The 57,671-nt window shown below is 38.4% G+C and carries 58 protein-coding genes (2 of these 58 cut by a window edge); 45 read left to right on the forward strand and 13 right to left on the reverse strand.

Features of this window, described 5'->3' with window-relative positions:
• From BIV20_RS15915 to BIV20_RS15975, 13 genes are all read left to right on the forward strand, one after another.
• Positions 1 to 650, forward strand: partial view of a sugar ABC transporter permease gene (locus BIV20_RS15915; RefSeq protein WP_075721866.1) — the 3' portion only. It extends 223 nt beyond the left edge of the window; the window shows 650 of its 873 coding nt (coding positions 224–873); its start codon lies beyond the left edge, outside the window; the stop codon is at positions 648 to 650.
• Positions 651 to 726: 76 nt separating this feature from the next.
• Positions 727 to 2,334, forward strand: coding sequence for an alpha-amylase family glycosyl hydrolase (locus tag BIV20_RS15920; protein ID WP_075721865.1), 1,608 nt, complete (start codon positions 727 to 729; stop codon positions 2,332 to 2,334).
• Between the two features lie 42 nt (positions 2,335 to 2,376).
• Entirely contained in the window at positions 2,377 to 3,993 is a 1,617-nt protein-coding gene (locus tag BIV20_RS15925; RefSeq protein ID WP_242939882.1) for a response regulator transcription factor, read from the forward strand.
• On the forward strand, positions 3,947 to 5,668 hold the full coding sequence (locus tag BIV20_RS15930) for a sensor histidine kinase (protein ID WP_075721864.1): 1,722 nt from the start codon (positions 3,947 to 3,949) through the stop codon (positions 5,666 to 5,668). Before BIV20_RS15925 ends, BIV20_RS15930 begins: the two co-directional genes overlap by 47 nt.
• Positions 5,665 to 7,341: an extracellular solute-binding protein gene (locus tag BIV20_RS15935; protein WP_242939881.1), complete on the forward strand. Its 1,677-nt coding sequence runs from the start codon at positions 5,665 to 5,667 to the stop codon at positions 7,339 to 7,341. Before BIV20_RS15930 ends, BIV20_RS15935 begins: the two co-directional genes overlap by 4 nt.
• An 8-nt stretch (positions 7,342 to 7,349) precedes the next feature.
• Complete coding sequence (locus BIV20_RS15940; protein ID WP_075721863.1) at positions 7,350 to 9,047, forward strand: ABC-ATPase domain-containing protein; 1,698 nt, start codon at positions 7,350 to 7,352, stop codon at positions 9,045 to 9,047.
• A 72-nt stretch (positions 9,048 to 9,119) separates the two neighbouring features.
• A complete protein-coding gene (locus BIV20_RS15945) occupies positions 9,120 to 9,539 on the forward strand; it encodes a hypothetical protein (protein ID WP_143524578.1) in 420 nt (139 codons plus the stop codon).
• Positions 9,540 to 9,560: 21 nt separating this feature from the next.
• Positions 9,561 to 9,701: a hypothetical protein gene (locus BIV20_RS15950; protein ID WP_158024951.1), complete on the forward strand. Its 141-nt coding sequence runs from the start codon at positions 9,561 to 9,563 to the stop codon at positions 9,699 to 9,701.
• A 12-nt stretch (positions 9,702 to 9,713) separates the two neighbouring features.
• Entirely contained in the window at positions 9,714 to 11,276 is a 1,563-nt protein-coding gene (locus tag BIV20_RS15955) for a hypothetical protein (RefSeq protein ID WP_075721861.1), read from the forward strand.
• A 21-nt stretch (positions 11,277 to 11,297) separates the two neighbouring features.
• On the forward strand, positions 11,298 to 11,693 hold the full coding sequence (locus tag BIV20_RS15960; RefSeq protein WP_075721860.1) for a hypothetical protein: 396 nt from the start codon (positions 11,298 to 11,300) through the stop codon (positions 11,691 to 11,693).
• Between the two features lie 42 nt (positions 11,694 to 11,735).
• Complete coding sequence (locus tag BIV20_RS15965; RefSeq protein WP_075721859.1) at positions 11,736 to 12,497, forward strand: leucine-rich repeat domain-containing protein; 762 nt, start codon at positions 11,736 to 11,738, stop codon at positions 12,495 to 12,497.
• Between the two features lie 76 nt (positions 12,498 to 12,573).
• A complete protein-coding gene (locus BIV20_RS15970; protein WP_143524577.1) occupies positions 12,574 to 12,945 on the forward strand; it encodes a hypothetical protein in 372 nt (123 codons plus the stop codon).
• A 24-nt stretch (positions 12,946 to 12,969) separates the two neighbouring features.
• A complete protein-coding gene (locus BIV20_RS15975; protein ID WP_075721857.1) occupies positions 12,970 to 13,731 on the forward strand; it encodes a leucine-rich repeat domain-containing protein in 762 nt (253 codons plus the stop codon).
• A 143-nt stretch (positions 13,732 to 13,874) separates the two neighbouring features.
• Here BIV20_RS15975 and BIV20_RS15980 read toward each other — a convergent pair whose 3' ends face one another.
• The 4 genes from BIV20_RS15980 to BIV20_RS15995 form a co-directional block, all read right to left on the reverse strand.
• Entirely contained in the window at positions 13,875 to 14,909 is a 1,035-nt protein-coding gene (locus tag BIV20_RS15980) for a helix-turn-helix domain-containing protein (RefSeq protein WP_075721856.1), read from the reverse strand.
• Positions 14,910 to 15,082: 173 nt separating this feature from the next.
• Positions 15,083 to 15,637, reverse strand: a complete 555-nt coding sequence (locus BIV20_RS15985) for a shikimate kinase (RefSeq protein ID WP_075721855.1) — start codon at positions 15,635 to 15,637, stop codon at positions 15,083 to 15,085.
• Positions 15,634 to 15,867: a hypothetical protein gene (locus BIV20_RS15990; RefSeq protein WP_075721854.1), complete on the reverse strand. Its 234-nt coding sequence runs from the start codon at positions 15,865 to 15,867 to the stop codon at positions 15,634 to 15,636. The genes BIV20_RS15985 and BIV20_RS15990 overlap by 4 nt, the downstream gene beginning before the upstream one ends.
• Complete coding sequence (locus BIV20_RS15995) at positions 15,867 to 17,603, reverse strand: IS1634 family transposase (RefSeq protein ID WP_075721853.1); 1,737 nt, start codon at positions 17,601 to 17,603, stop codon at positions 15,867 to 15,869. Before BIV20_RS15995 ends, BIV20_RS15990 begins: the two co-directional genes overlap by 1 nt.
• 252 nt (positions 17,604 to 17,855) lie before the next feature.
• On the opposite strand from BIV20_RS15995, the gene BIV20_RS16000 reads away from it, so the two are divergent.
• The 3 genes from BIV20_RS16000 to BIV20_RS16010 all read left to right on the forward strand — a co-directional run bounded on the left by BIV20_RS16000 (position 17,856) and on the right by BIV20_RS16010 (position 20,642).
• Positions 17,856 to 18,470: a GDSL-type esterase/lipase family protein gene (locus BIV20_RS16000; protein WP_075721852.1), complete on the forward strand. Its 615-nt coding sequence runs from the start codon at positions 17,856 to 17,858 to the stop codon at positions 18,468 to 18,470.
• Positions 18,471 to 18,558: 88 nt separating this feature from the next.
• Complete coding sequence (trpB, locus tag BIV20_RS16005) at positions 18,559 to 19,773, forward strand: tryptophan synthase subunit beta (protein WP_075721851.1); 1,215 nt, start codon at positions 18,559 to 18,561, stop codon at positions 19,771 to 19,773.
• 230 nt (positions 19,774 to 20,003) lie between these two features.
• Positions 20,004 to 20,642: a hypothetical protein gene (locus tag BIV20_RS16010; protein ID WP_075721850.1), complete on the forward strand. Its 639-nt coding sequence runs from the start codon at positions 20,004 to 20,006 to the stop codon at positions 20,640 to 20,642.
• Positions 20,643 to 20,809: 167 nt separating this feature from the next.
• Here the strand turns inward: BIV20_RS16010 and BIV20_RS16015 are convergent, their stop codons facing one another.
• Positions 20,810 to 21,640, reverse strand: a complete 831-nt coding sequence (locus BIV20_RS16015) for an AraC family transcriptional regulator (RefSeq protein WP_075721849.1) — start codon at positions 21,638 to 21,640, stop codon at positions 20,810 to 20,812.
• Between the two features lie 217 nt (positions 21,641 to 21,857).
• Here BIV20_RS16015 and gnpA point away from each other — a divergent pair, with 217 nt between their 5' ends.
• Positions 21,858 to 24,014: a 1,3-beta-galactosyl-N-acetylhexosamine phosphorylase gene (gnpA, locus tag BIV20_RS16020; RefSeq protein WP_075721848.1), complete on the forward strand. Its 2,157-nt coding sequence runs from the start codon at positions 21,858 to 21,860 to the stop codon at positions 24,012 to 24,014.
• Between the two features lie 103 nt (positions 24,015 to 24,117).
• Positions 24,118 to 24,267, forward strand: a complete 150-nt coding sequence (locus BIV20_RS16025; protein WP_158024950.1) for a hypothetical protein — start codon at positions 24,118 to 24,120, stop codon at positions 24,265 to 24,267.
• Between the two features lie 55 nt (positions 24,268 to 24,322).
• Here BIV20_RS16025 and BIV20_RS16030 read toward each other — a convergent pair whose 3' ends face one another.
• Positions 24,323 to 24,850: a hypothetical protein gene (locus BIV20_RS16030; RefSeq protein ID WP_075721846.1), complete on the reverse strand. Its 528-nt coding sequence runs from the start codon at positions 24,848 to 24,850 to the stop codon at positions 24,323 to 24,325.
• Between the two features lie 3 nt (positions 24,851 to 24,853).
• On the reverse strand, positions 24,854 to 25,636 hold the full coding sequence (locus BIV20_RS16035; RefSeq protein WP_075721845.1) for a sirohydrochlorin cobaltochelatase: 783 nt from the start codon (positions 25,634 to 25,636) through the stop codon (positions 24,854 to 24,856).
• Between the two features lie 113 nt (positions 25,637 to 25,749).
• On the opposite strand from BIV20_RS16035, the gene BIV20_RS16040 reads away from it, so the two are divergent.
• The 9 genes from BIV20_RS16040 to BIV20_RS16080 all read left to right on the forward strand — a co-directional run bounded on the left by BIV20_RS16040 (position 25,750) and on the right by BIV20_RS16080 (position 39,060).
• Positions 25,750 to 27,051: a patatin-like phospholipase family protein gene (locus tag BIV20_RS16040; RefSeq protein WP_075721844.1), complete on the forward strand. Its 1,302-nt coding sequence runs from the start codon at positions 25,750 to 25,752 to the stop codon at positions 27,049 to 27,051.
• A 60-nt stretch (positions 27,052 to 27,111) separates the two neighbouring features.
• A complete protein-coding gene (locus tag BIV20_RS16045; RefSeq protein ID WP_075721843.1) occupies positions 27,112 to 27,654 on the forward strand; it encodes a hypothetical protein in 543 nt (180 codons plus the stop codon).
• Between the two features lie 75 nt (positions 27,655 to 27,729).
• Positions 27,730 to 28,884 (forward strand): class I SAM-dependent methyltransferase, encoded by a 1,155-nt coding sequence (locus BIV20_RS16050; protein ID WP_075721842.1) that lies wholly within the window; start codon positions 27,730 to 27,732, stop codon positions 28,882 to 28,884.
• Positions 28,877 to 31,399: a hypothetical protein gene (locus BIV20_RS16055; protein ID WP_075721841.1), complete on the forward strand. Its 2,523-nt coding sequence runs from the start codon at positions 28,877 to 28,879 to the stop codon at positions 31,397 to 31,399. Before BIV20_RS16050 ends, BIV20_RS16055 begins: the two co-directional genes overlap by 8 nt.
• Before the next feature lie 137 nt (positions 31,400 to 31,536).
• The gene (locus tag BIV20_RS16060) at positions 31,537 to 33,321 is read left to right on the forward strand and encodes a glycoside hydrolase family 13 protein (protein WP_075721840.1); all 1,785 of its coding nucleotides are present in this window, start codon (positions 31,537 to 31,539) and stop codon (positions 33,319 to 33,321) included.
• The gene (locus BIV20_RS16065; RefSeq protein WP_242939880.1) at positions 33,315 to 33,851 is read left to right on the forward strand and encodes a hypothetical protein; all 537 of its coding nucleotides are present in this window, start codon (positions 33,315 to 33,317) and stop codon (positions 33,849 to 33,851) included. The genes BIV20_RS16060 and BIV20_RS16065 overlap by 7 nt, the downstream gene beginning before the upstream one ends.
• A gap of 90 nt (positions 33,852 to 33,941) precedes the next feature.
• The gene (locus BIV20_RS16070; RefSeq protein ID WP_075721839.1) at positions 33,942 to 37,073 is read left to right on the forward strand and encodes a DUF6240 domain-containing protein; all 3,132 of its coding nucleotides are present in this window, start codon (positions 33,942 to 33,944) and stop codon (positions 37,071 to 37,073) included.
• A gap of 24 nt (positions 37,074 to 37,097) precedes the next feature.
• On the forward strand, positions 37,098 to 38,570 hold the full coding sequence (locus BIV20_RS16075; RefSeq protein ID WP_075721838.1) for a flagellin N-terminal helical domain-containing protein: 1,473 nt from the start codon (positions 37,098 to 37,100) through the stop codon (positions 38,568 to 38,570).
• A 13-nt stretch (positions 38,571 to 38,583) separates the two neighbouring features.
• Positions 38,584 to 39,060, forward strand: a complete 477-nt coding sequence (locus tag BIV20_RS16080) for a flagellar export chaperone FliS (protein WP_075721837.1) — start codon at positions 38,584 to 38,586, stop codon at positions 39,058 to 39,060.
• Between the two features lie 81 nt (positions 39,061 to 39,141).
• Here the strand turns inward: BIV20_RS16080 and BIV20_RS16085 are convergent, their stop codons facing one another.
• The 6 genes from BIV20_RS16085 to BIV20_RS16110 all read right to left on the reverse strand — a co-directional run bounded on the left by BIV20_RS16085 (position 39,142) and on the right by BIV20_RS16110 (position 42,574).
• The gene (locus BIV20_RS16085; RefSeq protein ID WP_075721836.1) at positions 39,142 to 39,345 is read right to left on the reverse strand and encodes a hypothetical protein; all 204 of its coding nucleotides are present in this window, start codon (positions 39,343 to 39,345) and stop codon (positions 39,142 to 39,144) included.
• Between the two features lie 18 nt (positions 39,346 to 39,363).
• Positions 39,364 to 40,089, reverse strand: a complete 726-nt coding sequence (locus BIV20_RS16090) for a YhfC family intramembrane metalloprotease (RefSeq protein WP_075721835.1) — start codon at positions 40,087 to 40,089, stop codon at positions 39,364 to 39,366.
• Positions 40,040 to 41,134, reverse strand: coding sequence for a GHKL domain-containing protein (locus tag BIV20_RS16095; RefSeq protein ID WP_075721834.1), 1,095 nt, complete (start codon positions 41,132 to 41,134; stop codon positions 40,040 to 40,042). Before BIV20_RS16095 ends, BIV20_RS16090 begins: the two co-directional genes overlap by 50 nt.
• A gap of 8 nt (positions 41,135 to 41,142) precedes the next feature.
• Positions 41,143 to 41,604 (reverse strand): LytR/AlgR family response regulator transcription factor, encoded by a 462-nt coding sequence (locus BIV20_RS16100; protein WP_075721833.1) that lies wholly within the window; start codon positions 41,602 to 41,604, stop codon positions 41,143 to 41,145.
• Between the two features lie 134 nt (positions 41,605 to 41,738).
• On the reverse strand, positions 41,739 to 41,999 hold the full coding sequence (locus tag BIV20_RS16105; RefSeq protein ID WP_075721832.1) for a YaaL family protein: 261 nt from the start codon (positions 41,997 to 41,999) through the stop codon (positions 41,739 to 41,741).
• A 143-nt stretch (positions 42,000 to 42,142) separates the two neighbouring features.
• Positions 42,143 to 42,574 carry a hypothetical protein gene (locus BIV20_RS16110; RefSeq protein WP_075721831.1) on the reverse strand — a complete coding sequence of 144 codons (432 nt, stop codon included), beginning with the start codon at positions 42,572 to 42,574 and terminating at the stop codon, positions 42,143 to 42,145.
• Positions 42,575 to 42,822: 248 nt separating this feature from the next.
• On the opposite strand from BIV20_RS16110, the gene BIV20_RS16115 reads away from it, so the two are divergent.
• From BIV20_RS16115 to BIV20_RS16200, 18 genes are all read left to right on the forward strand, one after another.
• Entirely contained in the window at positions 42,823 to 43,110 is a 288-nt protein-coding gene (locus BIV20_RS16115; protein ID WP_242939879.1) for a pro-sigmaK processing inhibitor BofA family protein, read from the forward strand.
• Between the two features lie 80 nt (positions 43,111 to 43,190).
• Positions 43,191 to 44,114 (forward strand): AEC family transporter, encoded by a 924-nt coding sequence (locus tag BIV20_RS16120; protein ID WP_075721830.1) that lies wholly within the window; start codon positions 43,191 to 43,193, stop codon positions 44,112 to 44,114.
• A 278-nt stretch (positions 44,115 to 44,392) separates the two neighbouring features.
• Positions 44,393 to 44,881, forward strand: coding sequence for a prepilin peptidase (locus BIV20_RS16125; protein WP_242939878.1), 489 nt, complete (start codon positions 44,393 to 44,395; stop codon positions 44,879 to 44,881).
• Positions 44,878 to 45,897: a hypothetical protein gene (locus BIV20_RS16130; protein WP_075721829.1), complete on the forward strand. Its 1,020-nt coding sequence runs from the start codon at positions 44,878 to 44,880 to the stop codon at positions 45,895 to 45,897. The genes BIV20_RS16125 and BIV20_RS16130 overlap by 4 nt, the downstream gene beginning before the upstream one ends.
• The gene (locus tag BIV20_RS16135) at positions 45,866 to 47,110 is read left to right on the forward strand and encodes a CpaF family protein (protein WP_075721828.1); all 1,245 of its coding nucleotides are present in this window, start codon (positions 45,866 to 45,868) and stop codon (positions 47,108 to 47,110) included. The genes BIV20_RS16130 and BIV20_RS16135 overlap by 32 nt, the downstream gene beginning before the upstream one ends.
• A complete protein-coding gene (locus tag BIV20_RS16140) occupies positions 47,094 to 47,834 on the forward strand; it encodes a type II secretion system F family protein (RefSeq protein WP_075721827.1) in 741 nt (246 codons plus the stop codon). The genes BIV20_RS16135 and BIV20_RS16140 overlap by 17 nt, the downstream gene beginning before the upstream one ends.
• A 13-nt stretch (positions 47,835 to 47,847) precedes the next feature.
• Positions 47,848 to 49,062 (forward strand): hypothetical protein, encoded by a 1,215-nt coding sequence (locus BIV20_RS16145; protein WP_075721826.1) that lies wholly within the window; start codon positions 47,848 to 47,850, stop codon positions 49,060 to 49,062.
• Between the two features lie 36 nt (positions 49,063 to 49,098).
• Positions 49,099 to 49,266 carry a Flp1 family type IVb pilin gene (locus BIV20_RS16150; RefSeq protein WP_075721825.1) on the forward strand — a complete coding sequence of 56 codons (168 nt, stop codon included), beginning with the start codon at positions 49,099 to 49,101 and terminating at the stop codon, positions 49,264 to 49,266.
• Positions 49,232 to 50,749, forward strand: coding sequence for a DUF5702 domain-containing protein (locus BIV20_RS16155; protein WP_143524576.1), 1,518 nt, complete (start codon positions 49,232 to 49,234; stop codon positions 50,747 to 50,749). The genes BIV20_RS16150 and BIV20_RS16155 overlap by 35 nt, the downstream gene beginning before the upstream one ends.
• Positions 50,750 to 50,765: 16 nt before the next feature.
• Positions 50,766 to 51,563 (forward strand): TadE/TadG family type IV pilus assembly protein, encoded by a 798-nt coding sequence (locus BIV20_RS16160; protein ID WP_143524575.1) that lies wholly within the window; start codon positions 50,766 to 50,768, stop codon positions 51,561 to 51,563.
• Between the two features lies 1 nt (position 51,564).
• Positions 51,565 to 51,978: a prepilin peptidase gene (locus BIV20_RS16165; RefSeq protein ID WP_075721822.1), complete on the forward strand. Its 414-nt coding sequence runs from the start codon at positions 51,565 to 51,567 to the stop codon at positions 51,976 to 51,978.
• Position 51,979: 1 nt separating this feature from the next.
• On the forward strand, positions 51,980 to 52,195 hold the full coding sequence (locus tag BIV20_RS16170; protein ID WP_075721821.1) for a hypothetical protein: 216 nt from the start codon (positions 51,980 to 51,982) through the stop codon (positions 52,193 to 52,195).
• A gap of 2 nt (positions 52,196 to 52,197) precedes the next feature.
• Positions 52,198 to 53,328 carry a DUF6382 domain-containing protein gene (locus BIV20_RS16175; protein ID WP_075721820.1) on the forward strand — a complete coding sequence of 377 codons (1,131 nt, stop codon included), beginning with the start codon at positions 52,198 to 52,200 and terminating at the stop codon, positions 53,326 to 53,328.
• Positions 53,329 to 53,392: 64 nt separating this feature from the next.
• Complete coding sequence (locus BIV20_RS16180; RefSeq protein WP_075721819.1) at positions 53,393 to 54,385, forward strand: SCP2 sterol-binding domain-containing protein; 993 nt, start codon at positions 53,393 to 53,395, stop codon at positions 54,383 to 54,385.
• Between the two features lie 15 nt (positions 54,386 to 54,400).
• The gene (locus BIV20_RS16185) at positions 54,401 to 54,817 is read left to right on the forward strand and encodes an HIT family protein (RefSeq protein ID WP_075721818.1); all 417 of its coding nucleotides are present in this window, start codon (positions 54,401 to 54,403) and stop codon (positions 54,815 to 54,817) included.
• 119 nt (positions 54,818 to 54,936) lie between these two features.
• Complete coding sequence (locus tag BIV20_RS16190) at positions 54,937 to 56,517, forward strand: glucose-6-phosphate isomerase (protein ID WP_075721817.1); 1,581 nt, start codon at positions 54,937 to 54,939, stop codon at positions 56,515 to 56,517.
• Positions 56,518 to 56,605: 88 nt separating this feature from the next.
• A complete protein-coding gene (locus BIV20_RS16195; RefSeq protein WP_075721816.1) occupies positions 56,606 to 57,433 on the forward strand; it encodes a MerR family transcriptional regulator in 828 nt (275 codons plus the stop codon).
• An 82-nt stretch (positions 57,434 to 57,515) separates the two neighbouring features.
• Positions 57,516 to 57,671, forward strand: partial view of an SAM-dependent methyltransferase gene (locus BIV20_RS16200; RefSeq protein WP_075721815.1) — the 5' end (the start) only. The gene runs 321 nt beyond the window's last position; 156 of the gene's 477 nt are visible here — the first part of the coding sequence; it begins with the start codon at positions 57,516 to 57,518; its stop codon lies beyond the right edge, outside the window.

The raw sequence follows: 57,671 nt of genomic DNA on the forward strand, positions 1-57,671 counted from the left end.
ACTTTCCAAGAATGTTCATGAATACACTTATCATTGCAATCTTTGTTTGTATTATATCAACAGTATTTGTATTGTCGGTATCTTATTGTATGTCAAGAATGCGTTTTAAAATGAGAAAACCGTTTATGAATATTGCAATGATTCTGGGATTATTCCCATCCTTTATGTCTATGATTTCAGTGTATTACATTTTGAAAGCATTGAATCTGGTAGAAGGCGGAATGATTCGTATTGCGTTAATTATTGTATTCTCAGCAGGAAGTGGTGTTGGATTCTATGTGGCAAAAGGATTCTTCGATACGATTCCAAAGTCACTGGACGAAGCGGCAATTATTGATGGTGCTACAAGATGGCAGATTTTCACTAGAATTACTATTCCATTAAGTAAGCCAATCATTGTGTATACAATTTTGACTTCTTTTATGGCACCATGGATTGACTTTATTTTTGCAAAAGTTATCTGTCGTGCAGATGCAAAATATTATACGGTATCCATTGGTCTTTGGAAAATGTTAGAGAAAGAGTACATTGATTCCTGGTATACATGTTTCGCTGCAGGAGCAGTAGTAGTATCTATACCAATTGCAATTTTATTCATGATTACACAGAAATATTATGTGGAAGGTATGAGTGGAGCAGTAAAAGGTTAACAATTGTCCGCAAAGACGGAGAGAAATATCAAGGGAGAGGCGGAAAGGCCTCTCCTTTTTTTAAAGGAGAAAGGGAATGAAAAGAAGATTACAGGCGTTACTCCTGACGGTCTGCCTGTTAGCAGGAAGTTTTTCTACCGCGTGTTCAAATGAGAAGAAAAAAGAGGCATTAAATATTATAGATGATAATTATCGCAATTATTATGAAATATTTGTTGGTTCCTTTTATGACAGTGATGGCGATGGAATGGGGGATTTACAAGGAGTTATTGAAAAATTAGATTATATAAATGACGGAGATGACAAAACAGATACAGATTTAGGATTTAACGGAATCTGGTTAATGCCAATTATGCCTTCTGACACGTATCATAAATATGATGTAAAGGATTATTATAGTATCGATGAAGCTTATGGTACCATGGAGGATATGGAACAACTGATTGAGGAATGTCATAAAAGAGGAATTAATCTGATTATTGATACAATAATTAATCATACCTCTGCATCTCATCCCTGGTTTATAGAAGCATGTGATTATTTGGAGAGTCTTCCGGAAGGAACAGAGCCGGATGTAGCACAGTGTAAGTATGTAGATTATTATAATTTTGCTAAGGATAAGAGTGGAATTGATACCTGGCATAAGGTGGGAAATAGCGATTGGTATTATGAATGTGTATTTTGGGACCAGATGCCGGATTTGAATCTTGCAAGTGAAAATGTAAGAAAAGAAATTGAAGATATTGCATCTTTCTGGCTGGATAAGGGAGTAGATGGCTTCCGGCTGGATGCGGCGAAAGAATACTATACCGGTCAGGTTGAAAAGAACGTAGAAGTTTTATCTTGGTTTACAAATTATGTGAAGAGTGTGGATAAGGATGCATATATCGTAGCGGAAGTGTGGGAAAAGTCTGACACGATTGCACAGTATTATGCTAGTGGAATTACCAGCTTATTTAATTTTCCAATGTCTCAGGTTGATGGTCGAATTGGAAAAACTGTATTAGGAATAGGCGGCGATAAAAGTTTTACAGAAGCAGTGGAAAGTATAGACAGCAAGTATCGAGCACAGAATCCGGCTTATATTGATGCACCATTCATTAGTAATCATGATACCACAAGAGTAGCTGCTCAATATGCTTATAATCAGGATCAGATTAAGTATGCAGCCGGACTTTTGCTGACAGAAAGTGGTAGCCCTTTTGTATATTATGGGGAAGAAATTGGAATGGCAAGCAGTGGAAAAAAGGATGAGAATAAGCGTCTTGCCATGTATTGGTCTGATAAGGATAAGACGGGAATTGCAAATGACCCGGTTGGAGCAGATAAAGTGGAGCAGAAGTTTGCCCCGGTAGATGAGCAGATGGAGGATGAAAACTCTATTTACAACTATTATAAAAAGGCAATTCGAATCCGTAATACTTATCCGGAAATAGCAAGAGGAACCATTCAGGTTGTAACCGGTATTACGCAGGAAAATGTATCTGCCCTGACAAAAACATGGGAGGATGATAGTATTGGAATCATTTACAATTCCTCCTCAGAGGAGACAAAAGTTTCTTTAAAAGACATGGGAATGGAGAAAATGTCTGTTTGCAATTATCTTACAGTAGATGGAAGTGAGATTACTTCTTCAAAAGAAGAAATAAAAATGCCACCATATTCTATTGTATTTTTGAAATAAAGCAATTATAATGATGTTATCTGTTCTTTTGGCGGCGCCATAATGGCACCGCCAGTAAGTCGTGTAAAAATGCAGAAAGGTAATATCATTATGTATCATATCTTAATTGTAGACGATGAAAAAATTGAAAGAAGAGGAATACAATTCCTTTTAAAACAGATTGATGTAGAGTGGGATATAGAAGAAGCTGCAAATGGACAAGAGGCATTGGAATTGTTGAAGCAGAAGCAATTTGACATTATGTTGACGGATATAAAGATGCCTTTTATGGACGGGCTACAATTAATTGAAGAATCCGTAAAGTTAGATCCGGAGATGAAGACTGTTATTATCAGTGGGTATGGCGAGTTTGAGTACGCACGAAAAGCATTATCTTTTCGTGTAGTTGACTATATGCTTAAGCCTGTAGAGCCGGAAGCATTTGAAAAATTAATGAAGAAAATTATTTCCCAGATGGAGAGTCGCAAGCGTTCGAAGGAGATTACAGAAAAGGGATTGAGCTATGTAAAGGAACATGCACTGTATGGACTTTTAAATGGTAAATCCATTGAGGATGTAAAAAAGGAATCCGAAGAACTGGTGGATATTCGGGAATTTGAAGAGATAAAGTGTCTACTGCTGCTGGAATTTGTAGGAGACTTTTTTAACAAGGCGGGAGTGGAGTTTAGAGATGAGATTTTGCAAGTGGTAGGAGAAGATAACATATATCTAAATCTGAATCCACAGCAGTCTGTGTTGTTATTGCGATATGATGATATGAATGATGTCAACAATATGGCACAGGCAGTGATTGGTTATATAAAAGAGAATTATAAGGAGGATTGTTTTATTGCCATTGCCGGTGATATTGCAGAATCCAATAATTTAGAAAAGGCATATAATGAAGCAGAGCTTTTAATGGAATCACGTTTTTATCAGCCAGAGCGTAAGATTTATTTTTCTGATAATAATGGGGGCGATGGAACTGAATCAGAGCACTCGAATGATGATACCCTGATGAAACAAATGAAGCAGGATATTCGAATGAAGGATATTGCCGGATTGCGAGAGCATTTTGAACGGTTATGTAATAAGTATCGGAATAAAACAGATTTTTCACAAATTTATATTAAATTTGTCTTTTCAAATCTGATGAAGGATATTTATAGTAGTATGCCTAAAATGGATGAAACACAGCTTAATGAAGAGGTTACACGGTTATACAGTATTACAGATTTTAAGACCATTATGGATATGGTAAATAAAAATATTGATCGTTTGGAAGAAAGCTTCGGAAGTAGTTCGTCTGTGCTTCATCGTGAAATTGAAACCGTAAAGCAGTACATATACGAGCATTATAGTGAAGAACTTAGTGTGGATGCATTAGCACAGAGTGTTTATATGGCACCAAGTTATTTGAGTCATGTGTTTAAAAAAGAAACCGGACAGAACATCAGCAAATTTATCAAGACCTATCGTATGGAGAAGGCGAGAGAGATGCTGGAGAATACCCATAATAAGATTGTAAATATCAGTTATGCGGTTGGTTATCCAAATGTATCTTATTTTTGCCAGAGCTTCCGGGAGTATTTTGGAATTAGTCCTCAGAAATACAGGAGCCAGGGGGAAATAAATGAAGAAGATATACCGTTTGATCAAAGACCTGAAATTACGGAATAAGTTATATCTTATCTATCTGGCAGCTGGGCTATTGCCCATGCTGGTAGTAGGGCTGTATTGTTGCTATTTTATAAATCAATTGCTGGTAGAGCGTGAAGTCAAGAATCTGCAAAACAGCCTGAATCAGGCGATGAGTGTGGTAGACAACCAGCTTACGATTTATGAAAATATATCAGATTATCTGGCATTTAATCAGGCAATTTTACAAACAGTATCTTATCCGTATGAGGATAATTACTATGAAATGTATAATCAGTTTTCTACCGTATTTGATCCTATGGTAACATCTCTAAAGTATCTGCACAGTGATATTAAGCAAGTTACAATCTATGCCCGAAATGATATTGAGCGGCACGATACCACACTGGCACCGATTACTGATATTGAGCAGGAAGCGTGGTTTCAAGAAATTTCCAATAGTAATAAAATATTGTGGGTTATGGATAAAAGTAAAGAGAAAATATTCTGTGTAAGAAAGATGCCGGAATTACAGGGAGAATCGGGAGTTATCTATATTGAAGTAGACTATAATAAGCTATTTGAGCCCCTTACCCAGATGTTGGATGAAAATTACGGCGTGTATGTGCAGAAAAAAGATGAAATGGTATTTTCTTATAATATATTCCAAGAACCTTATGATAGGATGGATTTTAGTGAGGGGAATATTTCTTCCTTAAAAACGTCAAATGATTCGGAATTTATTTTTGTGGATTGCGATTTGAAGGGAGCGGCAGGACTTCATGCCGGATTGTATCGTCCGGCTTCTCAGATTGAAGAAACAATTGCACCTATGATGAAGGGAATGGTGATTATCTATGCGGTAAGTGTAATTGCGGCAGGTCTTTTGTTGACGCAACTTACCAAAATGATTGTGAGAAATATTGAAAAGTTGACCCAGAATATGAAGGATGTAAAAAGAGGAAATCTGGAAGTAACTGTAACTAGTGATTCTCAGGACGAAATTGGAGAATTAATACAGGGTTTTGGGGACATGGTAGAGCGTATTAAGACGCTAATCGAAAAAGTATATGAGGGAAAGATTTCTTTGAAGGAATATGAGATGAAGGCACTTCAGGCACAGATTAATCCGCATTTTTTATACAACAGTTTATCACTAATCAACTGGAAAGCCATTGAAGCAGATGAAAAAGATATCAGTAAGATAACGTTAGCTCTTTCAAAATTTTATCGAACTGCGTTGAATAAGGGAAATAATGTTATGCCATTAGAGGATGAAATCAGTAATGTAAAGTCATACTTGGATATCCAGTTAATGATGCATGATTATGAATTTGACGTGGAAATGGATATTGATGAGCGGATGTACTATTATGATACGCCAAATTTGATTTTGCAGCCATTGATAGAGAATGCCATTGATCATGGAATTGACTTGAAGACTGAGGGGCGGGGAAAAATTATCATTCGTGGCTGGAGCGAGGGGGAGACAATGTATCTCTCTGTAGAGGATAACGGAGTAGGTATGGAGGAGGAAGTGGCGAAGAATATTTTAACCCAGAAATCCAAAGGATATGGTGTAAGAAATGTAAATGAGCGAATTAAGTTGATTTATGGGCAGGAATATGGTCTTGATATACAAAGTAAGGTAGGAAAAGGAACCAAGATTACGATAAAGTTTCCCATAGTAATTCGAAAAGGAGGACTGAATCTGTGAAAAAGAAAGTTGTTAGTGTTCTTTTAATAGCGGTTCTGATGATGGGATGCACCTTTTCCGCAAAGGAAGAAAAACAAGAAGATAGAGAACAAAATTTAGAAGAGAAATATGAAGTAGCAAGCACTACGCCTTATGGAAAATATCCGGAAGAGGTAACATATACATTGGGAAAAATGACAAGTACAAATAATTCCAATCTTCCAGAGGGAGATACTTATGAAGATAATGTATATACTCGTTATTTGAAGGATATGTTGAACATTCAGAATATTGATGTTTTTGAGGAAGACAGTGTTACTTATTATGATATTGTAGATATGGCGATTGCGGAGAAGAATCTGCCGGATGTAATGTTGGTGCAGGGATTAGATAATCTGCAGACTCTGGTAGAGAATGATATGATAGAGGATTTGACGGATGCTTATAAAAATTGTGCCAGTGAGCGTATCAAGGATATCTATGCCAGTTATGATGAAAGTGTGCTGGGAAATGTAACTTTTGATGGAAAGATTATGGCGTTGCCGGAAACCAATATTTCTGATGGACCGCAGTTGTTGTGGCTTCGGAAGGATTGGATGGATAAGCTAGGATTGGAAGCACCGAAAACACTGGAGGATGCGGAGTACATCATAGAACAGTTTGTTACACAGGACCCTGGCGGCAATGGAGAAGGAAATACCATTGGGATTGCATGTGAAAACGAAATTTGTGGAGAAATGGGGCATAATTATGAATATCATTTGGATATTTTATTTGCAGCGTATGACTCTTATCCACAGCAATGGATGAAAGATGAAGCAGGAAATTTGTATTACGGTGGCGTACAGCCGCAGACAAAGGAAGCGCTTGCCAAGGCGAGAGAATGGTATGAACGGGGAATTCTGGATAAGCAGTTTTTGATGCGTACCAATAACAATATTGCAGATACCATTATTGAAGGAGAGTGTGGGGCGTTTTTTGGACCATGGTGGGCACCAAACAATCCATTAATGGAGGCGGTGCAGGAGAATCCGGAGGCAGAGTGGCAGCCGTATCTCATTTCTAACACGGAGGATGAAAAGACTCGTTATGCCCAACAGAATGCTAGTCTCCAATATGTTGTAGTGCGCAAGGGGTATGAGCATCCGGAAGTTGTCATGAAGATAATTAGCGTTCTGTTTGATTATGTGCGTTATACAGATATTGATAATGAAGATTTTATCCATTATTATCAATGGAATGTTGATCCAACGGCACGTCCGATTTATATTAATGTGGATTATAGTGATGCGTTGAATCGGTGTTATAATGATTTGATATCGGCTATGCAGGGAAAGCGTGAAGTGGAAAGCATGGAGCTGTTAGAGCAGTCTTATTATCAACATTGCTTGAAATATATAAATGACTCAGACAATGCCACCGCAGATCAGTGGGCAGCATATACTTCTAGGATTACAGCCTGTAAGGTATTGGCAAATGCAGAAACGGAAGAGGTAAAGACCTACTATTTTGCAGAAACAGATACTATGCGCTCGGTGTGGTGGAAGTTAAAAGAAATGCAAAAACAGGCATATCTTGAGATTATAACAGGTGCGAAACCATTGGACTACTTTGATACTTTTGTGGAGCAGTGGTATGAGAATGGTGGAGAGCAGATTGTGCAGGAAGTAAATGCAAGTTATAAAGAAGAATAGGAGCAGAGATGAAACAGGCAGTAGAATTAAGAGAATTATTAAAAAAAATTGATCACAAAGGATATCCTGCTTATAAAGAAACCCGGGGACAATATCAGTTCCCGGGTTATCTACTAAGCATTGATCATGTGCAGGGAGACCCTTTTGCAGCACCATCGAAGGTAAGTGTTCTAGTAAAGGGAGCACAGGCTGGATTTCCAAAAGAATTGTATGATAAAAAGCATAAGAGAGTCGCATTGCAGGATTATCTGCTGCGACAGTTTGGAAGAGAGGTATCCGGCTTTGCTTTTCAGGCAAAAGGTTCGGGGAAAAGCGGACTAATGTCAGTGAGCCGTCCGGGACAGGAAATCTTAGAACGAAGTGCATGCAGTATACAATCGGAAAAGGGAGACATTTTGTTGCGGTTGGAAATTGGTTTTCCGGCAAATGGAAGAACGATTAATGCAAGGGAACTAGAGAAAATATTGTTTGATTTTCTACCGGAGTGCGTGAAAAAATCTTTGTACTATAAGTCTCTGGATAGTGAACGAGTGCAGCAGGTCATGGAGCTTTCCGAGGATCAGCAGTATATTCGGGAGGAATTGGAAAAACGTGGTTTATGCGCATTTGTAGCAGATGGAAGCATATTGCCGAGAGAATCCGGTGTTTCACAGAAACCTATGAAGGGAGCTACGAAGTTCCAGTCACCGGAATCTATGCGGGTTTCTATGGAACTTCCTTTTCATGGAACATTGACTGGAATGGGAATTCCAAAGGGAATTACGCTTATTGTAGGCGGTGGTTATCATGGAAAGTCTACGCTGTTAAAGGCGTTGGAAATGGGAGTATATAATCATATTGCCGGCGATGGAAGGGAATATGTAATTACAGATAGTTCTGCAATGAAAATTCGTGCAGAGGATGGACGTAGTATTAAAAAAACAGATGTTTCTATGTTCATTAATAATCTGCCAAATGGAAAAGATACAAAGCATTTTTCTACAGAGGACGCCAGTGGAAGTACTTCTCAAGCGGCCAATGTAATAGAGGCTATGGAGGCAGATACAAGATTATTTTTGATTGATGAAGACACCAGTGCTACGAACTTCATGATAAGGGATGAATTGATGCAACGCGTGGTACATCGAAATGCGGAGCCGATTACTCCTTTTATTGATAGAATCAATGAGCTGTACGATACATATGGTATTTCCACTATTTTAGTGGCAGGAAGTAGTGGGTCTTATTTTCATAAGGCAGACTATATTCTTCAGATGGAGCAGTATGTGCCAAAGGACATTACAGATTTTGCAAAAAAAGAGGCGGAAAGTTTTCCGATTCCGGTAGAAAAAGTAGCGGAAAGTCAGAAGCCATCTTTTGCACGAAAACTGGTATTTAAAATTGGTGGAAAACGGGGAGATGACCGGGTGAAAATCAAGGTAATGGGAAAGGATGGATTCTCCGTTAATCATGAAAATGTGGACTTGCGGTATTTAGAACAGATTGCAGATGTGGAGCAGGTGACAGCACTGGGATATTTCTTAAAATATGCAGCAGCTAATCTGGGAAAAGGAGAGAAAACTCTGCAGGAAGTAGTGGCAGAGCTGGAGCGGATATTGGAACAGCAGGGACTGGCTGGAATCTGTGGGGGAAGTTATTTACCGGCAGGATTGGCGATGCCGAGAAGACAGGAAGTGTTTGCTTGCTTGAATCGGTGGAGAGGATGACATAGAGTGAGAAAATGAGTAAGCTTAGAAAGATGAATAAAAATAACAAAAAATGAGTTTTTATACAAAGAGATGGGAGAAAATATGAATAGGCAAGACTATTTAGGAAAAATTAAGGGGTGTAGGTCTCAAATTGAGAAGTGTAGAGAAGATATGGAGCGGAATAATAGCACAATTGCAAATTTAGAAGCCCTATATTCCCAAGTTAATGCAAGAAGAGAATTTGCTGAAAATCATTTTACAAGAAAGATACAAGACTATCAAAAATTATGTGGAGCGTACTCAAAAAGAATTATGGCGTTAGCTTCTGAATTAAGTAGCAGTGCTATAAATAACGGCGATAATTCAATGGCGGCATACAGGGAAATACAAAATAGAATTGAATGTAAAATAGAGGAGCAGAGAGAGCGTAATCAAAAATTATCTGTAGAGATTGGAGTTTGTGAAGATAAAATAGCATATTATAAGAGAAAAATGGAGTTATTAGAATAATGTGGGAAGGGGAAAGGTGTTATGTCAGATTTAATTGTTATTGATGAGTCTTATGAAGAAATATCATCTTTATACGGAGAAATCGGTGAATTGTTAGAAGAAAGGTTGAACGAGTATATAAATATGCAGATGAAAATGCAATTTCTTAATTATCATATATGAGGGGGAAAGAAAATGAAAAGAATTTTCACAGAGGAAGAGAAAGAAAAGTTATTAAAATATGTTGACCAAGACCAAGAAAAGAACGATAGTCGTTTTTTAGGCGGGTTTATAGATTGGGGAGCAGATATTCTTCATTATGGAGGATTGGATATATCGACTTATGTTGATGATATTGATATTTATCATAAAAAATTGATTGATAAAGAGGATTATACTCGGTCTTCTATAAAAGACTTATTTGAAGCAGTCTATTCGGTAGATAGTACCTATAAGCAAAAATTCAATGATCAGCTTGAATTGTTGAAAAATTATGAAAATACTTTAGTACAATTAAATTCCGTAATCGAGGTAAAAGAAACAGAAAATGGTCAAAGCAGTGTGTTTCGGGATCCATCTATTTTTTCTAATTCTTTAAAAACAGTAGGGAATGGGGCAGTTGATTATTATTTGGCACAGTATATGTCGGTAAACGAGAACGGAGAACAAGAGATTAATTGGTCTGCGTTAGAAGAGTTTTTCAAGAGAAATGTTGATGAAATAGACCCACTAGAATATGTTGCAATTATGAATTTGTTGGATACTTTTGTTACGGAAGAAAATGGTGAATTTGTAATTGATACTGAGAAGATGGAAAGATTTATAGAGTGTGCGTATTCATATCAGCCTGATACTCAAAATACAACAGTATACATGACAGCTACACTATCACCGGTTTTTATTCAATTGACAGCGGAACAGGAAGAACGTGCGTATTTATTATTATCTAGTTTTGGACAGAGCTTTTATAGCGATGTTGATGAGGGAGGATTGGGTATATATATTAATGAAGAATTAATGAAAACAGGATTAATGTCTGCTTGTGTGCAAAATCTTAGTATAATAACAAATTATGAGAGAATTCATATGAGCTCTTCGGAAGATATTGATGAAATATATAATTGGAAAGTGAGCATTGATATTTCTGCTAAAATAGAAGAAGATACGTCGCGACATTACTATTTTTTAGGTGTTACGGATGGATATATACAAGATATGGTTTATGAAGGAGCAGAAATTCATGGTTTTTCAAATTCGTTTAATGGTATTGGACATGATAATAAAATAGAATTAGCGACGTCATTATATGAAGATATAGGAGAAAAAATAAAAGCTGATGTAGGAGAACAGATTGCTACAATGGCACTTGGATCTGTTATAGATAAATTAGATGTCGCCTGTCCTGGAATGGACTTTTTTGTGACAGAGGGAATATCAGTGACAGAAGCAGAAAGACAAAATGATATAGCAGGTAAAATTATTCATACAGAGAATACGCAATATTATGCTGATGTTCTTTGTATAGGTGGATGTGTCAATTTGTTTAATGGAGATATGCAGGTTAATTTCCAATACTGTTGTAAAGAAAAATTATCAGAGAATATTGCAAGATATAATGCTGATTCAGCTAATAGTGAGCATCAGGTAGAAATGGAAGCATTATTGGATGATTATAATGAAGTTCTTAAAGGAAATGAGCCATCTGAGAATTTAAAATGGTTTGCTAAGTGGATAAATAATTATAAATATAAGGAGTAAGCATAAAAGATAGGAGAAGTTATGAAGAAAAGATGGCGAAAATTATTAATATCTATATGTATACTGGGAGTATTTTTAATTTGTTTTCAGACATATAGAGAAAAAGCAAAAGAAAATAGTTACACCGAGGAAGAAGTGAGTTATCTCGAAGATGTGCGATATTATGCAGATGCTCTTAATATGTATATCTATCGAGATGCGTCTAGCGGAAAAGTACAGGCAGAGTTTGAAAAAGGTGGTAAGGAAGTACTGATAGAAACTATTGAAAGATACAATGCTGTTTCGGATAATAAAGAGCATCAAGTGGAAGCGGAATCATTACGTGATGATTATAGTAAAGTTCTTAAAGGAAATGAGCCATCTGAGAATTTAGAGTGGTTTGCCAAGTGGGTAAATAATTATAAATATACGGACTAGGCGTAAATACTAGCAGAAGTACTGTAAAGGATAGGGAGTATCATGAAGAAAAAAATATCAATTTTTATATGTATATTAGGCGTATTGTTAATAAGTTGTTTGTTCATTGTATTATCTAAGTATAGATTAAATCAAACTTTTACATATGAGATAGATAAGGAAAAGGGAGAAGTAACGATTACAGCATATTTAGGTGATGCCAAGAAAAGGGAAGAGAAAAAGTACAACTATACGAAATGTGTCAAAGTTCCGGAGAAAATAGATGGGTATCCGGTAACAACGATAGGAAAAAGAGCTTTTCAATGGGGAAAAGCAGAAACTATTATATTACCGGAAAGTATTACTACCATAGAAGAAGATGCCTTTTTTGGTTGTAAAAATCTTCAAACAATAGAGGGAATAGAAAGTGTAGAGACCATAGGTGACGGAGCATTTTATATGTGCTATTTCTTAGAAGAGTGGGATCTTTCTAATGTAAAGGAATTAGGAGAAGGAGCTTTTGCTCAGTGCAATACGATGAATAAATTAGAAATTCCAGAGGGAATAAACGTAATAAAGAGTAGTTTGTGTTGCAGAATGGGAAGCCTAAGTGAAGTAAAATTACCGGACAGTGTCATAACGTTAGAGTCAAGCTCTTTTCGGAATTGCTCATCCTTAAAAGAAATTTATTTGTCTCCTAACGTAAAGGAAATTTCGGAGGATGCTTTTGGGAATATCGAAGATCAGCTAACTATTTATGGTGAGAGTGGTTCTTACGCGGAAGAGTACGCAGCAAAGAAAGGGATTAAGTTTGTGGCGGAATAAAAAGAAAATTGAATGTCCATTCTACAAATGTGATGATAGATGAGAAGGACGATAAGTAGAGATGATTAGAGAAGTTATGAAAAATAGAAGGCGAATATTACCATTTTTTATATGTATCATAGGGATAGTTCTACTTGCTTTTTTGTTATATAGGAAAGAATTTGAGGAAAATAATTATACCAAGGAAGAATTGATTTATTTGGAAGATGTGCGATATTATGCAGATGCTCTTAATATGTATGTTTATCGAGATACGTCTAGCGGAGAAGTGCAGGCAGGTTTTAAAAAAGGTGGTAAGGAAGCACTGATAGAAACTATTGAAAAATATAATGCTGTTAAAGATAATCAGGTGGAAATGGAATCATTACTAGATGATTATAATAAGGTTCTTGAAGGAAATGAACCATCAGAAGAACTATACCAATTTGCATGGTGGCTAACCGAGTAGTTAGTATAAGTGATAGGAGCGGTTATGAAGAAAAAAATATTGAGTTTTTTGGGGGGATTTTGCTTAACTTTGATTGTTTGTTTATTTTTTTTATTACCTAAATATAAAGTGGAGCATATTTTTACTTATGAAGTAGATAAAGAAAAAGGAGAGGTAACGATTACAGGCTATCAGGGGGATAAATGTCCGAAGGAGTTAGAAATTCCAGATAAAATAAATGGTTATCCGGTAACCACTATTGATAAACATGCATTTGAGTGGGCAGAAGTGGAGAATATTACCTTGCCTAAGAATATTACTACAATGAAAGAGGGTGCCTTTTATGGTTGTACACGTCTTAAAAAAGTGGTGGGGATTGAAAATGTTGAAATCATAGAAGCGGATGTATTCTATATGTGCAAGTCGTTGAAGAAAGTGAATCTTTCTAGTGTAAGGGAATTGGGAGAAGCAGTCTTTTTTGAATGTAGTAATATAGAGGTGTTGGAGATTCCAGAGGGGATAAAAGTAATTCCGTCTGCATTATGTGGGAAGATGGAAAATCTAAGAATTGTGATATTGCCAGATAGTGTAACCACCATAGAAGATATTGCTTTTAGAGATTGTAATTCTTTAAAAGAGATTTACTTATCTTCAAATGTAACAAATATTTCTTTTGATCCAAACGAAGCAGATATTTGTGTAAATTCGTTTCATGGTATTGAACATGAACTCACTATTTATGGTGAGAGTGGTTCTTACGCGGAAGAATATGCAGCAAAGGCGGGAATTAAATTTGTGGCGAAATAGAATTAAAAAGAGAATAGGATGCCTATAAAAAAATGTGATGATAGATGAGAATTAAGCATGGATGATTCGAGAAGTTAAGATGTAAACTGGCAGAATACCGAAATGTATTTCTGCCAGTTCTTATATTAGATATAGCAATTAATTTATGAATTTTCCAATTTCTTTATTAGTTCCTGATACCGTTCATTTCCTTTCAAAAATTCCGGTGCTTCCTCTTCGAAGCATTTTTTCAACATGAACGTCAGATTTTCTGTTCCATGTTCTGAAAATTTCATATGACAGTATAAGTCGGAATTTTTAAAAGCATCCAGACTATTTACATTTTCTGCAAGGATTTCTAAGATGCGTAAAGCACCGTCTACATCTTTTCGAGCTACCATAAAGTCCCATTCTGGGGAAAATTCTTGATAAAGTCCCATTTCTAATAAATGAGCAAGTTCTTTGTGCTTTCCAAGCAGCCAGTAGGCTCTGTCAAAGTCATTTTCTTTCATAGCCATACGATATAAGCCCAATAAAGCCCATGATAGATTGGAGTATCCAGAAAATAACAGTTTTTCGTATAACTGATAGGCCTCTAGATTTTTTCCCTGTTTGTCATATAAAACAGCCTGATATTGGTCTGGGTTATGTTCTAGTCGAGGCAGACGGTCTAAGTATTCCTGAGCATTGTTATAGTCTTCCTTTTTCAGGGAATGGGAAAAGAGAGAAAGCAGAGCCTGGTTTGCAATTTGCGAATTATCACTTTCTAATAGTTGCTGATACAGGGCATAAATTTGCTTTTCATATTTAGCCGATTCTTTTTCCGACAAAAGAGTGAGATAGCATTCTAAAAGAGGCGCCAGATTAAAAATCAGGTTCTCACAGTTAGGATATTTCTGAATTTTTTCCATAGCAAAAGAGAAAGCCGTATCATAGTTATCTTTTTGCATTTTTTCATTAACTTCTAATGCAATTTGGTTGATTTCCTGATTACTGAGAGTTTCTTCATAGCTCAGTAAGGTATCGGTGCTAATGCCAAGTAGTCTGGCGATAGGGGCAAGCAGAGAAATATCCGGATAGGAGTTTCCGTTTTCCCATTTATTGACCGCTGGGGCGGTAACACCAAGGCGGTTTGCCATTTCTTCTTGGGTCATGTTTTTTTCTTTACGGTAAGTTCGTATGATAGTTCCAATATTCATAATTTTATTCCTCCGAATGTAGTGGTTTAGACGTCTTAAGATAAGGGTAACAGAAGGGAGGAAGAAATTCAATTGAATAGGTGTTAAACGATATTTATATTTTTTAACTGTTGGTTATTTCGGGCGGTGTAACTACAAAACGATAGAATCTTAACTTCCAGAAATTTTACCACTCAAATCTTGTTTACAATATCCAAATGGTATTCTTGAATTAATCTGTCCACATTATTTTTTACCGTACCCTTTGTTATAGTAAATTTATTTACAATACCCATTTTGTTAAAAACACTACCATACCATTCGATATCAGCCTGAATATCTTTCAAGTAGTATTCCTTACACGTGTTTTTATACACGTCATCTGTGTAAGTCTTATCGTTCTCATCACTAAAGACGAGACGTTCAAATATATTTTCAGGCGTATCAACAAGCACGATTGGTAATACATCCTCTGCTACTATTCGAGTCCTAAAATTGTCAGTATACGAAATTGGTGATATCGCAAAAACCATGTTATCATTTGTAGACAAAATCTTTTTTATTATTCTGCCTCTTTTTTGATCTCTCCAGCGTAAATTTTCCATGTGCACAAACTCTTCCAAAGTAGTATGAAATTCTCTTTTTACTTCTTCATCTAAATCATAAAAACTATATCCCAATCTCTTTGCAAGAATTGTTCCCAAAGTTGTTTTCCCAACATTACTTACCCCGAAAAGAAGTATCTTCATTCCTCATTGCCTCCTCTGATAAAAGCTAGGATTTCTTCATAGCTTCTTTCACTATTAATTACTGCATTCATCAATTCTTCTTTTCGCAATTCATTTCTAAGTTTCATCAGTTCTGCAAGAACACTCTTTTCTGCTTCATACTTTGCTTTAGCTTTCTCTAGAACTTCTTTCTGCTGTTCGATTTTCATATCCAGAGATTCCGTTGAAATTTTCCTTCTTCCTCTTGCCATTATGATTTCCTCCTGTCTATCTTAACCTTTTTTACTTTTGGATTCAGTTCATCACTTATCTCTTTTGCTTTTCGCTTCACATAATTTGCGTCAATATCAAAAGCCTTTAGTATTGTCTTCTGATTGGCTGTTATCGCATGATCCATCCGGTATACTCCATCGGCTTGTCGAATCATTTCTATCTTTTCCAGTTCCCTGATTGCCGCCGGAACATTCATGAAATTCGGCTGTGCTGAAAGTCTTTCTTCTTCATCTTTTAGCTTTGTGTACATTCGATTTCGAAGAATGAGTGCAACAAATACAATCAGCATTTTCCCTTCCAGTGCTTCTCCTGAATAAACACGCATACTTTTGTTACCAAGGAAAGATTTATCCGCTTTAAACAGTTTTTCCGAAGCGTCTCTGCTCTTATACAATTCGAGAGCTTCCTTCGCAGTCATATCCTCCGACGTGATGATACAGAAATATCCACACATACGAAGTTCTTCTTCAATCACAGAACTTTTCTCTATTGCACACACAAAGCAATGGTCATCCTTACCTTCATGATAGTATTCCAGGCTGAAATACTTTTCGTAAGCTTTATCCAAAACTACCGGTTGGCCTTCAAATTTCCTGAAATAGGCAGCAAGTTTATCTATTCGCTGCTCAAGCTGTTCTTTCTCGGCAGCCGCCTTATGATAACTGTAGTAAACATGCAGATAGCGTTCTTTTTCATCCGAAGGAAAAACAAATCTTTTTACGGTTGTTCCGTTTACACCAAATCTCCTGATGGTGTATTGACGACTTTCCTCAAAGGTTCCTCTGACTTCTTTTACGGCATCATTTACCAGTGCCTTCATTCCCTTAACCATGATAACAAAGTCATAGCCACACTTATCCATGTACCTGATATTCTCACGGCTAAAGTAGCCACGATCCAGAATAAATCCTGCATTTTTATAGCCATATGCTTTTGCCTTATCCAGCATACACTGCAACTGTGAAACATCTACAATACTTCCGGGATAATCCTCATAAAATAAAGGCTCCCGGTTATTACAATCATAGGCAATGGAATAATTAAAGATAGGAAGTCCCTTATCCTCCTTGGCATGGCCGAACTCAACGAGTTCAATATCTCCTGCCTGGCAATTCTTATTTGTAGAATCATACGAGATATAGATTTTCTCTTTGTTTTTCTTGAGTGCATTCCACTCATTCTGGAACTCAACAGCATCATCTATGGAAATCTGACCTATGAATTCTGAGACTGTGGAATCACTGTAAATTTTATACTCCGGTGTAAACAGTGGATGGTTATAGGCATAGTCCGGATAGTACTGTCCGGCATTGTTTTCCGTTGTGAGATAATAGGCTGCAAGGTCAAGAAAAAGACCCGTTCCGCGATCATCGTTATAGATACCGGAAACAATCTTATCCAGCATGCTTTCCATCATCAGTTTCTCTAACACCATGAAGGTTCCAATCCTCAGACAGCTGCTTCGGTCTGTTCTTCCTTCATCCTCCGGCAGTTCGGCATTCGGAAAGTAAGTTAAAAAGTTAGGATTAGGGTACATCATGGATGGGTCATCCTCACATTTCTTACCTATAGTAGTTCTCTTTGGTATGTTATATTTTTTATCCGGTTTATAAACCCGGTCGTACTCATAGTTGATGTATGTCACACCCTTAATTGTGCGTTCAAAAATTTTGCCTTTTTCCTTTGGAATAGGAACCTTGAAATCAAAATACACTACGATTTACCTCTCTAAAATAAGTATGTATACCTACTCAATAAGTATAACAAAGAGAGGGCAGAAAATCAACAGAAACCGCTGATTTTCTACCCTTTTCAGACATTTTTATTCAATTAAGTGTCATTACCTGCTGGAAGTTAAGAGAGAAAAATGAAAAAAGAATCTTGACATAATAGGGATTTCTGCATATAATCTATATATAACCTAGTTAATAAGTATGAAATATAGGAAATAGATGGGAGGATGCAGATGAAACAGATATTATGCTTTGGAGATTCAAATACATATGGATTGGTTCCGGGAACAAAAGACCGTTATCCCTGGGAAGTACGCTGGACAGGAATTCTTGGTGATAAGGTAAGAGAAAAAGGGTTTCAGGTGGTGGAAGAAGGACTGTGTGGAAGAACTACGGTGTTTGATGATGAACTTCGTGACAACCGCAGAGGTGCTGATGTTCTGCCTATGCTGTTGGAGTCGCATTATCCGTTGAATAAAGTGGTCTTGATGCTTGGAACCAATGACTGCAAGACAATTTATCAGGCATCTGCAGAAGTAATTGGAAAGGGAATAGAAAAACTCGTTCAGCAGATTAAGGCGGCAGATGAAAATATTGAGATTCTGCTAGTATCACCTATTTTACTAGGTGAGGGTGTGGGAGAAGAAGGCTACGACCCGGAATTTAATCAGGATTCGGTAGAGACATCCAAAGGGCTGAAGGCAGTTTACAAGCAGGTGGCGGAACGAAATGGATGTGAATTTTTGGCCGCATCAGACTATGCAAAAGCGAGCGGGGCAGACCGAGAGCACTTGGATGAAACAGGGCATAGACAACTGGCAGAGGCGGTGTATCAGAAAATAGCGTAGATTTAATGATTTACCGTAAGAAAGTAATTGCCTTTCTCTTTTATAACAGTTAGAATAGAAAAAGAGACTTTTATAAAGGAGAAGGAACATGGATTATAGAACGTATTTGAAAAAGTACCCGGATAAGGACGGTCGTTTCGGACCTTACGGCGGGGCATATTTATCAGAAGAGTTAAAGCCGGCATTTGAAGAAATCACAGAGGCTTATCAGACTATCTGTCATTCTTCACAGTTTATCAATGAACTGCGTAGAATCCGCAAGGAATTTCAGGGAAGACCTACCCCGGTATATCATTGCGAGAGACTTTCCAGAGAGTTGGGCAATTGCCAGATTTATTTGAAAAGAGAGGATTTGAACCACACAGGAGCGCATAAGCTGAATCATTGTATGGGTGAAGGTTTGCTTGCAAAATTTATGGGAAAGAAGCGTTTGATTGCAGAGACAGGGGCAGGACAGCATGGTGTGGCATTGGCAACAGCAGCAGCGTACTTTGGCCTAGAGTGTGAGATACATATGGGAGAAGTTGATATTGCAAAGCAGGCACCGAATGTAACTAGAATGAAGATTTTAGGCGCAAAAGTTGTACCTGTTACGCATGGACTTAAGACTTTGAAGGAAGCCGTAGATTCTGCGTTTGATTCTTATGCAAAAAACTATAAGGATTCTATTTACTGTATCGGTTCTGCATTGGGACCGCACCCATTCCCACTGATGGTGCGTGATTTCCAGTCTGTAGTGGGATATGAGGCAAGAGACCAGTTTCGCGAAATGACAGGAATGGATCCGGATGTAGTATGTGCCTGCGTAGGTGGTGGAAGTAACTCTATCGGTATGTTTATTCCATTTTTGGATGATCCGGTAGATATCGTAGGTGTAGAACCGTTAGGACGTGGCGAGAAGTTGGGAGATCATGCAGCATCTATGAAATATGGTGAAAAGGGAGTTATGCATGGTTTTGAAAGTATCATGTTAAAGGACGAAAATGGAGAACCGGCACCGGTATATTCAATTGCCAGTGGTTTAGATTATCCGTCTGTAGGACCGGAACATGCATTTTTACATGATCTTGAGCGAGTAAAATATGAGACGGTAGATGATGAGCAGGCAATGGAAGCGTTCTTTAAGTTGTCCAGATATGAAGGAATTATTCCGGCAATTGAAAGCTCTCATGCAGTGGCTTACGCAATGCGTAGAGCAAAGGAAATGGGGCAGGGCTCTATTCTGGTTTGCTTAAGTGGACGAGGCGATAAGGATATCGATTATGTGGTAGAGCATTATGGATATGGAGAGCAGTTTTTGTAAGAAGAATTATAAATAAAGGATACCTATAGATTTGGGCTTTTAGAGTTATTTCTAAAAGCCTAAATTTAGTTATTGTGAAAAGAAGTATAACATGTTAAAATACACACAAAGCATATTTTTCTAAGATTCTGGGCGTAATGCTATCCATTTTTTCTAAAGATTCTTTCATCAGAAAATCCGTGCTTTTACTCGTATCAAACATCAAAAGCAGGAGATTCTGTAAGAGCCTCTTGCAGTATCAAGGAGGACAATTATTAAGTCTGTATAATGCGGTAAACGAAACGGATTACTATAATCCTAATATGCCGTTGCGAGATTTATTTTATATTGCAAGACTTCTAGAAAAAATGACAACAGACCGTTCTTTATATGGCATATCATTAGTGCAGATACCAACACCAAGATTTGTGGTATTCTATAACGGAACAGAAGAACAACCGGAACGTCAGATTTTGAAACTTTCAGATGCTTTTGAAAAGCAGATAGAAGAATCGGAAATAGAGTTGAAGGTATTAATGTTAAATATCAATCTTGGAAAGAATAAGGAATTATTAGAAAAGTGTAGAACATTACGGGAATATATGATTTATGTAACTAAGGTACGGGAGTATGCTGTTACTATGGATATTCAGACAGCGGTAGAACGTGCGGTGAATGAATGTATTAAACAGGGAATTTTAAGGGATTTCTTGCTTAAGTATAAAGCGGAGGCGATTCAGATGAGTATTTTCGAATATGATGAGGAACGAGAAATGCAACTAATTAAAGAATCTATGCGTCAGGTATACTCAAAAGAGGGCCGAGAAGAGGGGCGCAAGCAAGGATTGGAAGAAGGACGAGAAGAAGGCCGTAAACAAGGATTGGAATAAAATATACCCTATAGAATGGACACGATAAGAAGAAGGACAATCTGGAAGAGGGAATTCCGCAAACCCGCATTTTAGAAAAATTACAAAGACATTTCCAACTGAATAAAGAACAGGCGGAAATGTACTTTGAGAAATATTCAAAATAATCAAATATATAATTATAATTTTCAAGGACTTATTTTATTTTTCTTCCGATATTCCCCCGCGGACATTCCGCATTGCTTCAAAAAGCACTGGGAGAAGTAACTTTGAGAGGAAAATCCGGTAAGTCGCGCAATCTCTCCGATACTGTGATCTGTTCCTATTAGTAGTTCGCAGCCGGCTTGAATTCGCTTTTTTTGCAGATAGCTGATGGGGGAGATTCCAAAGGCATTGGTAAAAATATGTACGAAATAATATTTGTTCAGGTGGGCAAGTTCTGCTAATGTATCCAGAGAAAGTTCCTCTGCATAATGGGCATCAATATAGTGCTTTATCTTGCTGCATTCCCGATTCAGGCTTTGGGTCGGGACAAGGTCATAGGAAAAACTACTATATCGGCCTAATTGTATAATAAGCACTTCTAATAATTTCTGACACGCCAATTCATAGTCTGGCTTCTTTTCTGTAATTTCCTTTAAAAGCGTAGAAAAATAAAACATTAGGTCTTGAGTATCGTTTTTACAGTGAAGGATAGTGTATTCTGAGTGGTTCGGAAAGGAAAACACGATGCCTTCGACTCCTAAAATTACATATTCTAAAGGTTTTGTATTCAGAGAAATTTCTGTATGAGATACGTTAGGATTTATCAGGACCAAGTCATCTTTTTCAATAGGAAAAACTTCATCGTCTATGACAAACTGCCCCTTTCCGCTTTTTACATAGAAAAATTCAGAGAAGTGATGACTATGCTTTAAGCTGGACCAGTCACCCTCGTATTTAGAAAAAGTAACATATAAAAGGCGGGCAGAATTACTGTCCGTAGCAGTTGTGTTAAAATGGTATCTTGCGTTTCCCATAAAACTCCTTTCCGGCATTTAGTAATGTGCAAAAATGCCTGAAGCATGTGCAAAGTTACGGTATATTTGCATTTTAACAAGAAAAGCACAAGATAGCAATATATCTAAAAAATAGCGCAATATATGAATTGAAAAATAGATGTTTTTCCCCTATTCTGAAAGTATAAAAGAATTGTGAAAGAATACTTTTTCGCAGGAAGATTAGGAGGAGAATGCTATGGGAAGGACGAAGGGACGTGTAACGATACCGACAGATGTGGATGTAATTCCGCAGACATTGGAACTGATGGAACGCTGGGGGGCGGATGCAGTCAGAGATTGTGATGGAACGGATTTTCCACCGGAATTGAAAAATGTGGATGGAAAGATTTATTCTACTTATTATACTACCAGAAAAGACAATGAATGGGCGAAAGCAAATCCAGACGAAGTGCAGCAGATGTATTTGATGACACCTTTTTGTACCGCTGAGGGAAACAGTCTTTCTATTCACTTGATGAAAGGGCTGTACCCGGATATGTTAAAGCCGAACAGCCATGATGATATTACCCAGTGGTGGGAGGTCATAGACCGAACAACGGGAGAAGTAGTGCCTGTATCAGATTGGAGTTATGACGAGGAATCTGGAGATGTTACGATTAAGACACAGTCATTCCACGACTATACCGTAAGCTTTTTGGCTTATATTATCTGGGACCCGGTGCATATGTACAATGCGGTGACAAATGAGTGGAAGGATGTGGAGCATCAGATTACTTTTGATGTGCGTCAACCAAAGACACACGCATTTACCATGAAACGTTTGCGTAAGTTTATCGAAGACCATCCGTATGTAAATGTATTGCGTTTTACCACATTTTTTCATCAATTTACCTTGGTGTTCGATGAACTGGCACGAGAAAAATATGTGGACTGGTACGGTTATTCTGCATCGGTAAGCCCTTATATCTTAGAGCAGTTTGAAAAAGAAGTGGGATATAAATTCCGCCCGGAATACATTATTGACCAAGGCTATTACAATGGACAGTACCGAATTCCATCTAAGGAGTATCGGGATTTTCAGACATTTCAGCGCAAAGAAGTAGCAAAGATTGCGAAAGAAATGGTAGATATTACGCATGAGTGCGGAAAAGAAGCTATGATGTTCTTAGGAGACCATTGGATTGGAACAGAGCCGTTTATGGAGGAGTTTGCTTCTATCGGTCTGGATGCAGTGGTAGGAAGTGTGGGAAATGGTTCAACTCTTCGACTCATTAGTGACATTGAAGGAGTAAAATATACGGAAGGACGCCTGTTGCCTTACTTTTTCCCAGATACCTTCCATGAGGGTGGCGACCCGGTAAAGGAAGCAAAGGTAAATTGGGTAACAGCACGAAGAGCTATTTTAAGAAAACCGGTAGACCGTATCGGCTACGGCGGATATTTGAAGTTAGCACTGGATTTCCCAGAGTTCGTAGATTATGTAGAGTCTGTGTGTGAAGAGTTCCGTGAGCTTTACAATAACGTAAAGGGTTGTACCCCTTACTGTGTAAAACGTGTGGCAGTATTAAACTGTTGGGGAAAAATGCGTGCCTGGGGCGTCCATATGGTACATCATGCCCTTTACCAGAAACAGAATTATTCTTATGCAGGCATTATTGAAGCACTTTCCGGTGCGCCATTTGATGTAAAATTTATTAGTTTTGAGGATATTAAGGCAAATCCGAATATGTTAAAGGAAATTGACGTTATCTTAAATGTAGGAGGTGCAGATACGGCGCATACCGGAGGCGAATACTGGTGTGACCCGCAGATTGTTTCTGCTATTAAGGAATTTGTGCATCAGGGCGGTGGAATCATCGGTGTAGGTGAGCCAAGTGCTCATCAGGCAAATGGTCGTTACTTCCAACTTGCCAATGTATTTGGGGTAGAAGAGGAACGAGGGTTTACCTTAGGATATGACAAGTACAATTGGGAGAGTCATAAGCATTTTATCACGGAAGATTGTCAGGGTGAAATCGACTTTGGGGAGGGTCAGAAGAATATTTATGCACTGGAAGGAACCACGATTTTGGTAGAAAAGGAAAAAGAGGTGCAGCTGGCAGTGAATGAATTTGGACAAGGACGTGCGGTTTATATTAGCGGTCTTCCATATAGCTTTGAAAACAGCAGGCTGTTGTACCGGGCGATTCTCTGGAGTAGTCATGAGGAAGAAAATCTTCATAGATGGTTTAGCGCGAACTATAATGTAGAAGTGCATGCCTATATTAAAAACGGAAAATATTGCGTAGTGAATAATACCTATGAACCACAAGAAACCGTCATTTATCGCGGAGATGAAAGTAGCTTTGAATTGAAACTTGAGGCGAATGAGATACGGTGGTATCAGATTTAGGAATATTTCTTCTATTGACTCTGCATTTAGGCGCTGTTATTATGACAATAGGAGCAAGGTTTTTATCACAGTGAGCAGAAATAATGGGAAGGTGGAAGAGGGTATGAAAATTGTAGTTAGCGTTGTTTTGATTGGAGTCGTTGGTTTTGCGTATGCATATTTTTTACGCAAGACAAATGGTAATGTTGGAACAGGACTTGGCAGAAATTATATGAGGGATTATTGGGGAATTGATGAGGAAGATAAGGAATAGTTTATAATGAAATGGCCAGCAGATTATCTGCTGGCTGTTTTTATACCGTAAAATTTTATTTTACAATCCCATTTATTCCGGTTATCTTTAGTTCAGAACTGCCATCATCGTTTATGATTTCATTAAACCATATTTCGCCGGCTGACCCCATAGAAATCCCTTCACAGTTGCAGAACATTTCCTGGCAGGTCTCAGATTCGATGGAATCTAAGAACGTTTGAGAGATATTATTATCAATATCCAATGCCAGAAAAGCATTGCGGTCTTCATAGGTGGTTCCATTCACGAAGGCCGGATAGCATAATTCATCTGCCAAGCTGTCCCAGTCATGGGCAAGGATGAGAGAACGTATATTGGCCGCATAAGCTTCTACTTCCTGAGCAGGTAGAGAAGAGGCGGTAGCGTAGAAATCTGTTGCTGTAGTACTGGTGCTGGACTGAGCAGAATTTGTGTTACTTTTTTCAGTAGAAGAATCATTTTCTGCCTTTTTGTCAGAATTGTTTTCAGTTGCGTTTTGATTGCCACATCCCACCGACAGGCAGATGCACAACATTGTGGTAATACATATGAATTTTTTCTTCATTGTTTATTCCATTTCCTTTCTTAAATGTTCCAGATAAATCTTCCTAATGTTTTCGTATTCTCCCAATCCCTTAATATGACAGACTACATCATATCCGGCAGCTTCAAAACGAGACTTCCAAGAATCTTCGTCCTTTCCTGCCATATCATTGTTGGCATGGTCTCCGGCTACCAACATAAAGGGAGCCAGATGAACCCGTTTGGGATTAACCCGACCTACTTGGCGAATCAAAGCATCCAGATTAGGGTAAGCTTCTACGGTTCCCATAAAAGTGTTGGTATGTCCCATATCTTTTAAAGTATAGTCCAGAGCAGCGTAAACAGAGTTTACATAATGTGTCGTTCCGTGTCCCATAAATACCAGAGCATCTTCCGGTGGAATCTCTGAAAACTCTTTCATGACAGCGTTTAATACCAGATGATTGTCCTCGGTAGAAGTAAGGAGTGGATCACCGAAGTGGATAGCCAGTTCAGGGGAAGCCATGGAAAGAATAGTGTCTTTCATGGCTTCATTTTCTAGACCATTGATGAGGTGAGTAGGTTGTACAATTAAGTCGGTGATGCCGTCCGCCAAAATCTGTGTCATGGCTTCTTCGATGGTTGGAATACAAATATTATCTCGTTCTTTTAATATACGAATAATTACTTTACTGGTCCATGCCTGATAGATTTTATAATTCGAAAAGGCATTTGTTACATCATCCAGTATTTTATCTATGGTTTTTTTCTTACTTTCCAGATAGCTTGTACCAAAGCTTATCAGAAGGATTGCTTTTGGTTGTTTCATGTGAGTACCTTCCTTTGATGGTTTCAGCACAAGTATAGCAGAGTGACAAAGGTACGTCAAATATGCTATACTGAAAAAAATATGCATATTTGGTATAAAGAGGGAGGCAGTATATGAGAAGAGCAATCGCACTTTGTGGCGGAGGTACCAAGGGAGCCTATGAACTGGGAGTCTGGCAGGCATTAAAGGAACTGGATATTGATTACCAGATTGTAACAGGAACCTCTATTGGCTCCATAACAGGAGCATTAATGGTGACCAGAGATTACGATATGGCTTGTGAACTTTGGAATAGCATTACACTGGAAGATGTTATGAAGGATGGTGTCAATCTTACCACTACCATTGAAGGTATGTATAATCAGAGAGAACAGATTCGTCCTTTTTTAAAAAAATATGTAAAAAATAAAGGGGCGGATATTTCACCCTTTATTGAATTTATAGATAGAATGATAGATGAAGACAAGGTGCGTCAGTCGGATATTGATTTTGGACTGGTGACAGTGCAGGTAAGTTCCTTAAAGTCAATGGAGCTTACCAAGGAAGAAATACCAAATGGAAGGTTAAAAGACTTTATTATGGCATCGTCTTCTATTTTTCCCGTATTTCCGATGCACAAGATAGATGGAGAGACTTATTTAGATGGGTGCTATTATGATAATCTTCCGATTGATTTGGCGTTGAAAATGGGAGCTGATGAAGTAATTGCCGTAGACTTACATACCAATCCAAGCCATCCTAATTATGTAAATAAGCCGTATGTAACGTATATCAAACCAAGCCGTTCCTTGGGGACTATGCTGAATTTTGAACGTCAAATACTGGATGACAATATTCAGTTGGGGTATTATGATGCAATGAAAGTGTTCGGATGTATGATGGGGGATAAGTATCAGTTTTACGGGGAGGATTACGCGGAATACGAAGAAATAATTCGCGATTTTGTAAGCAGGGTGGCAAGAACAGAATCCTATCTTACAGAAGGAACCTTTAGTCGTTTTGTAAAACCAGGGGATAGTAAACGTCTCTGTGGAAATATCGAAGACCATATCAGAAAAACGGAGAACTTTTATACAAGAGAAGATTATTTTACCGGAGCGGCAGAGATTTGCGGAGAAATTTTTAGCATTTCGACAAATAAAGTATGGCATTTAAAGGAATTTATACAAGAGGTTTTGGGGAAATTAGAGGAAGAGGATGCCTATCCGGATATTGACGTATTTGATGGAAAGCCAGGAATGGAGATTACTTCTCGCCTTGCAGAATTAAAGTTGCGGGAAGATAGCGATTACATTACCGGATGTATTTATTATGGATATAAGGCGGGAAAAATAGATTTGACAGAGCAGTTGGGATTATTGACTTTTTTGCCCTATGAATTGGCGGCGGCATTGTTTCTGTTAACGGTGGATTAAAGGTGTCAGAAAAGCGTTCCGTGCATATAGTATAGAGATAGAAAAAATGGGAGAATAATTGTGGATTATAAACAGGAATCTTTATACGGAGCATGGGACTCCAACAGAAATAAAATGCCTTTTTATATGGCATATCCAATGCAGACTGTCTATATGGAAGAACTGGAATATGCGCGTGATATGCAGAAGCTAAAAGACATGTATTCAAAAGAAGTTCAGCAGATTCAAGAAATGGTAGAGGATGAATGTGACAAAATGGAGTATGACGGCAGCCTAATGTTTGATGAAACACCGGATCAGTTAATGCTGCGCCAGATTACAGACAGGATATACGATGCCGTTTCCGGTAAAACCATGAATGTCAGGGATTTTGAAATGGAGCAATATGAAGAAAATATGCAGGCGGAAGAACTTCCAATGGAGGGAACATTGGTGTCAGAGCGTAATCATGAAATAAATGCGCAAAGACCGGGAAGTCCGCGTCGTCGACCGGGAATGCGTCCGCCAAGAGACAGAGGATTGGAAGACCTGATACAGGTTCTTTTATTTAATGAAATGCATCGACGCAGATGTCGTCATAAACGTTGCCGTAGATGGTGGTAAATTTTCTGCGGTTGTGATATACTTTTCAACTGATAGAGGAAACAGAAAGAACGATAGATAATAGAAAGGTTTCACATGGAAGAATTACAAGAACTTTTATATAAATATCTGAATCAAAGCCTTGTGCAGATTATCATCAGCAATCCAAGGAACCGGGAGGTAGCTGGAAAAATCCATCTCCGCCCGGTTCTGGTCAAGGAAGAACTGGTATTTCAAGCAAGCGAATATAAAGAGAAAAAGGTTTATCATAAAAATTTAGTACGGGAAGATGCAATACAACAGGTGTTGTGCTGGCTGGAAGAATATCGGCAGTTAGAAGTCGTCTCTCAGTTGGGACAGGCTACGGTTCTTATCAGTAAAAAAGGTAAAATAACCGTGAAAGAGAAAAAAGCACCGGCTTGTGTAAAGCAGATAGACTTATCGCATAATAGGAAAAAGAAATATATTTTAGATCCGGAGAAAAAAGTGGAATTTTTGGTGGATTTAGGTGTACAGACAAAGGAAGGAAAAATTGTCCATGCAAAGTATGACAATTTTCGCCAGATTAACCGCTTTTTGGAATTCATTGAGGATATTTTACCGGAGTTACCGAAAGACAGGGAAGTAACCATATTAGATTTTGGATGCGGTAAATCCTATCTGACCTTTGCTATGTATCATTATCTGAAGGAACTAAAAGGGTATCCGGTACGGATTATTGGATTGGATTTAAAAGCAGACGTAATAGAACACTGTAATGAACTTGCGGAAAAATACGGCTATGAAGGACTTAAGTTTTTCGTAGGAGATATTGCACAGTATGAAGGAGTAGATGCAGTAGATATGGTGGTAACCCTTCATGCTTGTGATACGGCTACGGATTATGCTTTGGATAAGGCTATAAAGTGGGGAGCAAAGGTGATTTTGTCAGTGCCCTGCTGTCAGCATGAACTAAACAAACAAATAAGCAATGAATTGTTGCAACCGGTGTTGAAATATGGGTTGATAAAGGAGAGAATGGCGGCTTTGCTTACCGATGCTTTGCGTGCAGAAATCCTAGAAAGTAAGGGCTACCAGGTACAAATACTAGAGTTTATCGATATGGAACATACCCCTAAGAATATATTAATTCGTGGGGTAAAAAAGGGCAGTGAAAAAGACGGAACAGATTACCGAAAGGTAATGGAGTTCTTTGGTGTATCTCCTACATTAGAAACTTTGCAGAACGGAAAGGACGGACAGAATGCGTAAGGGTGTGATAAAAGCAATTGTATTGGTAGCTGTTTTTGGTGTGACCTTAACCGTAACCAGTTTGTTAAGCCATCAAAAGAATATAGATCTTACCACAAAAATGGAAGAAGCTTCTTTGCCAATGATATCGTTGGAAGAGAATGGAACGAAGATTAACGAGTTGTATGGTTATACCTCTGAAATGGATGGTACTGCGGTGCGAGACACCATTGCACCTTTGGGCGAAGATTTAACACTTCCGGTTAGCATCAAGACATATCAAAGTCAGGTAGAAAGCATTTCTTATCAGGTGCGTACCATGGATATGGAGCGTTTGATGGAGGAAGATAAGATAGAAAGCTTTTCGCAAAAGGATGGAGAAATTGATCTGGAGCTTCAGTTTGAAAATATATTAGAAGAAGGCAATGAATACATGCTGATTCTGACGCTGCAATGTGATGGAAGAGAGGTCTATTACTATACCAGAATTATTCGAGAAAGCGGATATCATGTACAGGAAGCGGTAGAGTTTGTGTTGAATTTTCATGAACAGACCTTCGATGGAGAGAATGCAGACGGTCTTGCCACCTATTTAGAGCCAAATGCGCAGGCAGATAATACATCGCTTCAGAAGGTAACGATTCATTCCAGTTTGAAACAGGTTACCTGGGGAGAATTTACCGGAGAACGGGTGGAAAAGCCGGTGCCGTCGATTAAGGAAATAGGTTCATCTTATAATACCATTGTTTTAAATTATGTAGTAACAGCAGCGGGAGAAAATGGAGAAGTAGAATACTATAACGTAGAAGAATATTACCGCGTGCGTTACGGGAACAATCGTATGTATTTGTTGAACTATGAACGTACAATGAATGAGATTTTTCGAGGAGAAAGCGATCGGATAAAGGCAGATAGTATTTCGCTTGGAATTTGTTCTCAGGATGTAGAATACATGGCGAATGAAAAAGGAAGTGTAACTGCGTTTGTACAGGAAGGGGAATTGTGGAGTTATAACAGCGATAACAATCATCTTTCTAAGGTGTACAGCTTCCGGGGAGCGGAGGGGATTGATGCAAGAGAAAATAATCCGCAGCATGAAATAAAGATAATAAAAATAGATGAAACCGGAAGTATGGATTTTGTGGTTTATGGCTATATGAACCGGGGAGATTATGAGGGAAGGACCGGTATTGCGGTATACCATTATGATGGAGTAGGAAATACAACGGAAGAAGAGTTGTTTATCCCATCGGATAAGTCCTATGAGGTATTGAAAGCAGAGTGGGGAAATATTTTCTATGTTAGTGATGGAAATGTATTTTATCTGTTAGTAGGTGACAGTCTTTACAGTATCAACCTTTATACGAGAGAGAGTAAAAAGGTACTGGAGGGAATGGAAGCAGGACGGTATGCAGTATCTGATACGGGAAGATATATCGCATGGCAGGATTCTGAGAACTTGTATAACGCAGCAACTCTGAAAGTTATGGACTTAGAGGGAGAAGAGATTCGAGAAATAAAGGCTGGTGAAGGCGAATATCTGTTGCCGGTTGGGTTTGTGCAGGATGATTTTATATATGGAGCAGCAAGACAGTCTGATGTAGTGGTGGATAATGCCGGAAATACACAGTTTTCCATGTATCGAATTCAGATTGTAGATGAAACTGGAGAAGTTGTAAAAGATTATCAAAAGGATGGTTACTATATTACAAAAGCATATGTAGAGAATGAAACAATTTATTTGAATCGGGTCTATCGGAATGGAAGTGGATTTGTTCCTGCAGACCAGGATACCATTAAAAATCAGCAACTGGAAGCAGAGAAGAACATTACCATAGAGACGACCCAATCAGCGCAAAAGCAGAGTGTTGTACAAATTGCTTTTGCAGGGGAACGGGAAGAGTTGGAAGAATCACCTCAGATTGTAGTGCCAAAAGAAATTCTGGTAGAAGAAGACCGCAGTGTAACTTTGGACACTGGTGTGGAACAGGAGATTTATTATGTGTATAGCGCAGGTAAGATTGTAAAGGCAACCCCGTTTGTAGCAGAAGCAGTTACCACAGCAGATAGTAATATGGGAGTGGTAATTGGAGATAAGCAGAAATATATTTGGCGTCGAGGAAGAAAGTCTTATCAGCCTGTGGTAGGTGATGTGAATATTGATGTGAGTCAGGCAGGGGGAAGCTCCGTAGCAAGATGTTTGACTGCAATCCTTCAGACGGAAGGAATCAGTATGGATGTAGAAGGACTCTTAACACAGGGGGAAACACCAAAGCAAATACTGACAGAAGCTTTGGCAGATTATAAGGTCATAGACCTGACCGGATGTAGTGTGGAACAGGTTTTGTATTATGTAAACCTTAAAACGCCTGTTTTCGCAGTGGTAGATAATGAAGCATTATTGATTGTAGGATATGATGAGCATAACACCATTCTTTACAATCCGGAAACCAATACTACTTATAAAATGGGACTTCAGGACAGCAATGCTATGTTTACGTCGGCTGGAAATGTTTTTCTGGGGTACATCCAATAGTGAAAAGGGACATTTTCCGATTTAGGAGGATGTCCCTTTTTGCTAAAAATAAGAACTTTGTGTTAAAAAGTGAGGAATATTATGCAAGAATTTCATAAATCCTAATAGTATAATGCAAGTAGGTTGGGAGGTGTGAAATGAATATAGCGGCAATAAAACATAGGTGTGCATTTACAGATTGTTATGCACGGAATCAAGATGAAATTGTGATAAATGTAACAACAGGAAAGGATATTACTAACGTAAATATCATACATAATGATCCTTATATATCGGGAGTTTCCGGTAGGCGTCCGTGGGTTGGGGAAAAATTAAAAATGGAGTTGGGGAGAGAATTGGAGAATTCATTTATCTGGACGATAAAACTATCTCCCAAATTTAAAAGAGAACAGTACTATTTTGAAATATTTTCTAATGCAGAGAAAGTATATCTATTGGAAGACAGAGTTTATACAGAAAAAGAAATGAATGTATCCGGGAAGATGAAACAGTATTTTAAATATCCCTGGCTGAATGAATCTGATATATGCCGGTGCCCAAAGTGGGTAGAGAAAACCATATGGTATCAGATTATGCCGGATAAGTTTTGCCGTGGTGATGCAGGAGGCAAAAGAGTAAAGTTGCGGGAATGGGGTGAGACAGAAAACTTATCTTATGAAGATTTTTTCGGAGGTGATATAAAGGGGATAACCGGTAAACTGGAATATCTGAAAGATTTAGGAATATCCGGAATATATCTTACACCAATATTTCAGTCGGATACCAACCATAAGTATAATACGTTCAATTATAAACTGATTGATGAGGACTTTGGAACGGAAGAAGACTTAAAAGAACTCATTCAAAAGGCACATAGCTTGGGAATTAGAGTTATGCTGGATGCAGTATTTAATCATTGTGGTACGGATTTTTTTGCATGGAAAGACGTAGTAAAGAACGGAAAAAATTCAAAATACTACGAATGGTTTTTTATTCACGAGAAAGATTTCTACACTCAGGATATAAAGACAAAGGATGGCAGATATTTTTCCTTTGCCTTTGAAGCAAACATGCCGAAACTAAATACGAATCATGTGGAAGTGATGGAGTATTTTTTAGAGATTTGCAGGTATTGGGTAAAGGAATGGCAAATTGATGGAATCCGATTTGATGTGGGAAATGAAATATCACATTCGTTTGTAAAAAAACTACATTATGAATTAAAGGAAATAAATCCGGAAATTTTTTTGCTGGGTGAAATATGGCATGATTCTATTCAGTGGTTGTTAGGGGATGAATTCGATTCTGTTATGAATTATCCTTTTTTAGAAAGTATTCATGATTTCTGGATAGAAAAAGAAAAAAATTCTTATGATTTTATGTATGGTATAAATCGTTGTTTTTCCATGTATTATGAGCAAATCAATCATGTACTTTTTAATTTGTTGGACAGTCACGATGTAGTCAGAGCTTATACCAGATGCGGAGAAAACATTGACATTTTCTTACAGCAATTTGTTTTATTGATGACAATGCCCGGGACACCATGCATTTATTATGGTACGGAGATTGCAATGGCGGGGGATGGAAATCCTTATAATAGAAAAAGTATGCCATGGGATGAAATTGCAGAAGGAGAATACGATTCAATCATAAAAGAAGTAAAAGCAATCATTGCTTTGAGAACACAATACAATCAACTGAATGGAGAGAAAACAAGCTGGAAACATGAGGATAATCATAAAAGATTAATTCACTATGTGAGAACTACGAATGAAATAGAAACAGCAATCGAAGTATATTTAAACGCTTCGGATAAGGAGGTGGAAATACCGGTTCAGGGAAATGTGATTTATGGTAGAAATTACAAAAATGGTTACATACAGGAAAATGGAATTTTAATTTTAGAAACAAAGAAAGACAAGGAGATGGTTATATGTTAGAAGGAATGCATAAGGTAAATCAAAACAGTTATAAAATTGATAAATTATTAGGAAAAGGAAAGGGTGGATATTCTTATCTGGCAACAGATGGGGAAAAGCAATATGTGTTAAAGCAGATACATCATGAGCCCTGTGACTATTATCAGTTTGGAAATAAAATAGAATCGGAACTGAATGATTACAAAAAGCTAAAGTCCATAGGAATCAGAATGCCGGAAATGCTTGATATAGATATGGAGCAGGAGAGAATTCTAAAAGAGTATATCGAAGGGGAAACCATATACGAAATGGTTCTTCATGACAGAATGAAACCGGAATATATAGAACAAGTACAGCAAATGTGTGAATTGCTCTATAAAGCAAATACCAATATAGATTATTTTCCTACGAATTTTATTGTGCAAAATGGTGAATTGTTTTATATTGATTTTGAATGTAATGATTATATGGAAGAGTGGAATTTTGAAAATTGGGGAATTAAGTACTGGTCCAAAACAGAGGATTTTTTGGAATATGTAAAAACTCATTAAATGTCTAAAGTTTCTGCTACATATTACCGAAATACTAGTTGTGAATACGAATTAACATAACGATGAGTATAGAGGATATGGAGCGCAAACATGAGAGTAGATAACAGTAATTTAATGGAAATTACAAAATCAAATAATAGTGTGGAAGTAAAAGGGCATGTTACCGTTCAGACGCAGCAGACCACAACTCAGCAGGTAGATAAGACAACCGGCGAGGTGCGTTCTGTGCAACAGACAACGGTAGACAAGCCCTTTTTTACCGGAGATACTGAGTCGGAAATGGACAAGATTCGCCAGGAAGCAGAGAACATGGAGGTAAAACTCTATAAAGAACGAATGGAGACGGTAACCAACACAGCCTCTGCCGAAGATTGCGCAAAAATGGAAGAAGACGGAAGTCCATTAAACAGTACAGAAGTAAAGACAGTTGTGACAGAAATGGACAAAATTAAGATGGAGCTTGCTAAGGCAGGTGTGGATATCAGTATTTTCGGAGATGATTTGAGTACGGATCAGTTAGCAGAGATGCTTGGAAGTACTGGAATGGCATACCAGATGGAACAGGTAATTACAGCGGCAGATTTACCGGTTACGGAGGAAAATGTTTCAGATTGTGAAGAAACTTTGAAGCAGGCGGCAGACTTGACAAAGTGTAATGAGCAGACTGTAAAATATATGGTAGAAAACGAATTGCCACCGACTGTGGAAAATCTGTATAAGGCACAACACAGTACTACCACGGCGGCAGTAGCTGCACCAATGAAACAGGAAGCAATTTTGGATGAAAACTTCCAAAAGCAGATAGAACAGGTGATTAAGGAAGCGGGACTTGAGGTGAATGAAACAACATTAGGCTGCAGCCAATGGATGATAGAAAATGATATTCCGCTTACCGCAGAAAATCTGAAGTTTGCAGCAGACTTGTATGAAATGGATTTCCCGTTGGATATGGGAAAAGTAATGGAAGGCATGATGGTAGCTATTTCCGAAGGAAATCGTCCGAAGGACACTATGGTGCTTGATGGATATAGTCTGGCAGACCGAGCACAGCAGGCAGCTGAGGTCGTAGAAAATGCTACAGATGCAGATGTTTGGACAGTAGTAGAGAAGGGACAGCAGGTAACAGTAGAGAATCTTGCAGCAGCCCATAACAGTAATATAGCAAACGCTGATAATACAGAAGAGAATAATGATGATGAAGCAAAGGCTGTAACAACACAGGTTCCCGAATATGCCGAAGAAAATATGAAGTATATTACAGCTCGTCGGCAGTTAGAGGAAATACGTCTTATGATGACAGCGCAGGCAAACTATTCCTTGCTGAAAAAGGGAATCAGCATAGAGACAAAGCCGTTAGAGGAACTGGTAGAGCAGCTTAAGTCATTAGAAAATGATTATTATAAGAATTTGCTGAGTAATAATGGAATTGAGCCAACGCAGGAAAATGCGGCACTTCTTGCTGAAACCGTAGGAAAAGCAGAGGAATTAAAGAGCGTTCCGGCATATGTATTAGGGACAGTAACGCCGGAGCAACAGACAGTAAGTAGCCTGCATGAAAGCGGAACTGCGATGCAGGCAGAGTTCCAACGGGCAGGACAAGCATATGAAACGCTGATGACGGCGCCAAGAGCTGATATGGGAGATTCCATTCAGAAGGCATTTCAGAATGTGGATGATATATTGGAAGATTTAGGATTGGAAACATCAGAAGCAAACCAGAGAGCAGTCCGAATACTGGCATATAACGAGTTGGAGATTACAACTGATTCCATCAGCCAGATGAAGGCGGCAGACCAGAAGGTTCAGGTATTGTTTCAGAATCTTTCTCCGTCTGTAGTAATGGAAATGATTCGCGAGGGTGTTAATCCACTAGAAATGGATATTAGCCAGTTAAATGCCAAGGCAGAAGAAATCAAGAATCAGATAGATGCCGGTGGGGAAGAAAAGTTCAGCAAATATCTCTGGAAGATGGAGCAAAGACAAGAGATTACGCCGGAAGAGCGAGACAGCTATATTGGAATTTATCGATTGCTGAATCAAATAGATAAAACAGACGGAGCAGTCATTGGAGCACTGGTAAATCAGGGTGCAGAGTTAAGTATGAAGAATCTGCTGACTGCGGTGAGAACCAATCGGAATCCGGGAATCAATGTATCCGTAGATGACAACTTTGGAGAAGCAGAGGTAGTAAATACCTTGGATTTAAGTATCTCCCAGCAGATAGAAGCAGCATACCAGACAGACTGTGCAAAAGAAGCATTTGGAAAAATGACGCCGGAGGGAATGGAACAGGCGGCAGCACAGGGGGCGTTAGATGAGATGACGCCGGAAGAATTGTTATGGCAGTTAAAGAATGCGGAGATAGACCAAGCTTCTGAAGAAGCATATTATCAGGAACAGTTGAAGGAATTTTCCATGGCAAGAGGTGCAGAGGAACAGGTATTGAAGTTGCTGACCGGATATGATATGCCGGTAACGGCTTATAACATATTGGCAGCAAATCAGATGCTTCATAACCGAAATGGAATGTTCAAAACACTGTTTGAACGTAAGGATGAAGAAACAGATGTAGATTTGGAAGAAGTAAAGCAGGGAATTCTGGAAGACTTTGCAGAAGCGGTAAAGACACCGGAGGATATGGCAAAGGCACAGAAGAAACTGGCAGATGTGGCAGAGAATGTCATGAAAACCATGGAAGAATCCAAGGACGTACAGAGTTTTGACATACGAGATTTAAAGATACTTCGACAGGAAATTGAATTGGGAACGAAAATGGCCAAGGAAGAAAACTATGCAATTCCGGTTCTTGTGGCAGACGAGTACACCAATATACAGCTTAAGATTGTAAGAGGAACCGAAGAGCGTGGAAGACTTGATGTTATCTTTGACTCGCCAAAACTTGGAAAAGTAGCGGCAAGATTTCAGGTGCAAGGAGAAAAGGTGAAAGGCTATATTGCTTCTGATTCTCAGGAAACCATAGAAAGTCTCCGCGACCAACAGGAAGAGTTAGCCGAACAGCTGAGTATGGACGGTACCCTATATCCGAATCTGGATATGATTCAAAGTGAAAGTTTGGATCTTACGCAAATTTCTTTAGATAACAGAACTTATGGAGATATCAGTAATCAGTCGGAAGAGGAATATCAGGTACAGACAAAGACATTGTATGGTATGGCAAAAGTATTTATTGGAGCAGTAAAACAACTGGCAACAGCAGAATAAAGAAATCATAAGAGAGGTGCAGATATGAAAATTAATCACAATATGTCGGCAGTTATTGCCAATAAGCAGTTATTAAGAACAGAAAATGGATTGACATCATCTTTGGAACGTTTGTCTTCCGGACTTCGTATTAACCATGCATCTGATGATGCAGCAGGAATGGCAATTGCCAGCAAAATGAAAGCCCAGATTAAGGGGTTGGATCAGGCATCCAGAAATGCATCTGATGGTGTTTCTGTATTGGAGACAGCAGACGGGGCACTGAATGAAGTAACAAGCATGCTTCAAAGAATGCGCGAGCTTTCTGTACAGGCAGCGAACGACACGAATACACAGGATGATTTGCAGGCAATTCAGGCAGAAATCACATCCCTTACCAATGAGATTGATCGTATTTCCAGAGATACCGAATATAATACCATGAATCTTTTAGATGGAACCCAGGATACCAGAGTATATCCAAGTGTGAGAGGAATTGAACGAATTGATATTTCAGATAGTGTAGAAAAGGGTGTCTATAAGATTAAAGTCAATGCACCGGCAGAACAGGCGGTAGGAGTTGGCGCAGCGGTAACTACTACCGCAGTAACTGCGGCACAGGAAGGAACCGTTGTAATTAATGGCGTAGAAGTGAAAATTAAAGAAGGAGACACATTCGAAGAAGTATATGAGAAGCTTCGTAACGGAGCAGAAATAGGAAATGTAAATCTTTTGGTAGCAGCAAATCCACCAACATCTTCGAATCCTTTACAAAATGCGGAAAATGCGGGATATGATGCTATTGATGTAGCGGATGCAGTGGCAAATGGTGGAACACTGATATTTGTTTCTAATCAGTATGGTTCTTCTGCAGAATTGAATGTAAGTTGTGAAAATACAGCACTTGCAGCATATCTGGGAATTACGGCAAACGGATATACAGAACATGGAGAAGATGCAGGTGTATCATTTGGAACGGGCGCGGGTGGTAATGGATTTACTTCTCAGGCAACAATGATTACAGATGGAACTCATGTAAAAATAACAGATAGAAGCGGATTTGAAATGAACTTTGAAGTAATGCCTGGGGTAACGGGAGATGTGTCTTTAGAGGTGACCGATATTGGAACTATGACATTCCAGATTGGTGCAAATGAAGGACAGACCATGGACGTACGTATTCCGGAAATTTCATCGAAGAGTCTTTATATAGACGATGTAGATGTGCGCACAGTAGGAGGCGGCGGAAGAGCAATTACAAGTTTTGATAAGGCTATCGGTAAGGTAAGTGAAGCTCGCTCCAGAATTGGCGCATATCAGAATCGTTTGGATTCTGCAGTAAACAGTCTGGAAGGGGCAGAACAGAATATGACAGCAGCCCTTTCTCGTATTGAAGATGTAGATATGGCAGAAGAAATGTCTGAATATACAAAGTATAATGTATTATCCCAGGCAGCAACGTCTGTACTTGCACAGGCAAATGATATACCACAGCAGGTACTTCAGTTGTTACAGTAGGGGGCATTGAGTTATGAAGGATGAAAAAAAGCAGGATTTTACCCGAAGGCTTAGTTGCTGTAATCGTGGTGAAATGATTATTATTATTTACGATATCCTGTTTTCCTACTTGGAGGATGCATTAGAGGCGCAGAAATCCGGAGATTATAATGAATTTAAGGATTCTGTTCACAAAGCACAACAGGTAGTAAGAAGGTTGATGGGAACTTTGGATTTTAATTATCCGGTGGCAAAAGACCTTCATGCACTTTATCGTTTTATCAATGAGTTATTGGCACTTGCTATTGTGAAAAATACATCTCAGAATATTGTAGATGCCAAGAAGGTTTTAAAAAATCTCTATGATGGCTTCTGGGAGGCTGCCCAGCATGATACATCAGAGCCGTTGATGCAGAACACACAACAGGTAGTAGCTGGTATGACTTATCAAAAAGGCGCGTTGACAGAAACTCTGCAGGGTTCGGAGAGCAGTAGAGGGTTTCTGGCATAAGCATGAGAAACGTACAAATAGAAAAACAGGGTATATCGGAAAGATTCGATGTACCCTGTTTTTGTGGTATAAAAGTTTATTTTATGTAGAATCCTGACAATTCCATCTTTGTGTTAAAACTGATGGTCTGTCATAATCTTCGTCATTCATATAAGAAACAATCTGTTTCGCTGTGTCTGTTACGTTCTGTTCGTCGAAGGCATCTGATAACTTTGCGTTGCCGCATCCGGCTAATATACCTCCAATCATAAATATAAGTGTAAAAATTCCTAATAAGTTTTTCATAGTTTTATCCTTTCTTTTTTATTTTTTGTGCCATAGGCAGATTCCTAAAATAAGAACCAGTGTTGATAGTATAGCCAGATAACTTTCCAGGCCAAATGTTCCAACTCCAAATACTTGTGGAAGAATTATAATTGCTGCATCTAATAATGTGTGGAGTAAAATTGCAATTATGGTATGCCATACGTTTTTTTTGTTACGCATACCGTAAGCGACCAAAAGAGTTGCACCAATATGAAATGAAAGTGCAAAAATTCGTTCTATACCCCCAAGTAGCAATGCATTATAGCTAAGGGATGCAGCAAGTGCAGTATCGTTTGGAAGTGCAAACATAGTAGCAATGCAGGAAATTCCCACAAGTAGCATTGCTTCGATGCCACCGTGCCCTAGGCCAAAGGAAAGTGCGTCTGAATAGTCAAGTTGTTTTTTTATTCCTATTTTTAGGAAAATGACGCGAGCTCCTTCTTCAAAGATTCCTGCTGTAAACCCAAGGAAAAGCCCATACATCCACGGATTGGTCGACAAATCCTGATACCAGGTCATTTGTGGCAATACCAACTGCAGAAGTGGTATTCGGAGACAAATCTGACTTATGGTGAAGGCTGCCATTCCAAGACAGAATGCCTTGCCAATGGGATAACCTTTCTTTCTGAGAATTCCAAGACCTCCCAGTGGAATTCCAAAACAAATAAAAAGGTTAAAAACCAAGCATAATTCTTGTAATAAAATATGGTTTTCGCCATTCATACTGTATATCTCCTTTGTATTGTGTGATTGTTCGTTCTACGTTCTTAAGACCTAAGCCTTCGTGATTCTCCTTGTGGGAGAGGAAGGAAGAACCTCTTTTTTCAGGTGCTCTGGAACTGGAATTTTCCAAAGTAATACTGATAAATTCATGTACCATTAAAACCTTTAGGCGGATTACCTTTTCTTCGGATTCCTCAGATGCTTCAATGGCATTGTCAAGAAGGTTCGCAAAAATGGTTGTTATGTCCATTTCACGCATAAAGTCAAGGTTCACGTCGGCAATCTTAATTTCAGGGATAATTCCCTTGGTTTCCATCAGTTGTACTTTGTCATTTAAAATAATGTTAAGCATTTGGTTACTGGTATAATATTTCATCCCCAGCTGATTCAGAATTCCGTGGATATCCTGTGTATATCGGACGCCGATTTCATTTTGCTGTTCCTTATACAGATGTTCCATAGCCTGGAGATGATTACGGATATCATGTACCAGTTTTCTTGTGTTTTGATATTTCTGCTCTAAGTTTTCATAATATTCCTTCTGCAGTTCTTCCGTTTGTTGATGAAGGGAAAGTTCTTTCTGCAGGCGGTTGCTCCGGCTGATTGCATCAAAGATATTGGTAAAATAAAGGTTGATTCCAAGTAATATAGCAATATCTATTGTCAGTAACACTATATTCTCCTCGGTCGGATATATTTCAATGAAGGTGAGGAGTGAAAATAGCAAAATGATGCTGGCAATCGGAAGCAGAAAAGTACTTATCAGCTGACCGGTTGAGATTATCTTTTCGTTCTTTTTGCGAATCAGAAAAACCAGAAGCTTAAGTACCATAAATTCGGTTAGGCGGTCTGCCAAAATTGTCATAATGTAATAGGAATGCGCTTGTAAAAAATTGATTCCACCAGTTTCGCGTAACAGTCCCATACATAAAGGAACTAAAAAATCTGTCAAATAAACTGCAATGACAAAAAGAAAATCATAAAAAACATATACTTTTGAGTCATGATAGAAAAAATATCCAATTACAGGAATTAAAAGCATCATGCATAGATTTAAAATCCCGTTGCCATAAATCCCGAGAAATAGAGAATCTCATGTAGATTTAAGCGCACAATTCCGTCTTCTGTTTGAAAATCCATCCATTCCGGTTCGTGAGGTTTTGTATACTCAAATGCTTCGTCCAGTTGTTGAAACAATTCTTCCTTTTTTACCGGTTTTAAGAGATAGGCAAATGCATGGACGGAAAAAGCGAATGACGTATAATCGGTATAGTTTGTGACATAAATAATCTTCACTTTTTTGTCTTGTTGTCGAATTTTTTTTGCCGTTTCAATTCCGTTCATTCCTGCCATATCAATATCCAAGAGAATGATTTCATATTTCTCCGGGCTTTGGAGCAATGCTTCCCCGCTTGTGAACTCATCTATGGAAAACAGAATCGGATATTCTTCTAAATATAATTTTGTTTGATGTAAAGTCGTCACTTCATCATCACAAATCGCAATTTTAATCAAGGTTCTTCTCCCTTATTTTTGTGTAAATATTTGTAACCGGGTACTTTTTCATTATAGAAAAGGACAGAAAAAAGAGCAATACTATTTACACAAGGTAAAGTATATTGCTCTTAAGAGACAGTAATTATTTTGTTTTAAATTTTTTGAAGAGAAAGTTTTCCTTCCGTAATAATGTTTTCCTCAGGCTCAAGCTGTTTTGCCCTGGTAAGTAGGAACTTGTATCGCATCTGCAATGCGTTTACCTGATAAATACAGCAGTCTATCATATCCGGGTCCATAGCATTCTGAAAGTTATCATAAGCAAGTGACAAATCATATCTGGCTTTTTCCAGGTCATCTAAAAGTAGAGAGTAAGCAGAGGGAGGTGCCAGCTGCTTCTTTGAACTCTGAAACATGTGAATCCCTTTCCTTTCATAAATACATCTTAAAAGTTTCTTTTATAAAGTATAAGCAGAAAATTCCAAGTCTATACAAAAAGTTATAAATTTTTCCAGAAAATTCGTTAAAAGAAAGGGATAGCATGTTATGTTTTTGCAGATTACATTAATTTTGCTATCACAGCTACAAGTGCAAAAGAAAGAACTAAACCTAGAATCAAAGCAAGTAGTGTTAGTCTTTTTCCTTTTTTCTGGAACATATTTTCCATATTATTCTTTTCCAGTCCTGTGATACGATGTACATTTGCCATTTCGGTATGTTCAAAATCGTAGCTGTTATGAGTTTCTTTGTAGCGTATCATTTCTCCGTTCCAAGGATATTCATAGGTGGCTATGTAAAGTTCGTCATAATCGTTATATGTGTCATCTGAATTGCTTCGGGAATAACGTTTGGTTTTTACGTTAACGAGCTTAGCCTCTACCTGAATGCAATTTGCCTCAAAATCTCTTCTTGAAGCTTTAATCTTAGTCATTGTTGGAATAAGTACGATTGCTTCGATAATCAGTGTTATAAAAATAAAGATAAGAAACATGGTTTTAATCCCCCTCTATAAAGATATATTTTTAACATGTAGAATTATTTATACCATATTTTGACCGTAAAGTAAAGCGGAGGGGTAGGTTAGACAGTATTGATGGGATGATTGTGCTATATTTCCCGAAGATTATGAACATGAGATACCTGAGGAAGAAAGAAAAAATTATTACGTTATAAAATATTATCAGGAGCTTTAAAGGAATAAAAGTTTGTGAAATGTATATATTTTAGAGAATGAAATAAATGGAATTGTATATGGAACAAGAATATGGAATGATAGCCATTGCCGGAATCTGCCTCGTAGTGGTTTTTATGGGAATCATGAAAAAGAAAGCAAGAGCGGCAGCGACTTTTCTTAGTCGTGCCGCTGTAGGAATTGTAGGAATCAGTGTTGTAAATAAGATGCTGGAAACCCAAGGGATTGCCATAGTAGTAGGAGTGAATCCGGTTAGTGCATTGACAATTGGAATCCTTGGTATTAGCGGGTTTGCACTGCTGTATGCGATTATGATTTATCGTATTTTGCAGTGAATTTGCGATAAATATGGAATTATGTTAGTATTTGATGAAGTAGATACTGTCATTGATAAAGTATAAAGGTACAGGAAAAAATGGATATTTTAATTATTTTACAGCAAATGCTGACGTTAGCAGCGATGATGACAATTGGATATTATTTGCGAAAAAAGGAATGGTTAGAGGAAGATACTTATGAAAAAATATCTAGGATGGTAGTCAATGTTTTTAATCCGCTTCTAATTATTGACGGGGTTATCAACAGAAGTTTCACCAGACAGAAAGGAAATATTGGTGAAAACTTAATGTTCATGCTAGTGTATTTTGCATTACTATTTGTAATTGGTAGGATTCTTTCTTTATTCTTTGCGAAAAAGAAAGAAGAGAGGAATATCTATCAGCTGATGACTATGTTTTCGAATGTAGGATTTATGGGAATACCGATCATTACCAGCATTTATGGAAAAGAGTCCATGATATACATAATTTTTTATATATTAGGGTATAATGTGTTGCTTTACACGTTGGGAATCTGGTTATTTCAATCCGAAAAGAAGGACATTTCTTATGGAGTATTATTAAAAAATATGATAAATCCGGGCGTTGTAGCATCCTTTCTCGGAATTTTATTGTTTGTGTGGAATCCCCCTGTTCCGCAGTTTGCAAAAAACTTATGTAGTTATATGGGAACAGCAACAGTGCCCCTTTCTATGATACTGATTGGTTTTTCTTTGGCAGATACTAAATGGCGAACGCTATTTGGAAATATTCGTATGCTTTTGTTCGTGGTAGTTAAGATGTTAGTAATTCCCATAGGGGCAGCATTGTGTTTAAAACATCTTGCGTTTTCTTTCATGATAGAAGGAATCTTTGTGCTCCAACTTGGAATGCCGGTGGGAAGTATTCTGGCGCTTATGGCAGTAGAGAATGGCAGAGATGGAGATATTTGTACAAATGGAATCGTATTGAGTACACTCGTATCAGTGCTTACAATACCTGTTGTGTGTATTTTTTTATAGTGATTTAAGAGTGTAATCGAAAAGTAAAAATGTCTTGCAATTTTTATAATATCGAGTATGATAAAAAGTGTGAAAACTTAAATTTGACAATTGCAACCCTTGGTATCAGCGGGTTTGCGCTGTTGTATGCGATTATGATCTGTAAAATTTTGTGAGTATTTTACAAAAATGAAAAAGTTTTTTTATTAATCTTTACAACAAAAAAATCCTGATATATAATCCGAATTACAAACAAAAAGGTGAGGTGATGAGTTGGAAATACGAGGGTAATTTGTACATTGCTTTTGTTAAGTCTGGCAGTGTGGATGGATATCAGAACCTGGAGAATCAGTAACCGGCTGATTGGAAGTGGGCTTCTCATGGGATTCCTTATTCAAGTCTGGCAATATGGAATCAGAGGGATTGGAATATTCATCGTAAATGTATCTATACCGGTTATCTTATTATATCTTTTATTTCTTATGCGTGCCCTTGGGGCAGGCGACATCAAATTGTTTTCCGTTATTAGTAGTATCTGGAATCTGAAAATGGTATGTATTACAATGTTGGCAGCGTTTTTTGTAGCAGCAGTTACAGCATTTTGTAAGCTTATCTATCACGGTAATCTATTTTCAAGTCTATGTATCTTTGGAAGTTATGTACGTCAGGTTATAACCACAGGAAAAATCACAAAATATCCCAGAGAGTCGAAAGGAAAACAAAATTTCATTCATTTTTCAGTTGCAATATTGATTGGATTTTTCATAGCGTGCGAGGTGATTTATTGAGCAAATTATCGGTGGCAGTATGTGATGAAAATCAGTCCTATGGGGAAAGTGTTAGTGCATGGTTGTTTGTAGAACAGGGAAAAGACTTTTCCGGCGGATTCTTTTCATCAACAGAAGCATTTAAGGAACAGCTTTTTAGACAACAGTTTCAAGTGATTCTGCTTGGCAGAGCATTTATGCAGGAGGTGTGGATTCAGGCAGAAATAAGAGAAAGGAAGGACATTCTGTGGCTCTATCTTTGGGAAGAAGGAGAAGAGCGGGCAGAAACGGAGATTCCAGTTATCGAAAAATATCAACCGGTCTCGGTGATGATTCGAAATATTTATCATTATTATGAGGAATATCGCAGAGAAGATGTTGGAATACTCGGGGAGGCAACAGAGATATTGGGATGGTATTCGCCGAACCAGAGTATCTGGCAGACGCCATTAGCAATGACTATGGCAGCGTTTCTGGCAGAACAGGAAAAGGTTCTGTATGTCAATTTGAAAGAGTGTAGTGGAATGGGACAGTGGTTTCAGGTGGAGTATGAACAGGATTTATTGGATGTCATGTATTTTTGCCAGAATATAGAGCAAAAAAAGAACGTGGAACTGGGAAAGTTCGTATACCAATTAGAACGGCTGGATTATCTGCCGCCGGTAAGGGATGGCATATTACTATGTGAACTGAAAGAAGCGGATTATATCGCATTGGTGGAAATGCTAGAGCAGAGAACAGAGTATGACGTAGTTGTACTGGATATGGGAAATATGTTTCCGGGGTTTTTCGATGTTTGGAAAAAATGTAGGAAAATTTATCTTCCTCAAGAGCAGAATGTGTTGGTTAAGGGAATGCATAGGGCCTTTGAGGAAATGGTAAAAAGACAGGAGAATTTCCAATTAGAAGAAAAAATATCACGATTGCCTCTGCCGGATTGGAGAAAAGAGACCATGACACCTGGATGTCTAATGCAGCAGTGGCTTTGGGGAGGGGTGGGAGATTATGTTAGAGAATTGCTGGCAGGAAGAAGCTGAAGAGTTGAAAAAGCGAGTGCTGATGCAGTTGGATATTACAAAAGAAAATGAAGAAGAGCGGCTTCTTGAGATAATTGATAGGGAAATAAGTGTTTATGCAAAAGAAAAACCTTTGACATTGTCGCAGCGGAAAAAGCTGCGGATGGGAATATTTCATTCGCTGCGGCGGCTGGATGTATTGCAGGAATTACTTGACCGGGATGACATTACAGAAATTATGGTAAATGGGGCAGGGAAGATTTTTTATGAGAAAGATGGAAGTATGTTTCTTTGGGAACAACATTTTTCTTCACAGGAAAAGTTGGAGGATATTATCCAGCAGATGGTAGGAACCCACAATCGTGTCATTAACACAGCGCAACCCATTGCAGATACCAGACTGGCAGATGGCTCCAGAGTCAATGTAGTGCTTTCGCCTATTTCAATTGATGGAGCAGCAGTAACAATTCGAAAATTTCCAAAGCATCCAATCAATATGGAAAAAATGATAGAAAAGGAAAGTATTAGTACGGAATGTGCTAGTTTGCTGGAGAGCCTGGTGAAGGCTGGCTATAACATTTTTATTTCTGGCGGAACAGGGTCCGGAAAGACAACTTTTTTAAATGCACTTTCAGAGTTTATTCCTGATACGGAACGAGTGATTACCATAGAGGATTCAGCAGAACTTCAGCTACAGGGAATACCGAATCTGGTACGTCTGGAAACCAGAGATGCAGGAGTGGAAGGGGATTTAGAAATTAGCATTCGGGATTTGATTCGTACTGCCCTTAGGATGAGGCCCACGCGACTTATTGTTGGCGAGGTTCGAGGGGCGGAATGTTTGGACATGCTTCAGGCAATGAATACGGGGCACGATGGCTCTTTGAGTACCGGACATGCTAACAGCTGTCGGGACATGTTGAGTCGTATGGAGACGATGGTGCTGATGGGAATGGAGTTACCGTTGCCTGCTATTCGGGCGCAGATAGCTTCCGGAATTGACATCATGGTGCACTTGGGAAGGCTGCGGGATAGGAGCCGCCGGGTGCTGGCGATTATGGAACTAAATGGTGTAAAAGAAGGCGAGATTCAGCTAAATCCATTGTATGAGTTTGTAGAAAAAGGAATGAAGGATGGGAAAATCACAGGTTTCTGGGAGAAAAAAGGGGAGTTGTTACATAAGGAAAAGATGATGGCAGCAGGATTGGAGAGAAAAAATGCAGGATTACAGTAAGTATCGTTTTTCGTGGAGGGAGCGAATGTTGTGCGTGATTCTTGCGGGAGGAATGACAAGTATAATAGCATGGCTGTTTTATCGAAGTGTTTATGCACTGGTGTTATTTCCATTTTGCTTTTGGATTATGGGAAAACAGCTAAAAGCCAGATTTCAGAAAAAGCGAGAGCAGAACATGCTTCATGAGTTTCAGGGAATGCTTCAGATTATTTCGGGTCTGTTGAAAGCAGGATATTCTATGGAAAATGCTTTTCTGGAAGGAGAACGGGATTTTATCAGACTATATGGGGATAAATGTGTAATGGCGCAGGAATTTATCGCAATTAACCATCAACTCAAAATGAATATTCCTATCGAAAAATTGTTAGAGGACTTGGCAGAAAGAACCGGAATAGAAGAAATTGACAGCTTTTCACAGGTATTTGGCTTTGCGAAGCGTGGAGGCGGAAATATTGGAAAGATTTTTCAGGACAGTGCAGAAAGGATTGCAGAAAGGGCCGAGGTCAAAAGAGAAATGGAAACGGTAATTGCATCGAAAAAGTTAGAGCAGAACATTATGGCATTGATACCTTGTGGAATCCTTATCTATATAGGAATCGGCATGCCGGAGTTCTTAGAACCTCTGTATGGAAACTTTATCGGAGTTTTAGTCATGAGCCTGTGCCTGGGAGTTTATGGAGTGGCATGTCTGCTGGCGCAAAAGATTACGGAGATACAGGCATAGAGGAGGTGATGCGTTGGCGTTAAAAGGAAGTAGGAGACAGGCCGTAATAGTGGCGGTGTCAGGGTGTTTGCTGGCCGGGTTGTTGGCACTGACAGATGGGAAAAATAAAATGGACGATTCTGTAGAACGCCAGGAACCGGGAAAAGGTAGTCAGGAACAGAAATACATTTTGAATGCGGAAGAAGTCCTTGAGGATTATTCGTGGACCGTTACTGCCGAAGAACGTATGTTTACCGAAACGGAAAGGGAAGAAGTTCTGAAAAAAGCACAAGAAGAACTGGAACAGAAAATATTAGGAGAAAATAAAAGTCTGGAAGAAATTAGTAAAGATTTATATTTGCCGGAAACCCTTCAGGATGGTGTGGTACAGGTGGAATATGGACTTTCTGATTACAGCATTTTTTACCCGGATGGCACAATTAGAGAATCTCCCGGAAAAGCGGTTGTAGTTACTGTTAGTGCAGAAATGGAGTGTCAGGGAGAGATGTCTGTCTATGAATTTGCCATACGGGCAGTTCCACCGGAAAAAAGCCGAGGAGAATTATTGGTAGAGGAAATACAGGCAGCATTGGAACGGGAAAATGAAAAAGCCGGAGAGAAAGAACTAGAACTACCAAAAGAAGTAGATGGTGTAGCACTTTCTTGGGAGAAAAAAGCAGAAAATCGTAGCGTTTTCGTAGCAGTGCTTGGATTTATTGTAGCCGGATGTATTCTGGCATCGGAAAAGGAAAAGCGGAAAAAAGAGCAAAAAGAGCGAGAACAACAGATGTTACGGGACTATCCGGATATTTTGGACAAGCTTATTCTGCTTATGGGAGCAGGAATGAATGTAGCGATGGCATGGAAACGAATTGTAGAGAGCTATCAAAAGCGAAAAGAGGAACAAAAGTTTTCGGAGAGACAGGCTTATGAAGAAATGGTAACAGCAGTCTACGAGATGCAGGAAGGAATTGGAGAAGTGCAGGCATATAAGAACTTCGGGGAGAGATGCGCGCTTCAGGAATATCGGAAACTGTCAGCCATCTTAGTTCAGAATGTACGAAAGGGAAGCATGCAGATACAAGAGATTTTAGAAGAAGAAAAAATCGAAGCATATGAGAAACGAAAAGCAAGGGTAAAAATAGCAGGAGAGGAAGCGGGAACAAAGCTCCTATTACCAATGGTGTTAATGCTTTTGGTGGTATTGGTCATTATTATGGTTCCGGCAATGATGTCAATGAACGTATAAGAGCAAGAAAGTAAAGAGGAAAGGAAGGAATGAATTATGAAGGAATGGAAAAATTTTTTAACAGAAGAAGAGGGAATAGGTGTGGTAGAAGTTATTCTGATTCTGGTGGTTTTGATAGGTCTGGTCATTATTTTCAAAAAGGAGTTGAACACACTGGTCAATGATATCTTTGAAAAAATCACAAATCAAGCAGGAAAAATCTAATAAAGAAGAAGGAAGTATTACCATTTTTCTGGCTCTTACTCTGATACTGATTTTATCTTTTTTATTTAGCATGCTAGAGCTGGCAAGAGTAAAGGGTATGCAGCAACTTGCAAAGCGCAAATTGACACTGGAGTTGGAGTCTGTGTTTGGAGGTTATAATCAGGAACTTTGGGAGTATTATGGTTTACTGTTTTGGGATATGAGTAATGGAAGCGATGAGCCGGATGTAAGACTTTTGGAAAGCAGAATTATGGAAGAAGCATATCAGGAAGGGGAAGAAAATCATTTCTACCAAATGGCATTGAAGGATGTGAAAGTAGAGTCTTATGTGTTGGCAACGGATAGGAATGGTGCAGAATTCAAACGGCAGGCATGCAGAACTGCAAAAGAACAACTGGCAGAAAAGGGAGTGGAAACATTAAAAAGTCGGGTGGAGATTTGGCAGGGGATGGAAGAAGAAAGTGGTGATTTAGAGCAGAAATGGGAGGAAGCTCTTGAAGCGAAAGAAGAGGCGGAGAATAGCGAAGAAGTAGAAAACTGCGAAGAGGAATTAGAAACGCAGGAAGGAACAGAAGGAGACTCTGCGCAAAAAAATCCGCTACCAGAAAATCCGATAGATTATGTAGTGCAGCTAAAGACATCCCCAGTGTTGGCAATAGTGTTAGAAGATCCTTCGCAACTGTCAGGAAAAGGAATTGATATTGCGGATAGTCTGGATAACCGCGAGGTGTTTTGTGGAAATATGACCATAGATTCTGAAAGTAGTGTGGATAAGCTGTGGCTGGTTCAATATCTGAATGAGTATTTTTCCTCGAAAACAAATAGCAAAGGACAGGGGCATGCCCTGGATTATGAATTGGAATATTGTATCGGTGGAAAAGCTACAGATGTCGAGAATTTGGAGACGGTGGTAAAAAAGCTGATATTACTACGGGAAAGTGCTAATTTTGTGACAATCATGAAGGATAGTCAGAAGAAGGCAATAGCGCTGGAGGTTGCAACAGCGGTGGTAGGATTTACAGGGATTGCACCTCTGATAAAGGCAGTGCAGATGGGAATTCTGGTGGCATGGTGTTATGTGGAAAGTATTCTGGATGTACGGTGTCTTTTGGCGGGAGGGAAGGTTCCTCTAGTCAAAAACGGTTCACAGTGGAAAAGTGATCCTTTTCATTTATCAGAAGAAATTTCACAGAATAATTCTCAGAAAGAAGAAAGCGGGATGGGATACGGGGAATATTTGCAAATGCTGTTGTATATGACGGGAGAAAATCAACTGACAAGTCGAGCAATGAATGTAATCGAAAAGAATATCAGATTGTTTTCAGGAAATAGTGATATCCGTATGGATGCAATGGTATCGGGAGTTAAGGTGACTGCTTTGTATAGTGCAAATCCCTTATTTTTAAGTGTAATTCCAATTGGACAGAAGATGGATGGAAGCTATTATTTTATGGAATCTCAGAAATTTATGTATGAAGAATAAAGGAGGGAAGGAAAGAGTGCCTCAAATAAAAAGAAAGGAATCCAAAAAAGTCTCTCTCAAACACAACGGATTAAAAAATGGGGCACTGTTTCGTTCCCTCCAAAAGGGAAGTCTGACGATAGAAACAGCATTGGTATTACCATGGTTTTTGTTTGCTATGGTGACGGTACTATTTTTATTCCGGGTGATGCAACTTCAATATATAGTAGGGGATGCATTGGACAAGGCAGTAGCAGAGACGGCACTGGTGCGGGAAACAACACCTGAAAAAGCAGAGAACAGTGTAAAACTTCTATTTTATAAGGAACTGGTAGCAAATCAGTGTCCGATATCCATGATAAATCTTGGAATGGCGGGCATTTCCTGGGATGAATCAGAGACGGCTGAGGACTATTTGAATATGAAAATTGAATATCAGATTAAAATGCCGGGATGGATATTAAAAAATAGAATGTTACAAGTAACAGAAATTAGCAGATGCCGTAGATGGACTGGAATACCAGGAAATGGAAGTAACGAAAATTGTGGGGAATGGGTGTATATTACACCGGAGGGAAGTGTTTATCATAAAAGCAGGGAGTGTACTCACTTAAAATTATCTATCCATAGTGTAGTAGCTGAGGAAGCGACAAATTATCGGGCATGTGAGTGCTGTGCGGAGGGAGAAAAAATAACACCTATGGTTTATATCACAGAGGAAGGGGAATGTTATCATATAAAGTTAAATTGCAGTGGACTAAAACGTACCATTTATATGGTACCGTTGAATCAGGTAGAGAAGCGAAGTCCTTGTTCAAGATGTGGAGGAAGATAGGATGCAAAGTGTTGTATTGTTAATATTGCTTGTTGTGTGTGCAGTAGAGGACTTAAAGCATAAGGAAGTGACGGTCACTTACATATTGGTATTTGGTATTATAGGCGTACTATTGCATTTGTTTTATCCCAATTGTTCTGTGTACAGTATGCTTTGGGGACTACTTTTGGGGATTGCTGTTATGACAGTCAGTGTTTTAAGTGGTGGAAGTATAGGAATGGGAGACGGAATTTTGATGACGGTCACAGGTGTGTATCTTGGAGGTTATCAGAATCTGGAATTATTTTTCATTGGTGTATTTTTGGCGGGAATCTGGTCTTTGGGACTGCTGGTATTCAAGAAGAAAAAGAGGAAGGAGAAGATAGCATTTATGCCATTTTTGTTGGTGGCGTATGTATTTATGTTAGTGGGATAATATGAGAGTACAAGGAAGCTATACCGTAGAAGCAGCAATCATCGTACCTATTGTATTAGGGTGTATGTTGTTGATTTTAAATCGGACAATTGAATTATATATAGAAGTAACAGAAACAACGGTTTACAGCAGTTGGTGGCAAGAATTTGAGCCGGCAGACTCTTTTCGGAAAGTGGAACTTTTGAAGCGGATTACAGGAAAAAATGGGGAGGAATAGAAGTGGATATAACTTATCAGAGAAATCTGCGAAAAAGCTATATGTGTATTGAAACAACAGAGGATGTAATAGAAGAACATGAGTTGATGATTCTTCAAAAATATAAAGTTCCTCAACTTTTGCAAACACAAGTGGTAATACAGGATGGCAAAGTACAATATTGGTTTGAAATTACGGGAAAGCAACAGTTGGCGGATTATCTTGGTGGAAAGCCTATTAGAGCACAGATGTTAAAAAAGATTTTATTTTCCTTGGAGCGAGCCTGTGAGAAAATGCCAGAGTTTTTATTGCAAGAGGACAGGATTTGCTTAATGCAGGAGATGCTGTATGTAGATTTGAAAGATGAGATGGTATATTTTACATATTTACCCTTTTGGAAAAGCAGTTTTCCCGAGACTTTTGAAAGATGGATGGAGGATGTGCTAAGGGAAATAGACCATCAGGAGAAAGAGTGTGTAGAACTGGCGTATCATATTTATGAAGGGTCTCGGAAAGAAAATGTCAGTATTTATGATTTGTTAGAAGAAGTGCGCAAGGGAGAAGTAATTGCTTTTCAACAGGATTTTATAGAGGAGAAGGTAGAGAAACCAGAGGAGAGTTCATTGAAGAGTTGGAAAAGGGAATATATGCCGCAGGAGCTAAACACTCAGCCGGAAGAGAGAAAATGGAAAAAGATTTTGTCAACTAAGATAGAAGAACTTCAATCAGAAGTAAAAGAATATGTGAAAAGTAAGGTTCCGAAGTTATTTCCAAGACCATTGACATCATCTAAAAAAGAGAAAACGGAAAAATCACAGAAAGTCTATCACACAGAATTACTCTGTAAGCAACAGCAAGGGATAGAGGGAAAATTGATTTATCAGGGGGAGAATGAGTGCGCAGATTTGGTCATTGATAGCGTAGAGTTTTTTATCGGGCGCAATTCTGATGAGGTGGATGGAAGCATAGCAACAGAGGGAATCAGCCGGATACATGCACGAATTATTCAGAAGGAAGGAGCCTATTATATAGAAGATTTAAATTCTACCAATGGAACATATCTGAATGGAGAGTTTTTGGAATATCATAGGAGTGCGAAATTAGAGCGAAATGACAAGGTGCGATTTGGCGTAGAAGAGTATGTATTTTATTGAAATAGATTGATTTTATCTGCGAAAATTTATATACTAGGGATAGTGAAAAAATTGGAGGCAGTATATGAAGGTAAATATCTATTATGGCGGAAGAGGATTGATGGATGATCCGACGTTGTACGTCATTAATAAAATGCAGGAAGTATTGACAGAGTTAAGAGTAAATGTGGAACGTTATAATATATTTGAGCATAAGAATAGCATCTCTACTTTGCCACAGACCATTAAGGATGCAGATGGAATTATTTTGGCAACAACAGTAGAGTGGCTTGGAATCGGGGGCTATATGCAACAGTTTCTGGATGCTTGTTGGTTGTATGCGGATAAGGAAAAGATAGCGACAACGTATATGCAGCCAATCGTAATGTCCACTACATACGGAGAACGTGAAGGAGAACTTACTCTTTCTAATGCATGGGAGATTTTAGGAGGACTTCCTTGTGCAGGATTGTGCGGATATGTAGATGATTTGGTTTCTTTTGAAATGAATCATGATTATACACTTATTATTGAGAAGAAGGCGGAAAATCTCTATCGGACAATTTCTCAGAAGATTAAGAATCTGCCTACGAGCAATCAGGCGGTAAAACAGTCCGTATTACGAACACAACAATTGGAATTAACACCACAGGAAAGTGAGCAGCTCTCAAAATTTGTATCTAACGATAACTATGTGAAGAAACAGAAGGAAGACATCGAAGAGCTTACCAGTATGTTCAAGAATATGATGGGTAAAAGTGAGACGGAAGAAGATTTGGCATATATCCGGGAATTGAAAGATGGTTTTGAACCACAGGAGGATTTTTCTGCAGTCTATACTTTTATGATAGAAGGAAAGAAAAAACCGTTGACTATTAATGTTCATAATGAAGAATTAAGTGTTCATTATGGTCAGGAAGATAAGGTAGATGTATTGGCCAAGCTATCATCTTCTGTAATGGAGGAAATCGTTCAGGGAAGAATGACCTTTCAGAGGGCATTTATGACAGGGGCAATGACAGCGAAGGGTAACTTTAAAACGTTGAAGATGTTAGATCAGATATTTGTATTAGGTTAAGTAGGAGGTAACAGAATGAGAGACGCAGAGTGCATTTTTTGTAAAATTGCAGCAGGAGAGATTCCGTCAAAAACAATTTATGAGGATGAACAGTTTCGGGTTATCATGGATATTAGTCCGGCAACTAAGGGACATGCCTTGATTTTGCCAAAGGAACATTATGCAAATCTTTATGAGATACCGGAGGAAGTCGCAGCGGATGCCATGAAGTTGGCAAAGAAATTGGCAAAGAAGATGACAGATGCACTACAATGTGATGGATTTAATTTAATACAGAATAATGGAGAAGTTGCAGGGCAGACTGTATTTCACTTCCATATGCATTTGATTCCACGTTATAAAAACGATGGAAATGAGGATAAGCTTTGTTGGAATCATGTGGAATTGAGTGAGGAAGAATTGGAAGAGATTCATCAGAAATTAATAAAATAGGAAAATAATTCAAACAGTAGAGGAGACTACTTTTCTGTTATGCTTGAATTTAAAACGATTTAATAGTATAATTTCTGCGATGAGAAGTTATGAGATATTGATTTAAGGAGGCACAAATCATGATTAATTGGAACAATTTGGATACAGTTGATTCATATCAGGAACTTTCCAAGGTAGCGCGTGTTAATCTGGCAGAAGCTATGAACGGAGAAAATGGCGCAGAGCGTGTAAAGAAATACAGTGTATCTATGGGAGAAGGACTTGTTTATAATTATGCTGCAAAGCAGGTGGATGACAATGTGCTCGCAGCACTTGCAAAATTAGCAGAAGAGACTCAACTGATAGAGAAGTTTGAGGCTCTTTACAACGGAGAAGTTGTAAATACCGGAGAAAAACGTCGTGTACTTCACCACATGACTCGTGGACAGTTGGGAGAAGCTGTTGTAGCAGATGACGTGGATAAGCGTACTTTTTATGTAGAGCAGCAGAAGAGAATTGCAGAGCTTGCAAACAAAGTGCATAACGGTGAGATTACAAATGCAGCAGGAGAGAAATTTACAACTGTTGTTCAGATTGGTATTGGTGGTAGTGACCTTGGACCTCGTGCAATGTACTTGGCACTTGAGAATTGGGCAAAAGTAAATAATACCTTTAAAATGGAAGCAAAATTCATCAGTAATGTGGACCCGGATGATGCAGCAGCTGTGTTAAATACCATTGACGTAGCGCATTCACTTTTCGTACTTGTTTCAAAATCCGGTACAACACTTGAGACATTAACCAACGAATCTTTTGTAAAAGATGCGTTAAAGAACGCAGGATTAGATGCATCTAAGCACATGATTGCAGTTACAAGCGAGACCTCTCCATTAGCAAAGAGCGATGATTATCTTGCTGCTTTCTATATGGATGATTATATTGGAGGACGTTTCTCTTCCACTTCTGCAGTAGGTGGTGCAGTTTTATCACTGGCATTCGGACCGGAAGTATTTGCACAGTTCTTAGATGGTGCAGCAGAAGAAGACAAATTAGCGAAGAATAAAGATTTACTTGCAAACCCTGCAATGTTAGATGCGTTGATTGGTGTTTACGAGCGTAATGTATTAGGATATCAGAATACAGCAGTTCTTCCATATTCTCAGGCATTGAGCCGTTTTCCAGCTCACTTACAGCAGCTTGATATGGAATCAAACGGAAAATCCGTAAACCGTTTTGGTGAGCCGGTAAATTACCAGACAGGCCCTGTTATTTTCGGTGAGCCGGGAACAAATGGTCAGCATTCTTTCTATCAGTTACTTCACCAGGGTACTGATATTGTGCCACTTCAGTTTGTTGGATTTAAAAACAATCAGATGGGAAGAGACGTTCTGATTCAGGATAGTACAAGCCAGCAGAAACTGTGTGCAAACGTTGTTGCTCAGATTGTTGCTTTTGCTTGTGGTAAAGCAGATGAAGATCGCAATAAGAACTTCGAAGGTGGACGTCCATCAAGTATCATCATTGGTAATCAGTTGAATCCTAAGACCCTCGGAGCACTGTTAGCACACTTTGAAAATAAAGTTATGTTCCAGGGATTTGTATGGAATATCAACAGCTTCGATCAGGAAGGCGTACAGCTTGGAAAAGTATTAGCAAAGCGTGTATTAGCACATGAAACAGATGGAGCGCTGAAAGAATATAGTGATTTATTAAATATTTAATCAAAAAGGAGCTATCGCTGAGGTGATAGCTCCTTTTTAAATGAAGCATATCAAAGTTGATATATGATAAAAGAAACGGAAGGTTATAATGTTTAAAATCGGTGAATTTTCAAAATTGACACAAGTATCGGTCAGAATGCTAAGATATTATGATGAAATGGGCCTATTAAAACCGGCAGAGGTTGATAAATGGACGGGGTATCGAATGTATTCTGTAGAACAAATACCGGTGTTAAATAAAATTATATATCTTCGAGACAGCGGATTTAGTGTTGCAGAAATAGCAGTGGCTCTTAATAATGATGACAAAAATTCTATTGCGGAACAATTAGATAAAAAGTATCTAGAAATTCAGCAAAACATACAGAATGAACAGGAGAAACTTTCCAAAATTGCTTTGGCAAAACAAGAATTATTACAAGGAACAGGAGAAATGCATTACAATATCGCCATAAAATCTATTCCCAGTTATCTTGTACTTTCGTTACGCAGAGTGATTCGGGATTATTATGCAGAGGGTAAATTGTGGAAAGAATTGTCTGAATTTGCTGAAATGCAACATATCAAACCATATATAGATTTTTCGTGTAATACATTTTCTATTTATCATGATAAGGAATATAAAGAGAAAAATGTTGATGTTGAATTATGTGTGCCAGTAAAAAAGGCAGGAAACAGTCAGGGGGATTTTCAATTTCGCTATACAGAAGCTATTCCCATTATGGCATGCACAATGGTATATGGTGAATTTTCGAATATCGCAGGAGCTTATCGCGGTTTTGCTAATTGGTTACAGGGGAATACACAATATAAAATGAGTGGACCGGATAGACAAATTGTACACCGAGGACCATGGAATGAAGAAAATCCTCAAAAATACTTGACCGAAATACAAATACCACTAGAAATGCAATAACTTAGAAACGTTTTTTCTCGTTGACTCTCACATGGTGTGAGGGTCTAAAATTTGCTTACAGGCAAAAGAAGGAGGAAAAAATATGACATCTTATGAAGTAAAACCTATTGGGAAAATCTGTAACAGTGAAAATGGTATTTTTATTCAGCTTGAGGATGAATTTATTCCGGCATTAACCGCGCTGGAGGGATTCAGTCACATCAATGTTCTTTGGTGGTTCAGTGAGTTTGATAGTAAA

Source organism: Roseburia sp. 499, from assembly GCF_001940225.2.
Lineage (GTDB): Bacteria > Bacillota > Clostridia > Lachnospirales > Lachnospiraceae > Petralouisia.

What these genes read in the sequence shown, in the direction of transcription:
- trpB (WP_075721851.1), top strand. Translation starts at nt 18,559, where the DNA reads ATGGATTATAGAACGTATTTGAAAAAGTACCCGGATAAGGACGGTCGT.
- BIV20_RS16080 (WP_075721837.1), top strand. Translation starts at nt 38,584, where the DNA reads ATGAAGGATGAAAAAAAGCAGGATTTTACCCGAAGGCTTAGTTGCTGT.
- BIV20_RS16190 (WP_075721817.1), top strand. Translation starts at nt 54,937, where the DNA reads ATGATTAATTGGAACAATTTGGATACAGTTGATTCATATCAGGAACTT.
- BIV20_RS16000 (WP_075721852.1), top strand. Translation starts at nt 17,856, where the DNA reads ATGAAACAGATATTATGCTTTGGAGATTCAAATACATATGGATTGGTT.
- BIV20_RS15925 (WP_242939882.1), top strand. Translation starts at nt 2,377, where the DNA reads ATGGCACCGCCAGTAAGTCGTGTAAAAATGCAGAAAGGTAATATCATT.
- BIV20_RS16025 (WP_158024950.1), top strand. Translation starts at nt 24,118, where the DNA reads ATGAAAATTGTAGTTAGCGTTGTTTTGATTGGAGTCGTTGGTTTTGCG.
- BIV20_RS16075 (WP_075721838.1), top strand. Translation starts at nt 37,098, where the DNA reads ATGAAAATTAATCACAATATGTCGGCAGTTATTGCCAATAAGCAGTTA.
- BIV20_RS16115 (WP_242939879.1), top strand. Translation starts at nt 42,823, where the DNA reads ATGGAATTGTATATGGAACAAGAATATGGAATGATAGCCATTGCCGGA.
- BIV20_RS16055 (WP_075721841.1), top strand. Translation starts at nt 28,877, where the DNA reads ATGCGTAAGGGTGTGATAAAAGCAATTGTATTGGTAGCTGTTTTTGGT.
- BIV20_RS16085 (WP_075721836.1), bottom strand. Translation starts at nt 39,345, where the DNA reads ATGAAAAACTTATTAGGAATTTTTACACTTATATTTATGATTGGAGGT.
- BIV20_RS16120 (WP_075721830.1), top strand. Translation starts at nt 43,191, where the DNA reads ATGGATATTTTAATTATTTTACAGCAAATGCTGACGTTAGCAGCGATG.
- BIV20_RS16050 (WP_075721842.1), top strand. Translation starts at nt 27,730, where the DNA reads ATGGAAGAATTACAAGAACTTTTATATAAATATCTGAATCAAAGCCTT.
- BIV20_RS15950 (WP_158024951.1), top strand. Translation starts at nt 9,561, where the DNA reads ATGTCAGATTTAATTGTTATTGATGAGTCTTATGAAGAAATATCATCT.
- BIV20_RS16095 (WP_075721834.1), bottom strand. Translation starts at nt 41,134, where the DNA reads ATGATGCTTTTAATTCCTGTAATTGGATATTTTTTCTATCATGACTCA.
- BIV20_RS16170 (WP_075721821.1), top strand. Translation starts at nt 51,980, where the DNA reads ATGAGAGTACAAGGAAGCTATACCGTAGAAGCAGCAATCATCGTACCT.
- BIV20_RS16015 (WP_075721849.1), bottom strand. Translation starts at nt 21,640, where the DNA reads ATGGGAAACGCAAGATACCATTTTAACACAACTGCTACGGACAGTAAT.
- BIV20_RS16090 (WP_075721835.1), bottom strand. Translation starts at nt 40,089, where the DNA reads ATGAATGGCGAAAACCATATTTTATTACAAGAATTATGCTTGGTTTTT.
- BIV20_RS16195 (WP_075721816.1), top strand. Translation starts at nt 56,606, where the DNA reads ATGTTTAAAATCGGTGAATTTTCAAAATTGACACAAGTATCGGTCAGA.
- BIV20_RS15955 (WP_075721861.1), top strand. Translation starts at nt 9,714, where the DNA reads ATGAAAAGAATTTTCACAGAGGAAGAGAAAGAAAAGTTATTAAAATAT.
- BIV20_RS16165 (WP_075721822.1), top strand. Translation starts at nt 51,565, where the DNA reads ATGCAAAGTGTTGTATTGTTAATATTGCTTGTTGTGTGTGCAGTAGAG.
- BIV20_RS16065 (WP_242939880.1), top strand. Translation starts at nt 33,315, where the DNA reads ATGTTAGAAGGAATGCATAAGGTAAATCAAAACAGTTATAAAATTGAT.
- BIV20_RS15940 (WP_075721863.1), top strand. Translation starts at nt 7,350, where the DNA reads ATGAAACAGGCAGTAGAATTAAGAGAATTATTAAAAAAAATTGATCAC.
- BIV20_RS16105 (WP_075721832.1), bottom strand. Translation starts at nt 41,999, where the DNA reads ATGTTTCAGAGTTCAAAGAAGCAGCTGGCACCTCCCTCTGCTTACTCT.
- BIV20_RS15930 (WP_075721864.1), top strand. Translation starts at nt 3,947, where the DNA reads ATGAAGAAGATATACCGTTTGATCAAAGACCTGAAATTACGGAATAAG.
- BIV20_RS16140 (WP_075721827.1), top strand. Translation starts at nt 47,094, where the DNA reads ATGCAGGATTACAGTAAGTATCGTTTTTCGTGGAGGGAGCGAATGTTG.
- BIV20_RS15980 (WP_075721856.1), bottom strand. Translation starts at nt 14,909, where the DNA reads ATGAATATTGGAACTATCATACGAACTTACCGTAAAGAAAAAAACATG.
- BIV20_RS15975 (WP_075721857.1), top strand. Translation starts at nt 12,970, where the DNA reads ATGAAGAAAAAAATATTGAGTTTTTTGGGGGGATTTTGCTTAACTTTG.
- BIV20_RS16060 (WP_075721840.1), top strand. Translation starts at nt 31,537, where the DNA reads ATGAATATAGCGGCAATAAAACATAGGTGTGCATTTACAGATTGTTAT.
- BIV20_RS15945 (WP_143524578.1), top strand. Translation starts at nt 9,120, where the DNA reads ATGGGAGAAAATATGAATAGGCAAGACTATTTAGGAAAAATTAAGGGG.
- BIV20_RS16035 (WP_075721845.1), bottom strand. Translation starts at nt 25,636, where the DNA reads ATGAAACAACCAAAAGCAATCCTTCTGATAAGCTTTGGTACAAGCTAT.
- BIV20_RS15985 (WP_075721855.1), bottom strand. Translation starts at nt 15,637, where the DNA reads ATGAAGATACTTCTTTTCGGGGTAAGTAATGTTGGGAAAACAACTTTG.
- BIV20_RS16030 (WP_075721846.1), bottom strand. Translation starts at nt 24,850, where the DNA reads ATGAAGAAAAAATTCATATGTATTACCACAATGTTGTGCATCTGCCTG.
- BIV20_RS16070 (WP_075721839.1), top strand. Translation starts at nt 33,942, where the DNA reads ATGAGAGTAGATAACAGTAATTTAATGGAAATTACAAAATCAAATAAT.
- BIV20_RS16185 (WP_075721818.1), top strand. Translation starts at nt 54,401, where the DNA reads ATGAGAGACGCAGAGTGCATTTTTTGTAAAATTGCAGCAGGAGAGATT.
- BIV20_RS16150 (WP_075721825.1), top strand. Translation starts at nt 49,099, where the DNA reads ATGAAGGAATGGAAAAATTTTTTAACAGAAGAAGAGGGAATAGGTGTG.
- BIV20_RS16110 (WP_075721831.1), bottom strand. Translation starts at nt 42,574, where the DNA reads ATGTTTCTTATCTTTATTTTTATAACACTGATTATCGAAGCAATCGTA.
- gnpA (WP_075721848.1), top strand. Translation starts at nt 21,858, where the DNA reads ATGGGAAGGACGAAGGGACGTGTAACGATACCGACAGATGTGGATGTA.
- BIV20_RS16180 (WP_075721819.1), top strand. Translation starts at nt 53,393, where the DNA reads ATGAAGGTAAATATCTATTATGGCGGAAGAGGATTGATGGATGATCCG.
- BIV20_RS15965 (WP_075721859.1), top strand. Translation starts at nt 11,736, where the DNA reads ATGAAGAAAAAAATATCAATTTTTATATGTATATTAGGCGTATTGTTA.
- BIV20_RS15990 (WP_075721854.1), bottom strand. Translation starts at nt 15,867, where the DNA reads ATGGCAAGAGGAAGAAGGAAAATTTCAACGGAATCTCTGGATATGAAA.
- BIV20_RS15970 (WP_143524577.1), top strand. Translation starts at nt 12,574, where the DNA reads ATGAAAAATAGAAGGCGAATATTACCATTTTTTATATGTATCATAGGG.
- BIV20_RS15960 (WP_075721860.1), top strand. Translation starts at nt 11,298, where the DNA reads ATGAAGAAAAGATGGCGAAAATTATTAATATCTATATGTATACTGGGA.
- BIV20_RS16040 (WP_075721844.1), top strand. Translation starts at nt 25,750, where the DNA reads ATGAGAAGAGCAATCGCACTTTGTGGCGGAGGTACCAAGGGAGCCTAT.
- BIV20_RS16135 (WP_075721828.1), top strand. Translation starts at nt 45,866, where the DNA reads ATGTTAGAGAATTGCTGGCAGGAAGAAGCTGAAGAGTTGAAAAAGCGA.
- BIV20_RS15920 (WP_075721865.1), top strand. Translation starts at nt 727, where the DNA reads ATGAAAAGAAGATTACAGGCGTTACTCCTGACGGTCTGCCTGTTAGCA.